We start from the raw sequence: 57,440 nt of genomic DNA, 5'->3' as shown, positions 1-57,440 counted from the left end.
CGATGTGTTTCCCAGATGAAAATTATTCCTATGACGAAATGAGCCGAAACAGTCTGTTTATCGGTGCTTATGATGATGGAAAATGCATCGGCTTAGCGATTGTTCAAGACGCTTTTTTCAAGTATCTGTACCTCTATGACTTAAAGGTCAACACAGACTACCGTAAGCAAGGAGTCGGTCAACTACTGATCCACCAGGCACTGAAAGCGGCCCTTGCCAGAGGTTATCGCGGCATCTACACGCAAGCACAGGACAACAATCCTTCTGCCTGTCTGTTCTACTTGCGAGCAGGCTTTCGTATCGGAGGTCTGGATACGGAAGTGTACAAAGGAACCAATCAGGAAGGCAAAAGTGACATTTTGTTTTATTTGGATGCAGCGGAAACGGCAGGCAAAAATTAGCTAAAAAAAGAAAAAAATTCCTCCTGCCAGATGGTACACTTAAGGCAACAATGTTTTAGAAGGTGAGGAAGAAGAATGTACGTAGGATTTGATATTGGCGGAACAAGTATTAAATATGGTGTTTTAGATGAAAGCGGAGTGATCCTTGAAAAATCAGCGATCCCTACTAGCTATGAACCAGCCCAGTTTTATCAGGATCTACTCACGATCATCGAAGATGCCCAGAACCGCCACACGATTGATGGCATTGGGATCAGCGCCCCGGGGATCGTTCAAAAAGACGGCTTTATGTTAACGGCGGGCGCCATCAAATCGTTATATGGCGAAAATTTCAAAGCAGTCTTGGAAGCGCGTACAGGGTTGCCTGTGGCGGTGGAAAATGATGCCAATGCAGCAGCGATCGCTGAAAAATGGATCGGCAATGCGCAAGAGGCTGCCAACTATTTGTGTCTTGTCCTAGGCACTGGTGTAGGCGGTGGGATCGTGATCAATAATCAAGTTTACCGAGGTGCTCATGGCATGGCGGGTGAATTTGGCTGGATGGTGATCGATCAGCTGCCAGAAGAAGGCAATATCGAGGAAAGTTCCATCAATAAAAAAACTGCCGTCGTAGGCGGCTTGATTCGCCTCTACAATTTAGCGGGGGCAGCAGTTCCTGGCTTTGAACCCACCCAAGACGCCAAAGAAATTTTTGACCGCGCACAGCAAGGCGAAGCGTTGGCGCTGAAGCTGACGGACCAATTTCTGACGGATCTGTCTGTAGGGCTGATCAATTTGATCAGCTGCTTTGACCCAGAATTGGTATTGATCGGCGGCGGCATCAGTGCCAATCCTTATTTCTGGGAACGACTGCAGGCTCGCTTGACGATCACGGAAACACGGCATGAAGCGATCAATTATTTGCGCGGACAAACCATCGCACCTGTGCGTCCAGCGAAGCTGAAAAACGACGCCGGCTTGATCGGCGCAGTCTATCAGATCCATCAACAGCTGCACCGTTAAAAGTTCGGATATGCTATACTGGTGTAAATTGATTATCTAGGACAGCGAGGAACCAGCATGGCGCTTTTTGAACAATTAAACTTGAACAAGCTCTCTGCGGTAGAACAAGAAATCTACCGTTTTATCGTCAATCACTTAGAAAAGATCCCGTATATGCGTGTGCGCGACATTGCCGATGATGCTCATGTCTCTTCGACTTCGGTCTTTCGTTTTATTCAAAAAGTCGGCTTTCAGTCGTTTCCAGAATTTCGCTTCTATATCAAAAATCATTTAGAAAAAGCCCATTTTGATGCGCACCCTGAACACTTAGGTTTAGAAGCGCGCATCAAAGGCTTGAATATGCAGATCTTCCACCCTGATGCGGAATACCAAATACGAAAACTCGCCGAAGCGATGCGGGATGCCGATTTGATCTTATTTATGGGGATGGGGGCATCTGGTGCGATCGCGCAATACGTTGCCCGCAAACTAGCCAGCCTCGGTTACTTTAGCATCAGCATTGATGAGCTGACCTACCCGATCAAAAGCTTTTTACGAAAAGATCAAAAGAATGTTTTGGTTTTTTTGAGTGTCTCTGGTGAAACCAAAGAACTGATCGAAGTCATTACCGGGTTAGACAATCAGGCGATCGTGCAGAAGTACTGCATTACCCCAAATCGGGAAAGTACGTTGGCACGCCTGTGCGATTATTCGATCGAGTATGCGATCAAAGAGGAACGCAAAGACATCTTTCTTGATTTGACTAGTCAACTGCCTTCAGTAGCGATTTTAGAAACGCTGATCGGCTATTTGCAAGATTATCGTACCCATTCTTGATGGTTCAGTTTACTGAACCATCTTTTTTTGTAACACTGTGTTCCATCTGCGGAATTTTTTTCATTTCTTGAGAGATATGTACGGAATCCGTATCCGCTTACTTTTAGTCGTTTTCATTCGCTATAATGATGGCATCAATTAATGAAAGGTGTTATTATTATGCAAAAATTCAATGACCTGTTAGACCGCTCGTTGGTACCAATCGCAACAAAGTTGAACAATCAACGCCACGTAGCAGCGATCCGGGATGCATTCATGCTGATTTTCCCACTGACCATCGCTTCTTCTCTCGTTATTTTGGTCAACAATATTTTATTTTCCAATGAAAGTTTCATCGTGCAATTATTTCAACTGAATCGGCTTTTTCCTAATCTGGAAAGCGCCCAGCAAGTTCTAGCTTCCGTGGCGAACGGGACCATCAACATCATGAGTTTATTCATTGCGTTTCTTGTTGCCCAACTTTTAGCCAAGCATTTCCAAGCAGATGCTACGCTAGTTGGTTTGACAAGTGTCGCTGCCTTTATGATCTTGTACCCGACCTCCTTTGCAGTAGATGATGTCAATGTGATCTCCACACAATATTTAGGCGCCCAAGGGTTGTTTGTAGCTATGATCGTGGCTTGTTTGGTCGGTGAATTCTTGCCGAAGCTTTTCAAGGTCAAACGATTGCAGATCAAAATGCCTGAAATGGTACCACCAGCAGTTTCTCGTTCCTTTTCTGGTATGATTCCGATCGTGATCATCGTGGCAGTCACTGCTTTGATCAATTTCTTAGTTTTAATGATTGCACCAGAAGGCATCAATGAACTGATTTACAACGGGATCCAAAGTCCATTGCGGGATCTGGGGGGCAATGTCGTCGGTGTCTTGATCTTGGCATTCTTGCAAACCACGTTGTTTGCGATCGGGATCCATGGACCAAACACATTGAATGCGGTTCGTTCAGCGATTTTTACCGAACAAGATCTAGCTAACCTAGACTTTATCAACCAGGGCGGCTCCTTGTGGGACGTTCCTTACAAAGAAACCTGGGGCGTTTTAAATGATATGTTCGCAAATATGGGCGGAACTGGTATGACATTGGGCTTGATCATTGCGATCTTCATCGCTTCAAAACGTCCAGAACAACGTGAGATCGCTAAGATGTCCTTAGTTCCAGGAATTTTCCAAATCAATGAACCGATGATCTTCGGTCTACCGATCGTCTTGAATCCAATCATGATCATTCCGTTTATTTTGACACCAATGGTCAATATTTTGGTGGGTTATTTTGTCACTGTTGTCTGGCCGATCATGCCGACCCCAGCGATTGGGGTACCATGGACGACCCCAGGAATCATTAATCTCTTTTTAGGAACTGGAGGAAATGCGATCGCTGCGGTTGTCGGTGTCGTTTGTCTTGCGATTTCGGTCTTGATCTATTTGCCTTTCGTGATCGCCTCTAACCGTTCCCAGAAAGTAGAATTATAAGCAAACGAATGAGTCGAGGAGGAATGAAATTTATGTCCGCAAAAATGCCGAAAGATTTTTTATGGGGCGGCGCGATCGCTGCCCATCAAGCGGAAGGCGCTTGGAATGTTGCTGGCCGTGGAATGAGTACCGCCGATGTCATGACGGCCGGTGGCAACGGTATTCCCCGTAAAATCACCAAAGGAGTCATTGAAGGGGAATATTACCCGAACCATGAAGCCATTGACTTTTATCACCGTTACAAAGAAGATATCCAGTTATTCAAAGAACTGGGCTTGAAATGTCTACGGACATCGATTTCTTGGAGCCGGATCTATCCAACTGGAACAGAAGAAGAACCAAATGAAGCCGGTCTCCAATACTACGATGATCTTTTCGACGAATTGCAGGCAAATGGCATCGAACCCGTCATCACTTTGTCTCACTTTGAAATGCCTTATGCCCTCTATGAAGAATTTGGTGGGTTTGCTAACAAAGAAGTGATTCCCCTCTTTGTCAAATTCGCCAAGACTGTTTTTCAACGGTATCGTGACAAAGTAACGTATTGGATGACCTTCAATGAGATCAATAATCAAGCAGATGGGCAAGAGCCGCTGCACGTTTGGACCAATTCTGCCATGATCATCGAGGATGACAGTCAAAAAGAAGCTCTCGTCTTTCAAGCGGGCGTCAATGAGTTGATTGCCAGTGCGGCAGCGGTGATCGAAGGCAAAAAAATCAATCCAGAGTTTCAGATTGGCTGTATGATGGCCTATGTCCCAGTCTACCCCTACTCTTGCGCACCAGCTGATTTGATGGCATCCGTCAAAGCCAATGAACGGCGCTATTTTTACAGCGATGTCCATGTACGAGGCAAGATCCCAACCTATGTGCAAAAATATTGGGCGAAAAAAGGCATCACGATTGAGATCACGCCCACGGAACAAGCGCTATTAAAAGCGGGAACCGTTGATTATATTGGGTTCAGCTATTACATGTCAGGAACGATCTCAACCCTTGATGAAGTGGCTGGCACACCAACTGAGGATATCCCAGGAGCAAAAATCGTGAGTAATCCTTATATCAGTGCTTCTGATTGGGGCTGGCCTATTGACCCAGTCGGGTTGCGCTATGTGTTAAATACCATCTATCAACGCTATGACTTGCCGCTATTTATCGTGGAAAATGGCTTTGGTGCTTACGATCAACTAACTGATGAGCAGCAAGTCCATGATGACTACCGCATCACTTACCTGAAAGAGCACATCGAACAGATGGAAAAAGCGGTAGTTGAAGATGGTGTACCGTTATTAGGCTATACGCCTTGGGGGATCATTGATATCGTCAGCTTCGGCAGCGGCGAAATGGAGAAACGCTATGGCATGATCTATGTCGACAAAGATAATACCGGGAAAGGAACCTTGAATCGTTTGAAAAAAGATTCCTTTGCGTGGTACCAGCAAGTGATCGCCTCCAATGGTGAAACGCTCTAATTACTGCTTCCATGACTAACACAAAAACCGCCCCCTCGTTTCGCCATCCTCCTTTTTACATTAGGAGCCTGGCAACGAGGGGGCGGTTTTCTTATTAAAGAGGTGCGCCATTGCGAGGATGCTTTTCTTATCATCACTAAACACTACCTCGATGCTGTGGTACACTATAGCTATTCATTTACTTTTACGTTAAGGAGGAACTGCATGAAGCCGATATTTCGTCCGCTCCAATCTCAAGATGATGCGCCCTTAGCCGCTATCATTCGCAAAAGCTTGACCGACCACCAGTTGGCGGTTCCAGGGACTGCCTATTTTGATCCCGAGTTAGACCACTTAAGTGAATTTTATGCCGCGGATCCTGCTAGCCGCCATTATTTTGTCGTCACCGATGAATCGGGTACCCTTTTAGGCGGCGGTGGTCTTGCCGCTTATGATTCAGAAGGGCAAATCGCCGAGCTGCAAAAATTTTATCTCAGTGATGCTGCCAAAGGGCAGCGTCTCAGCTATCCCCTGCTGGCAAAGATCGAGGTCAAAGCTTTTGAACTAGGCTATCGGCAACTCTATTTAGAATCCCATCATTCTTTAGAAGCTGCCTTGCATGTCTATCAAAAAGCCGGCTATCGCGCATTGTCCCAGCCACTATTGGCGGCACAGCATACCACGATGGATCGCTTTTATGTGAAAACATTAGAGCCGCAGCAACCAAATCAATGCAACAGCACCCACGGTTTGGACGACGCCAACGGAAAGACCATAGAATAAAAAGCGCGGGCCTTCTTTTAAAAACTTGCGGAAATCCAAGCGCAAACCGATGGCTGCCAACGCCGTCGTTTCAAACCACGTACTGATAAAATGAGCGCCCTCATTCAACCAGCTAGGCAGCGGCAAGAAGCTGTTCAAGATACAGATGGTCAAGAAGCCCAACACATACCAAGGGATCGGCAGCCGCAGCTTGCCTTTGGCTTTGGTTTTGGTGGGGGTCTTTGTCGTCATTCGTTCAAAAACAATGACGACGACTGCCAACATGATGATGCGCGCGATTTTAAAGAGCATCGCGTATTTGACGGTGTCGGCATCAATCAAACTAGCCCCCGCCACGACTTGCCCGACGGATTGCAGCGTGCCACCAAGTAAGGCGCTTTTTTGCAACAGATCATCGCCGTATAAGGCCAAGCCTAAAAACGGCAGCGTCAGCATCATCACTGTTCCTAAAAGGTTGACTAAGGTGATGATCTGCCCTTTTTCTTCATCATCGGCATCAATGGCTGGTGCGATCGCCGCAATCGCAGAGGACCCACAGACAGCATTGCCGCCTGCCATCATCAGGCTCATCTTTTGATTAAAGCCCATTTTTTTCCCTATCAAATAAGCAGCGGTAATGACCAAGCTCATCATCAGCAAAATAAAGAGAAAGCCCCGAAGACCCATTTCACTGATAGTCTGGAAAGTGACGGTAAAGCCCAGCAAAACCACCGAATATTCTAAGAGACGACTTTCCGCAACCTTCGTCCCGACTTGATAGCGTTCTTGCTTGAACAGTGTATTTCCTAAAATGATTCCTAATAAAATAGCAAGGGTTGCTCCCCCTAATTTTGGCACAGCCAAAGCCATGATTCGGGCGATGACGGCTACCGAAAAGGACAGGAACAAACCGGGAAGTATCAAAGCTGTTTGTCGTTGCTTCATTGCTTTCATCCTTTCATATAACATCCATTATACACAGATTGACCGATCAGTAGGATTTATTGGTATAATAGTTATGATTGAATTTTCTAATGGAAGGGATTGCAATGTTAAAATTACTGGAGACCTTTAAGATGGTCTATGAAACGAAAAATTTTTCGAAAGCTGCCGAATTGCTATTTATTTCGCAGCCCACGGTTTCTGCTCAAATCAAGCAGTTGGAACAAGACCTGGATACACCGCTTTTTTTACGCAATGGTCGCAAAAACGTGATCGCCACACCCCAAGCAGAGTACCTTTACGAAAAGGCACTGAATTTATTGGATGAGTGGTCGACGATCACCAGCGAGATCCATACCAACACGCAGCACCAAAGCCACTGTGCCCTAGGCATCTCTCATACCTATGCGATGGCCTTGATGCCTAACTTGATGATTGCTTTATACAACGCCTTTCCCACGGTACGTTTTCGGGTATCGATGATGAACTCCGCTGAAGTCTTAACAGCGCTTGAACAACATCAACTGGATTTAGGGATCATTGAAAAACCCTTATCCGCACCGAGTATTTTGCGTTTTCCGATTTTGAAAGATCAGCTCGTCTTAGCTGGCGATCCCCAAACCGGTCCTTGGCTCGTCCGAGAAGCGAGTTCTGGTGTCTACTATTACACTAAGCGCTATCTGGAGGAACAGAACATTCAAGGACCGATCATCGAGATCGCCAGCAATGAATTGATTGTCGCTTTGCTGAAACAAGGCTTCGGCTGTTCGATCCTTTCCAAGCGAGCCTCCCACGGCATTGGCTATCAACTGCTGGATAAAAACTTTGAGCGGCAATTTTACCTCATCCAGCGCAAAGCCGTCACAGAACCAGCCATCGAGGGATTGCGGACCTTCATTCAGGAGTGGTCGCAAGAGGATTCCTCACAAGCAGAAAGCAAATAAATTCACTTGTTTTTAAGGGAGGAAACCACCGCCTCGTGGGATTTCTTAACCTTTTCTTACGATTACGCTTCCTCGCTGCCGATCTGGTCCGTTTGATTGTTTCTTAAGAAATTTGTGCTAAAATGAAGAGTACTGGCTATGGGCTCTAATGTTCCCCTTTTCGGTGAATCTTAGACCGCCCTTTGACTACTTTTGCGGTTCGTGAGCAAACCAGTAAGAAAGGATCTTGAAATGAACGAACAAATCAAGAACAAATTAGCGCTGCTTCCTGACCAACCCGGTTGTTATTTAATGAAAGATAAAAATAACAAAATCATCTATGTTGGGAAAGCCAAAATTTTAAAAAATCGTGTCCGTTCGTACTTTACCGGCAGTCACGATACGAAAACCGAACGGCTCGTTCAAGAAATCAATGATTTTGAGTACGTCGTTACCGAATCAAATACGGAAGCCTTATTGCTGGAAATCAATTTGATTCAAAAAAACAAACCGAAATACAATATCATGCTAAAGGACGACAAGTCGTATCCTTTTATTAAAGTGACCAAAGAGCGCTATCCGCGTCTGATCATCACTCGTAAAGTTTTAAAAGACGGGGCTTTATATTTTGGCCCCTATCCTGATGCACGAGCAGCCAACGAAACCAAACGGGTGCTGGATCGCCTCTTTCCTTTACGAAAATGCGGTCCTTCTCAAAAGCGGCCTTGTCTTTATTATCATTTGGGTCAATGCGTCTGTCCTTATGTCAACAATGTAGATCCCAAGGATTATCAGAAGATCGTTGATCAAGTCAAACACTTTTTCCACGGCGGTCACGTCGATATTTTGAAAGACCTGAAAGAGAAGATGGGCGAAGCTATTGAAACGTTAGAGTTTGAACGAGCGGCTGAGCTGCGGGATCAGATCCAAGCAATCGATACCGTCATGACGCGACAAAAAATGACTCTGACAGATCTGATGGACCGTGATGTCTTTGGCTACAGTGTCGACAAAGGCTGGATGTGTGTCCAAGTCTTCTTTATCCGTCAAGGAAAGCTGATCGAACGGGAAGTCTCTTTGTTTCCTTTCTACAATGAAGCGGATGAGGATTTCTTGACCTTCGTCGGCCAGTTTTACCAAAAGAATGAACACTTCATTCCCAAAGAAGTCTTTGTTCCGCAAAATGTCGATGCTGCCCCATTAGAAGCGCTGCTGGAAACCAAAGTCCTGCAGCCCCAACGAGGCGACAAAAAGAAATTGGTCGATTTGGCCAATAAAAATGCCCGCATTGCCTTGGCACAAAAATTTGCGTTGATCGAGCGTACTGAAGAACGGACGATCGGTGCAGTGGATCGTCTAGGCGAAGCCATGGGGATCGCGACACCTTATCGGATCGAAGCCTTCGATAACTCCCACATCATGGGGACCGACCCAGTGTCTGCAATGGTGGTTTTTGTCGACGGGAAGCCGTTTAAAGATGATTATCGGAAATATAAGATTCGTACCGCACAAGGCGGCGACGATTATGGCTCTATGCAAGAAGTCATCTACCGCCGATACTCTCGTGTCCTAAAAGAAAACCTGCCTTTTCCTGATCTGATCATCATCGATGGTGGGAAAGCCCAAGTCGGTGCCGCCCAAGAAGTGCTGTATAACCAGCTAGGTTTAGATATTCCCGTTGCCGGTTTAGTGAAGAACAACAAACACAAAACCAGCGAGTTGATTTTCGGGGAATTTTTAGATCCGATCCAACTGGAACGCAATTCTGTCGAATTCTTTTTGCTGCAACGGATCCAAGATGAGGTCCATCGTTTTGCGATCACCTTCCATCGCCAACTGCGCAGTAAAAACAGTTTTTCTTCCAAACTGGATGAAATTCCTGGCTTAGGACCAAAACGCAAGCAACAGCTGATGAAAACCTTCAAGTCGTTAAAAAACATCCAAGCAGCTTCCGTGGAAGAGATCCAGCAAGCTGGCATCCCCAAAGCCGTTGCGGAAACTATCTTAGCCAAACTAGGTGATCAAAACCAACCCACTTCTTAAGTCAAAACAAAAACGCTCCATAGCCAACAGTAGCTATGAAGCGTTTTTTCGTTGAAGAAGCATTTTGTAAGCCGTTACTTTTTGCGGTGCTGTAACAGATCAGGCTTCATGTCTAACATGGAATAGCCCCGAACATCATACCGATTGCGGCTGCAGGAATAGTCCACTGGACGTCCCGATTCTAAATAGATGATCTGTTCTAATTCCAATACTGGGTCATCTGCTTGGCACGCTAAATAGGTTTGATCGTATTCATCGCTTTTGGCAGCCTGAAAGGTCCGATAAGCGCCAGCAAATTTGTAGCCTAAATCTTGCAGTAGATAGTCATAGACGGATTCTTCCAAGATCTCTTTCGTCAAACCGCTGACCAGATCCAACGGCATATAGGAATGCTCGAGTATGTATGGATTGCCTTCTAAGATCCGCAAACGAATCACATGATAGATTGGTTGTTCGGCAGTGATCTGAAGCATCTCTTGAATTCTTGTTGTAGGAAAACAGACTTCAAAGGTGATGACTTGGCTAGTCAATGTCCGTTTTTCTTGTTTCATCTGATAGCTCAGGCCTTTGTATTCTGTCACCGATGAGGTATCTTTGCCCCAAAAGGAATGATTCAAAACTTTGGTCCCTAAGCCGCGCTTTGTCAGCAGCAAGCCTTCCATAATCAGGATATTCACCGCATTTTTAATCGTCATTCGGCTGACGCCAAACTCTTCCACTAACTCTGTTTGATAAGGTAAAAGACTGTCTTTCGGATAAGTTCCGTCCTTGATTCTTTTACGCAGAACATCTGCGATCTCCATATATTTGGGCATTTTGCCACCTCCAAAACGTGTGTTGTATTGTATTGATTGAAAAACGAGAAAAGAACCGGCCAAACGAAAAGAGTGTCATCACACCACTGCACCTTCCAATGAAGCAGTGTGATAAGGGGTATTGCACTCTGATCGCGGCCGGATAAGGTCTATTACGTTTGGCGCTTGTTTCTAATCGACTCGATCAGACATTACGCATTTTTTAAACGGCGTGTTTCTTGAATTTGCGCCATTTTCACGAACGGCAAGTAGATAACGATTGACAAGATCAAGTTAACAGCTGCCAAGATTCCGCCAGCAATACTTTGTGTCGACAAAATACCGCCGATGATTGGTGGCGTCGTCCATGGTGCGATGACGGTACTTGCAGGAACTAAGCCAGTTGCGGTTGCAAAATAAGCAGTCGTTACTAAAACAAGTGGGGTCAACACATATGGGATGAACAAGATTGGGTTCAAGACAACTGGTAACCCAAACATCACTGGTTCATTGATCATAAACACACCTGGTGCAACAGATAGTTTTGCGACAGTCATATACGCTTTATGATGACGAGCAACTAAAAAGATCGCAATCAAAAGACCTAGTGTCGCACCTGTTCCGCCGATGTTCACGAAAGAATCAAAGAATGGTTTGTTCACGATATAAGGCAAATCTGTTCCTGCTTCTAATGCTCGTGCGTTTGCTTCGATCGCTGGCACATTGATCGTTTGCATGAACGGGTCGATGATGTTGGCACCATGTAAACCAAAGAACCATAAGAATGCAGAGATAAAACCTAATAGCAAAGCAGCTGGGTAAGAGTTTGCCAAGCCCATGAATGGTTGTTGAACCAATTCATAGAAGGACAATACGATACTTGTCACACCAAATGCTTGGAAAATTGCTGTAAACAAAGCAAAGATCGATACGGTGATCATTGCTGGGAATAATGCAGCAAATGAACGTGAAACTGCTGGTGGTACGCCATCAGGCATGTTGATGACTAAGCGTGGGTTGCCAGCTAGACGACGGAAGATCTCAGTAGAAATGATCGATACGATTAATGCTAAAAATAATCCTTGAGAACCAAGTCCGGCAGCTGTTAACAAACCATCTGGGCCTGTCGCCATTGCACCTAATGCGAAGAAACTTGCAACTGAGATCGCCCCAGCACCTAATGCGTCTTGATTGTAGCTTTTAGCTAAATTATACGCTACTGTGAAAGCGATTAACAGACCAAGTATTGAAAAAGTACCTGCTGACAAGTTGTTCCCAAAGGCTTGCCATGTGCCTTCACCAAAAATGCCATTCATAAAATCAATATAGGCAGGGATTGGTAAGTTGTTGATCAATACCCCAAAAGAGCCTAAGATCATCAACGGCATCGTTACGATAAATCCGTCACGAATGGCCACTAGATGTCTTTGAGAGCCTATTTTAGAAGCGATCGGAATAAAGTGCTTCTCCATAAATCCAATAAATTTATCCATTGTTTTTTCTCCTTTCAAACCCTAAACAAAATAATGAAACCGATTTCTACTAAAGAATACCACGAGAACGTTTCCATGTCTAGTCTTTTCTTTATCAGAACTGTGCTTTTATTTAACCCAGCTTATCATTTGCAAAAACAGGTGGTTTTTTAATAGAATCCCCCCTTTGAAATCAGCCAAAAAAATCCGCGATTTTACACAAAAAAAGCAATGCTGATTCCTACAGCATTGCTTTTTTCATTGTTATTAAAAGCCGTTATTATCTGAAACTTCTTTAAACCAACGACCTGATTTTTTCACCGTTCGTTTAGCATCATTTGCTAAGTCAACGGAGATAAATCCGTAACGGTTCTTGTAAGCATTGGTCCATGACCAGTTGTCCATGCAGGTCCACATATGGTAGCCAACACAATTGGTTCCTTCTTGGATCGCTTGGTGGACGTACTTCAAGTGGTCAGAGACAAATTCGATGCGGTAATCATCTTCGATCACGCCATCAGCATTGACGAAACGTTCTTCTCCTTCGACACCCATGCCATTTTCAGAAATGTAGCACTTGATATTGCCATAGTTTTCTCGCGTGTTCGTCAAAATATCATAGATCCCTTTTTCATAGATTTCCCATCCACGATACGGGTTCATTTTCTTGTTCGGCATATCATAGTTATCAAAGTAATCATCAGGCATTGGACTTTTCGCTTCATCGATCGGTGATTCTTTCTTCATGATACGACGAGGTTGGTAATAATTGATCCCCAACAAGTCGATCGTGTTTTCGCGAATCGTTTGTAAATCATCGGCTTCCATCGCTGGTACCATATCCAATTCCTTGACGATAGCCACTAATTCTTCTGGGAACGTGCCTTTGACCGCAGGGTCTAAGAAAGAACGATTAAAGAAGGCATCCGCGATTTGCGCTGCTTTGACATCCTCTGGATCGTTCTCATCTCTTGGATAGCTTGGCGTCAAGTTCAAGATGATGCCGATCTCCCCATCAAGGTTCATCTCATGATAGACTTTGATGGCTTTAGCACTCGCCAACGTTTCGTGGAACCCAACTTGGACTGCATGTTTCATGTTGATCTCATTTGGATAATGGAATTGGTAAAGATAGCCGCCTTCAACAGGGACGATCGGTTCATTATGAGTGAACCATTTCTTGACACGATCACCAAATAATGTAAAGCAGGTTTGCGCAAATGCGACATAGGCATCCACGGTCTCTCGGTTCAACCAGCCGCCTTTTTCTTGCAGCGCCATCGGCATATCGAAGTGGTAAAGGTTCATGAAAGGTTCGATCCCATTGGCGATCAGCTCATCAATGTAGGCGTTGTAAAAATCAACGGCTTTTTGATTGACTTCTCCTTTGCCTTGCGGGAAGAGACGACTCCATTGGATCGACGTCCGAAACGTCGTATGGCCGGTTTCTTTCATTAGTTGAATATCTTCTTGATAGCGTGTGTAGACTTGCGAGGTTTTTTCAGGACCTACCTTATTGAAAAATTTCTCTGGTTCTTGCTGATACCAGTAATCCCAGATGCTTGCCCCTTTGCCATCGCCTTCAAATACACCTTCTGTTTGTGGGCCACTAGCGGCTGACCCCCACCAAAAGCCTGCTGGAAATTGATAATCCATCTTCATTCACTCCTCATTTTTTCTTTGCTGCCCTAATCATAAAGGAAGCAGTTACAAAAATCAATCTTTTTTAAAATAAATGTATAGACATTTAAAATAAAACATGATACATTATCAATGTAATCGATTGCAAAAAGAAATTTAAGGAGTGAAATAATAATGAATGGTTTTATGGACAAGTTATCTGAAAAGATTTTGCCCTTGGCGAATGCCTTAGGACAAAATCGCTACCTGACCGTCTTGCGGGACGCGTTTATGCTTTCGTTCCCAATCACTATGTTTGGATCGATCGTGGTCGTTTTAAACAATCTGCCCTTCTTCAGTGATGCCACTAAAGGAACATTAGGAACACTGTTTGGCAATGGGCAAAATGCAACAATGAGTATCATGACTGTTTTCGTTACTTTCGGTATTGGCTATTATTTATCAAAATCATATGATGTGGAAGGGATTTTTGGTGGTGCCGTTTCGTTTGCCAGCTTTTTGATCTTGACTCCTTTCTTTATGACTACTGAATCTGGCGAAACGATCACCGGTGTGCTGTCTCTTGATCGTCTTGGCGCAAAAGGGATGTTTATCGGGATGATCGCAGCATTTTTGGCAGCTGAAATCTATTGCCGCATCACAAAACGCGGCTGGCAGATCAAAATGCCTGATGGGGTGCCACCAGCAGTTTCTAAATCTTTTGCCGCTTTGATTCCAGCAATTATCACCTTAACGGTATTCTTAGTGATCAATGCCATCATGACGGGTGTCTTCAATGCCAACTTGCATGACTTGGTTTATGAATTGATCCAAAAACCATTGACTGGACTAGGCAGCAGCTTGCCAGCAACTCTATTGGCTTTGTTCTTTGTTCAATTCCTTTGGTTCTTCGGTCTACATGGTCAAATCATCGTCAACTCTGTGATGGACCCGATTTGGAATACATTGATGTTAGACAACTTAGAAGCGTATCAAAATGGGGATGCACTGCCGCATATCGTCACAAAACCATTTATGGAAACCTTTACTGTTGGATTAGGCGGTTCTGGTATGACGTTAGCCGTTGTTATCTTGATGGCTTTCGTATTGAAGAAAAAACAATACCGCGATGTGGGTCGTTTGGCTTTAGCACCAGGGATCTTTAACGTTAACGAACCAGCCATCTTCGGTATGCCGATCGTCTTGAATGCGACGATCCTGATTCCTTGGGTCGTGGCACCTCTTGTGGTAACGACCTTCAACTACTTAGTGATGGCGGCTGGACTTGTTCCTGCACCAACTGGTGTTTCTGTTCCTTGGACCGTTCCAGTGGTCTTCAGTGGTGTCTTAGCAACCAACTCTTGGTTAGGTGGTTTGCTGCAAGTCATTGACGTGGTGATCGTCGGCTTGATCTGGTATCCATTCTTACGTGTGTTAGATCGTCAAGCAGAACCATCGATCGATTAAGCGCAACGGCTGGCTGAATTTTTTCAGTCAGCCGTTCTTTTTATAAAAAAACCAAGGTTTGATTGTCGAAACCGCTTTTTTCAGCTATACTTCTTGCGAGGTGATCAGATGCCAAAATACCAAGAAATTGCCAATATTTTACGCACACGTATCAAAAACAAAACGTATCCACCTGACAGCTTACTGCCGAATCAAACTGATTTAGTCGAGGAATTCGGAGTCAGCCGGATGACCGTCAAAAAAGCCATCGGTATTTTAGCCATGGAAGGACTGGTTTATTCTCAGCGGGGCGCTGGAACAAAAATATTGAACCACCCATTCTTAAAAAAAGACACCACTGCTTTAACGGTCTATGAAGGCTTGTCAACGGAAATGGGCAAAGCTGGCCGCAAGCTAGTCAGTCAGGTCATCGATTTTCAAGTCGAATTTCCTGACCAAACGATCCAAGAAAAGTTGATGTTAACGGAAGAACAACCGATCTATAGTATTGTCCGCTTGCGGATTCTTGAAGACCAACCGTTTATTTTAGAATATACCTATATGCCCGTCCATTTGGTGCCCAATTTAACTCGTGGCCATTTAGAAAGTTCTATCTACCGTTATGTCAAAGAGGAACTAGGGGTCCAGTTTGCTGGCGCCTACCGCACCATCGCCGCTGATAAAAGTACCGCGTACGATCAACAGTATTTGGACTGTAAAGCCGATGATCCGGTCTTAGAGATCGAACAGATCGTCTATCAGAAAAATGGCTCACCTATCGAATTTTCCCGTAGTCGCAACCGTTATGACGTGCGGGCCTACTCTTATTTAGATGTCCAGCACTAAAAAGACCTACCCACGATTTTCTTCCATCAGAAACCGTGGGCAGGTCTTTTTGTTGGTGCATTCGTTGCTTCGTTTACTTTTTCGCTGAGGGTTGGAATCGTTTCAGCCGCAAGGCATTTAATAAAACGGATACCGAGCTGAAGCTCATGGCCGCCCCAGCGATCATTGGATTGAGCAAGGGGCCACCGAAAAGATGCAGCACACCCATTGCGACAGGGATGCCTAAGACGTTATAAGCAAAAGCCCAGAAAAGATTTTCTTTGATGTTTTTGATGGTTGCCCGACTTAACTCGATCGCGGATGGGACGTCCATTAGATCGCTGCGCATCAGTACGATGTCTGCCGATTCGATGGCGACATCGGTACCAGAGCCGATCGCGATCCCTACATCGGCTTGGGCTAACGCGGGCGCATCATTGATCCCATCACCTACCATCGCAACCTTTTGGCCTTTGGCTTGCAGGCCAGCTACTTTGGCGGCTTTATCTTCTGGCAAGACGTCACTGATTACTTCATCGATACCGACTTGTTTGGCGATGGCTTGGGCCGTTCGGGCATTGTCGCCCGTGATCATTGCTACGTACAAGCCCATTTGATGCAACCGTTCAATGGCTTTTCGACTGCTTTCTTTGATAGTATCTGCCACAGCGATGATCCCGATCGCTTCGCCGTCTTTGGCAACATACATCGGTGTTTTCCCTTCGTGAGCCAATTGTTGGGCTTGCTCGATCAGGCCATCGATGGCAACGTTTTGTTTTTCCAGCCATTTCTGGTTGCCTAATAGGACTGGACTGCCAGCAATCGTGCCTTGTATCCCATGCCCCGGGATTGCTTCAAACCTGTCAACTTCTTGTAGAGCGAGGGCTTGCGTGCGGGCTTCGATCACAATGGCTTCGCCTAATGGATGTTCTGAGCCTTTTTCAACAGAAGCCGCCAGTTGCAGCAATTCCGTTGGCGTGTGATTACCTGCAGGCAGGAGATCGGTTACGACTGGTTTGCCTTCTGTGATCGTGCCGGTTTTATCAAAGACGATCGTCGTCACGTTTCTAGCTGTTTCTAACGCATCGCCGCTTTTGATCAAGACGCCATTTTCTGCCCCTTTGCCCGCACCCACCATGATGGCGGTCGGTGTCGCTAATCCTAAGGCACACGGACAGGCAATCACTAATACAGAGATCGTAATGGTCAATGAGAAGATCCAGGTTTCTTGTCCTAAGAAAAACCAGGCAAGTCCTGCAAAAACCGCCAAGACCATCACGATCGGGACAAACACACCCGAAACTTTGTCAGCCATGCGAGCAATCGGCGCTTTGGAACCTTGGGCATTTTCTACTAACTGAATGATTTGCGCTAACGTTGAATCTTCTCCCACATTGGTGGCTTCATATTGAAACGAGCCGTTTTTGTTGATGCTGGCGCCGATCACCCGATCACCGACTTGTTTTTCGATAGGTAAGCTTTCTCCAGTAATCATTGATTCATCGATGGCAGAGCGGCCTTGGGTAACGATCCCATCCACAGGAATCTTTTCTCCAGGTCGTACGACTAAGATATCGCCAGCTGCGACTTCTTCAATACCCACTTCGACTTCTTCGGCTTGATTCCCGTTGCCGCGAAGCACGCGGGCTTTTTTCGGTGCGAGATCCAACAACTTCTTGATAGCTTCGGAGGTTTTGCCCTTCGAGACCGACTCAAGGTATTTTCCTAAAGTAACTAATGCCAAAATAACGGCGGCCGTTTCATAGTACAAGTGCATCGCATAGTGGGTCGTGCCCAGGTAGACCATCACGGTCCCATAAATACTATAAAAGAAGGCAGCACTGGTTCCCAATGCGACGAGGGAATCCATGTTGGGATGGCCTTTCCAAAGCGCTTTGAAACCAGCAATGTAAAAGGCGCGACCGAGGACCATCACCGGTAAGACCAAAAGCAATTGAGTGGTAACGAAATTGACTGGATAGGCCATTGGATCTAAAAAGCCAGGGATCGGCAAACCGATCATTTCCCCCATCGTCAAATAGAACAAGGGGATCGTAAAGAGCGCTGAAAGCCAAAACCGTTGCCATAAAGCACGAATCTCTGCCTGTTTTGAATCCGCCTTGTCGGCAGAAGCGGTCGGCAGCTGTGCGTCATAGCCCGCCTCTTTCACGGCAGCTGCGATCTTCGCGGCGGAAACTTGGTCTTGTTGATAGCTGACCGTCAGTTTTTCTGTTGCCAGATTGACGGAGGCTTGCTCCACACCCGCTAATTTTTGGACAGCTTTTTCTACTGTTTGGGCACATGACGCACAGGTCATGCCCGAGATGGCAAAGGTCTCTTGTCTTTGAGAGCCGATCAGTTGATAGCCCGCTGCTTTGATGGCCTCAGCGAGTGTTTCTTCGGTGAGCTGCTGCTCATCATAACGAATATGTAATTTTTCAGTAGCCAAATTGACAGCTGCTTGGTCGACCCCCGCCAGCTTGCTGACTGTTTTTTCGACGGTCTGGGAACAAGACGCACAGGTCATCCCTTTTACCCCATAATTCTTTTCGATCATTGTTTCCTTCCTCCTTGCTTGCTATGCAAACCCATTAACCTTTTATGTTTACAGTTGTAATCTTCTTCTACTTTACAATTATCGTTTACACTTGTCAACGATAATACTCAAAAAAAGGACGTTCTCCTTTGAAGCGGCCCAAAACGCGAGACTTTTGGTCTACCTTTGGACGGTCGCTACAGGTGGAACGTACTTTTTTCTAAGAAACGATCACTGCCGTTGCAGGGGTCGTTTCGTTTATTCAGGTATTGGTTTTAGGAGGCTAGCACTCTTGCCCGTTGGTTTTGATCAACTCTTGGTACCAGTAGAAGCTGTCTTTCTTGTAGCGTGCCAAAGATCCTTCTTGCGTTTCATCTTGGTCGACATAGACAAAGCCATAGCGTTTTTGGTAGCCGTTCAACCAGCTTAGCAAATCAGTGAAGGACCAGGTGCAATAGCCAAGAACTTCCGCGCCGTCGCTGATCGCTTCTTTAATGGCATGGACATGCCCTGCTAAATAATCGATGCGGTATTGGTCATGGATTTGATGATCATCCGTTAGTTTGTCGTATTCACCAAGTCCGTTTTCTGTAATGATCACAGGTACCCGATAACGGCTAGTGATTCGTCGTAAAGCGATCCGCAGCCCTTGAGGATCGATCTCCCAATCCCAATTCGTCCGTTCCACAAATGGATTTTCGGCTTTTTTGAACATTCCTGGTGTCCCGGTTTCTTCGGAGCTGCCTTTTTTCCCAGTGGTGTTCATTTTCCCCGCACCGACACCATCTAATGGATTGTAGGCATTTGTTGCTGTTTGGTAATAGTTGATCCCTAAGAAATCTGGTTTTGCTGAACGCAGCAAGTCCATATCTCCTGGTTCGATCGTTGGTGCGATCCCTTGCTCTTTCAAGTAATTCATTGCCGCAATCGGGTATTCGCCCCATAGATAGACGTCTAACCAATAATGCGCCATCAAGTCTTCCGCGTTTTCAGCCGCCAAAATATTTTTCGGGTCGCTGTTGATTGGGTAGTTTGGTGAGTAGGCGAAACTTGGTCCGATTTTCCCTGGAATTTTCATCTCATGGAACTTGTTGATCACCGAAGCATTCGCCAAGTTAGCGATATGATTGACTTCATACATCCGTTTAGGATCGGTCACTCCTGGTGGATGGGCAGCTAAAAGATAGCCTAAAGAAGTAAAGATATTTTGTTCATTCAAGCTGACCCAATAGTGGACTTTGCCGCGAAAGGCTTCAAACAATACGGCCGCATAGTTGGTGAAATCTTCAATGATTTTGCGAGATTCCCAGCCACCGTATTCTTCTTGCAAAGCTCGGGGCAGATCCCAATGGTACAAGGTCACCATCGGTTCGATCCCTGCTTTTATCAGTTCATCGATCAATGCTAAATAAAAGTCTAACCCTGCTTGATTGACTTCTCCTCGTCCTTCTGGAAAAATCCGTGTCCAAGCAATGGAAAAACGATAGGTTTTCAATCCTTGTTCTTTCATCAAGGCAACATCTTCTTTGAAGCGGTGGTAATGGTCGACCGCGACATCTCCGTTAGTTGCTTTAAAGGTTTTTCCTGGAATGCGGACAAAATCGTCCCAAACCGAAGCGCCTTTGCCGTCTTCTTGCCATGCGCCCTCTACTTGATAGGCTGCTGATGCTGAACCCCATAAGAAATCGTTGGGGAATTCTTTTAGTTGTTTATGATCCAATTGTTTCCCTTCTTTCTGTTTGATGATACCCCTTTCTTAAGTATACCGATAATTGCCTGATTTGTCATAAGAAGATTTTGTACCTATGCCAAAAAAGCCGATGGCACGCAAAAAACATCCTTGCAAGCAGTGGCGTTCTCCTTGCAAGGATGCAGACTAGCTATGGATCATGCGTCAAATTGTGCCTGATAGAGTGCGGCATAACGCCCCTCTTTGGCTACTAATTCTTCGTGGGTCCCTTGCTCTACGATATTCCCCTGTTCCACCACGAGGATCGTGTCGGCATGTCGAATCGTGGACAAGCGATGGGCGATCACAAAGGAGGTTTTGCCTTTCATCAATTTGGTCATCGCTGCTTGGATCAGCAGCTCTGTTTGCGTATCGACATTCGATGTGGCTTCATCAAGAATCAACAGATCGGCATCCAACAGCATTGCTCGTGCAATCGTCAACAGCTGTTTTTGCCCTTGTGAGATACCGGTTCCGTCTTCAGAGATCAAAGTATCATAGCCTTTTGGCAGGCTCATAATAAAGTCATGGATATGGGCGGCTTGTGCAGCAGCTTGGACTTCTGCCAACGTCGCATTCGCCTTGCCGTAGGCCAAATTGTCGAAAACCGTTCCCGTGAACAACCAGGTATCTTGCAGCACCATTGCATAGCTTTGCCGTAAGCTGCGGCGTGTCGCTTGGCGGATATTTTTGCCATCTAAACGAATCGCTCCTTGGTCAGGGTCATAAAACCGCATCAAGAGGTTCACAATGGTGGTTTTCCCGGCTCCGGTCGGTCCGACGATCGCGACCAAGCTGCCAGCTGGTACTTGTAGCGAAAGGTCTTTGATGATGGGCTGCTGTGCTTGATAGCCGAAGGTCACATGGTCAAAGGCGACATCACCAGACACCTCGTGGTATTCGTAGGCTCCAGGAACATCAGAAACTTCAGGTTCTTCATCCAGCAAACGGAAGATCCGTTCTGCCGCCGCCAATGCCGATTGCAAATCACTGAAGATGTTGGCTAACTCATTGATTGGTCCTGAGAATTTTCTGGAGTAAAGAACAAAGGAAGAAACATTCCCTAATGTCAGATGACCAAACAAAAACAGCAAAGCGCCAAACATACTGATCAAGGACAACGACAGATTGTTGATAAAGTTGATGGAAGGACCAGTCATACTGCCGTAGTACTCGGCATTGTAATAGGCATCCACCGCTTCTTGGTTTTTTTCGTCAAAACGGCTGATGATCGCTTCTTCTTGGTTATACAGCTTGATCGTTTGCTGACCAGAAATAATCTCTTCCACAAAGCCGTTCAGTTCGCCTAATTTGCGAGAACGACGGCGAAACAATGGTTGAAATTTGCTCATCAAAAAGCGGGTCAAAAAGATCGAAGCGGGAACCGTTACGACAAAAATCAGCACCAACAGCGGCGAAATCAAAACCATCATCACAAACGAACCAATGATCGTCACAAGACTGCTGAGGACTTGAATGGCATCGCTGGCCAATGACGTATTGATGGTATCGACATCATAACTGATGCGGCTGATGATATCCCCAGTGGCGACTCGGTCAAAATACCCAACCGGCAGTTCGGTGATTTTATCAAAAATCGCCTTGCGCATCGCTGCCACCACCCGCTGACTCAAGCGGATCATCATGAGCGAAATCAGATAACTAAGAAGGGAAGACGCAAGATAAAACAGCAGCATCAGCCCACAATAAAAGAAGACTCGATCAAAAATGACCTTGCCGGGACCCGGTTGAATGGCATCAATGGCGTATCCTGAAAGCAACGGTCCCACCAAGGCGAAGATGTTGCTGGCCATCATCAATACAGCGGCTGCCAGCAGGAGACCTTTGTACTCGTAAAGATAGCCCCACAAACGCCGGAGTGTTTTCTTACTATCCTGCGGTTTTTCCGTTTTTTTCTTCGGCATCGTCGGCACCTCCTGTCTGACCTTGATAAATGGCTTGGTAGATCGCATTTTCTGCTAGTAATTCTTGGTGACTGCCAAAGCCGTTCATTTGCCCGTTTTCCAGTACCAAAATTTTGTCGGCATGCTGGATCGAGCTGATCCGCTGCGCGATCAAGACCGTCGTCGTCTGTTGAAACTGCTGTCTCAGGACCTTGCGCAACTGAGCGTCGGTCCGATAATCCAGCGCACTGGCAGAATCATCCAAAATCAAAATCTCTGGATCCCCCGCCAAGGCCCGCGATAACAAGACCCGCTGCTTTTGACCCCCGCTTAAATTGCTGCCTTTAGCATGCAGTGGATGAGCTAAGCGCTTGGGTAGTTGATTGATAAACTCCTTGGCTTGGGCGCGAGCCGCCGCTTCTTCGATCTGCTCTTTGGAAAACCGCCGGCCAAAGGCGATATTTTCTTCGATCGTTTCCGCAAAAAGCACGTCTTTTTGTAAGACGACTCCGAATAACTGATGCAGCTCCGTCGGATCGATGGAACGAATGTCGCGACCAGCGATGCGAATCATGCCCTTCGTTGGGTCATAGAGCCGCAGCAGTAGTTTGACGATCGTTGATTTTCCACTACCAGTCGCACCGATGATCCCTAAGGTTTCTCCCGGCTGCAAGGAAAAATCGATGTCTTTCAGCACCTGGGTACCGTTAGGATAGGTGAAGGAAACTTTTTCAAAAACGATATGCGCAGACTCTTCTTTGATAGGCGCCTCAATGACTTGCATATTTTGCGGCAGGCGCAAGACGGATTGGATCCGATCGGCAGAAGCCAGCCCCTTCGACACGATCACAAAGATGCGCGTGATACTGAGCATGGCATTCAAAATGATCGTAAAATAAGTCAAAAAGGCGATGATGACGCCTGGTTGCGTCAATCCTTGATTGACGCGAAAGGCACTGACGACGATCACTAGCGTCAGTCCGATATTCAAAAATAGGTCCATCAGGGGCGGTGTTGCAGCCATCGTTCGATTAGCGGTGGTTTCCGCAGCTACTACGTCTTGATTGACGTGATCAAAGCGCTTTTTCTCGTAATCTGCTTTAGACAAGGCCTTGATCACCCGAGCCCCAGTTACATTTTCTCGGACAGTCCGCACCAACACATCCACTTGCTTTTGCAATGAGGCAAACAAGGGGATCCCCCGTTTTGAGATCGTGACTGCCGCCACTAAAGTGAAGGGCAAGACGCCTACTAAGACCAGTGTCAAAACGGGATCTAATGTGGCAGTGATCATGATCCCTCCTAATAATAGAATCGGGGCACGAATCCCCATCCGTTGGATCATGCCTACCGTTTGATGGATGTTGTAAGTGTCTGTCGTCAAACGAGACACCAAAGAAGGGATCCCGACTTCTTCGACTTGCGGAATCGACAGATAGGAAACTTTTTCAAATAAATCATGGCGTATACTACCAGTGGTATCGCGAGCAACACTGGAGGCCATCCGATTGGCGATGATATTGGTGACGACTGCGATGATGGAGCAGACCACCATCGCCCCACCCCAAGCAAAAATCGCAGATACCTGCTTCGTGGGGATCACAGAATCGATGATGTACGCCAAAATCCAAGGCAATAGCAAGTCCATCAGGGAGCCGAAGAATTTGATACTGACGCCAAGGGAGATGCGGCCGATATAGGGTTTTAAATATTGAGTCAAAAGATTCATTCCATCGCCTCATCTTTCGCTAAAAGCCGCTGGGAATTTTCTTTGACGATTTCCAGATCGGCGATCAACTGCTGCTGTTGGGCAGCAGAAAAACCTGCTACGACTTGTTCATTCCAGCTTTGAAGCAGCTGTTGGATCGCTGGTTGGACGGCGAGTGCTTTTTCGGTTGGATAAACCAGTAATTGTCGTTTGTCGGTGGGACTGCTGGTTCTAGTGACAAATCCTCGTTCTTCTAGGATTGCTAGTTGACGGGCAACATTGCTTTTATTCACAAAAATCTTCTTGGCTAAGGCTTCTTGACTGATCCCCGGTTGGCGGCAAATGTTTAAGATATAGGTATGATGCATCCCACCTAAACCAAATTTTTTCAATTCTTTTTCCCGATAAAGGGTGGCGAGACGGGCAATATGATTGATTGAGCGGATAATGGCTTCCATGAGCACTCCTGCCTTTCTTCGTTCTTCAAAGTGTCTAATCTATTATAAGGAATAATCGTTGCGCGCGCAACGATTATTGTTTCTGACGAAAAGCAACAGGTACCCTGTTGTTGATCAGCAAAAAAAGAACTTCAGCCCTCTCGCTGAAGTTCTTTTCTGATTCATTTTATTCAGATTCTTTCAATAAAGCTTGTACGACCTTACGACGACGGTACAGCTGTCTTGTTTTCCAGCTGATAAAGCCGATGAGTAAAGCGAGCCAAGAAATGATCGTCAGCCATAAAGCTCCGTCGAAAAACCAAGGCGCGTCGTAATCAACGACTAAGACATTCTCCCCTGCTTGCTGTTGGACAGAAACGGCACCAATGGCACTCAAAGAGACATCTTTTTCAGTTAGTGGCTGCTGATTGAGGGTCAATTCAGTATAGCGGTAATTGATGATCGGTAACGCCTTCCACGTCTCTTGATCACCTTGCCAACGTAAAGTAAGCTTCCCGTTTTCTACGGTTTTTGCCACGGTATCATTCTTTTCAATGATTTCTTCCCCGTACAAATTGTACTTGTTCTTCTTGGTTTCTTGATAGAGGGGCAGATAATCTGGCGTAGAACGTTGATACAGCGCTAATGCTAAGGACTTGTCTTTACTAAAATAGGCTTCCTTCAATTGCGCTTCAGATTCCGCGGACAGATAGGTGTGGTTTCGCAGTGAAACTGCCGCTTCATCGGAGTGCCAGTCCTGCATTTTGACCGTGTTTTGGATCAGGATTTGACCAACACTCAAAACTAAAACGAGGACGAACCAACGCGGATTTGCCAATGGCTTGCCCCGATAATAAGGAACCAGCAGGCACAAACCGACTAAGATCAAAATCGTGGCAGGAACAAAGAACCGAAAAGGGAATTGTAGTAAATTGATCACACCATTGTCCAGACTGCCTAGCCATTGCCAAGGAATAGCGTTCGATGATAAAACGAAAAAGACCGCTGCAGCTGCTGTCATTAATTTGAAGCCGCCGGATAGACGAGGCCATACACGAATCGCACCGCAAAAGAACAAGGCACATAAGATTGGCAGCAGGTACGGAGTCGTCCACCAATAGCTGCTGGTTCCAGTAATGGTATTGTTCTGCATGTTGCGATTCACAAAAGGCGCGATCAACGTGTTACTCGTATAGAGATCCAACATCCCTAACCAAATATTGGCGGTCAGCAGCAAGAAAATCCCGATCGCTCCTGCTAAGCGCAGCACCAATTGTCGTTTTTCTTCGCCGGAAGTTCCAACAAAAAAGGCGCGTAAGAAAAAGGGCACATATAAGAGCACTAACAAGATGCTTGAAAACACATGGATTTGAAATAAGACCGCCACGGAAACCCCTACCGCAAAAGGCCGCAACCGTTTATGTTCCCCTAGTGCGATCAGTGGAATCAGACACAGCGGTAACACAGCCGCCCCCCAAGCAGAAAAGCCCTGCCGCTCAATCCAATACTGGACAGAATAGGTCGCCATAAACAGGATGCTCATCCCCACTGACAGCCAGCCATTGACTCGTAGTTTCTTTAATAAGCCAAACATCGAAAACCCTGCTAGCAGATAGAGCAGCCCATTGGCGAGCAGTTGGTAGGAAAACCACGAAGGACTCAGCAAGACCAGCAGACCTTGGAAATAGGCAAAAAAGGGACCGTATAATGCATTGACGATACGAGCAGATTGCTGAAACCCGTAGATAGAAAGAAAATATTGAAAATTGCCCTCTTTGATCTGCTGGCTGGTCTCATAAAAACGATTGAAGTGAAAGACCACATCAGAGCCCAAAATCATGCCTTGGCCTAAGATCTGCGGTAATAAAAAAACACCACTCATTGCAATCAGAATCACCACTTGCCAGAAAAGCGGCTTTTGTACTATTTTTTGTTTCAAAAAAAAACCTCCTTGCACCTTTTCGGTACGCTCATAAAAAGAGTACCAGATAGGGACGAGGAGGGGAAAAAGAAAGCTTAGTGAAAAGGGATACATGGTAAAAATTTAACCAATTACTAAACTTTTCTAGGTTTTAGGTGGTCGTTTCTTTGCTTTTTCTCAAATTTATTGGGTGATCGTTTGCCAGCTTTCCAGTAGTTCGCTTAAAAGTGGGACGACCGTTTCTGCAGGGGCTGCCTCTTTTTGGACATTGGCACTGACCAGCTGATCGTACATATAGCCATAAAGCTGATCGAGATCTTCAGCAATAGCGCCGCCTTGCTCACGGTCTAAAGAGACCCGTAATTCCAATAAAATATTCTGCGCCTTGACAAATTGCTGATGGGCTTGGCTCAACTCTTCTTTTTCCAATGCGATCACTGCTAATTTGATGTTTTTGATGGCTGCTTGCAACAGCATTTCAATCAGTTTGTTGGGGGAGGCACTCATTACTTGGTTCTGCAGATAGTTGTTTTGCATTTTTTGATAATTCATCTTTTTTTCCTCACTATAAATCAAATTCGACGAAGGCGGCACTGTCTTCTTGCTGCAAATACGTTTTGACAAGATTGTTTTTGCGGTTCAAACGCCCCAATTCTTGTTTGATCTCTTGCTGCTGGGCTTTGACCTGCTCTAGGAACGCTTGATACGCTTGGATCACTTGTTGCGCCAATGCACTGGTTTGTGGACTATGGCTCTGTTCTTCTGCTTGCATGGCTGCTATGACCGCTGCATTGGCTGCCATCAAACGACCGGCTTCTTCGCTGTCGCCACGCCATTTTGCAAACCCAGTTAAAATCTGATTCAAACGTTCATCTAATGATACGTGTGGCTCCATAGGTTGTTTCCTTTCTTGTTGACGAGGGTTTCTTATGCGAATGAAAAAATGACTGCTTTAATCGGCTATCCTGCCTAGTTTGACGTATTGGCAAACTGATTGCTTAGGTAACTCAGCTGATTTTCAGCCTCCATCATCACGGAGTCTAATTTGGTAAACATTGTGATGTAACGCTCTTTTTTCATTGCTAAAATAGCATCAAACCGTGTAATCTGTTTGTTCAAATCCTTGATGGTACTGTCATAGGTCGCAGATTTGGTGGCAATGATCCCTTTATTGGCTGAAGTATTGACGACATAGCTGTTGGCTAATTCTTTTAGCGCTAATGTATAGCCGGTCTCTTTCGTACTCGCAGTGCCATCGGCTTCTTTGGTTTTCGTACTTGCATAAAAGAAGGACTTCACAGCAGCGGGATCTTCCGCTAGGGCTTCTTTTAACTTGGTCGTATCCAGTCCCAATGTACCATCATTATCGACGGTGGAGATGCCTAGCTTATTAGCAGTCAGCTTTGAGCCGCTGACGGCTGGAATGGTGATCAAATTTCGCAATTGAGTCTGTAGACGGGTCAACGCACTGTCTCCCACCAAGGTCCCCGTCTTGTTGTTTTCACTACTAGGATCTCCCACGGTCAAATTATCGCCGATAAAACTCATCAAGCTATTGTATTGATCCACTAATCCTTGTACTGCATCAACGACTTTCGAAGTATCATTGGCTAAAGAAAGCGTCACATGCTCCTCGCTTTTTTTCGCTAACGTCAGAGTGACACCATCGATAACATCCGTCACACTATTGCTGTCGCGGGTGATCTCCATGCCGTCTAGTTCAAAAATAGCCGGTTGGCCTTGCGTCGTAGCCGCAGTTGAACCGATCCCTAATCCTTCGGCGGCATTGCCGTCGATCAAGAAGTTTTTGTCGCCCATTTTCGTATTCGTTAAAATCAAACGGTTATCCACGATGCTCGCTGCAACGAAGGTCGTCTTGCTTTGGCCATTGATCTTAGCTGCCACATCTTTTAAGCTGTCTTCGGCAGTGATCTCGATCGAAGCGGTGATCGGTTTGCCATCTTCATCGACTTCCGAACTGGTCAATGAGAGCTGACCACTGACATTTAGGGCCGTTTTGCTGCTTTGAGCTACTTGACTCCCCGTCACCTTCGTGGCTGTTGCTAGTTGGTTGACTTTTAGATCATAGGTGCCTTCTGGGGCTTCCGTTGTTCCTGCAATTGAAGCGATACTACTATTGGTGGTCGTCGCTTTTTTTGTTTGATAAGCATCATCTTTTTGTAACGCATCGACTTTTGACAAAAAGTTAGTCAAGCGAGTGCTGATATCACTCCATGCCGTTTTTTGTGCTTTAAGCGACGTGATTTTATTCTCAGCGCGGGTCTTATTGATCGCATCTGCCGCCAATAATTTTTCAATATCTTCTGAAGTCACGCCAGAATAACTCCCAAGCGTTGTACTGATTCCTGAACTGCTGGTTACACTTGCCATATTTTCATCCCTTTCGATCGACCGCAATGCCCATGTCATCCCATATTTTCCCAATCACATCTAGCATGTTGGCGGGCGGGATCTCTTTGATCACTTCGTTGGTCTGCATATCCACTAAACGCACCATCGTACGCCCTGTGCGCTCATGTACTTCATAAGCCAATTTCATATCTTTGCCAAGTAGTCGCTGATTCACTTCCTCCACGGAGGCTGCGATCTTGTGTTGATCGGCTACTGAAAAATAGTGGATCGGCGTTTCGGTGGCCACTGTCTGTTCCTTTTTCTCCGCCAGTTTTCCCTCTTGGTGTTGCGGCTGAAGGTTGGCGGTCTCTTGATCTAGGGATTCGATCGGACGTGCTTTAGCGACCGACGCAACGGCTTCGATCGGGTGTATTCCTGACATTGGCTGAATATCCATCAGAGCTTCCTCATTTCTAAGCGTTTTTGTGCTGCTATGTAAAACACAAGAACTGCGCTTCCCCTAGGCAGTCCTTGTGTCAGTGGTTCACTTGATCAAAAATTATCCTTGTAACAAGCTCAATACGCTGTTAGGCATTGAGTTTGCTTGTGCCAACATTGAAGTTGCTGCTTGAGAAAGGATGTTGCTCTTCGTAAAGCTCATCATTTCTTGGGCCATATCAACGTCACGGATACGTGAGTTTGCTTCAGATAGGTTTTCTTGCGTTGTACCTAAGTTGTTGATTGTGTGTTCTAGACGGTTTTGCGCCGCACCAAGATCCGCACGTTGTGCAGAAACTGCTTTGATCGCTTCATCGATTTTTGTGATTGGGTTGTTTTCAACGCTGACAGTTGCCGCTGCTGCTTTGCCTTCATCAGAAGCGGTAAATGTTGCTAAAGCATCATCGTATGTTTTTTGAGCTGTTGCTTTTGCTGTATCATCCGCTGCTGTATCGATGGCTGTTTGTAATTCAGCAACTGTTTTACCAGCTGCCGCATCAACTGTGCCGTCCGCTGCATATTTTGTTGTAGCATCTGCTTTGAAGGCAGTCGCTACTGCTTTATCTTTTGCTGCAGCAACCGCTTTGGCATCGCTTGTGTCAATGGCTTGTGTTAAATCTAAGCCTTTTACTTTCAATGCAGATGAGCTCATGTTGTTGATTGAAACGCTCATTGTTTGGTTTGCGTTGGCACCGATTTGGAAAGTGAATGATTTCGCATCATCACCTTCACCAGTTAACAAGCTTTTTGTATTGAATTCAGTGGTATTGCTGATACGGTCGATTTCATCAGACAATGCGGTGTATTCTTTGTTGATCGCACTGCGGTCGTCATCACTTAACGTACCGTTTGAACTTTGAACTGCAAGATCACGCATACGCCCTAAGATGCTGTGGGTTTCATTTAATGCACCTTCTGCTGTTTGGATCAATGAGATACCATCTTGTGCGTTGCTTTTTGCTTGTGACAAACCGCCGATTTGGCCTTTCATTTTTTCAGAAATTGCTAAGCCAGCTGCGTCGTCCCCAGCTTTGTTGATGCGTAAGCCTGAAGATAATTTAGACAAAGAATTGCTTTTAGAAGCATTTGCTGCCGTTAGGCGTGAGTAAGTATTCAATGCTGAAACGTTTGTATTGATTCTCATGTGTAGTTCCTCCTAATTTTTATTCGCTAAGGTTTCCCTCTGCTACTATTTATCGGAAGAAACCGTTCAGGGTTAAGCCTTTTTTCTAAAAAAAATAAAAAACTTTTGCTCTCAGCAAAGAACAAAAGTTTTTGGGTTAATTTAAATAATCTAGAATGGACATCTGCATGATCTTTGTTCCCATCGCTAATGTTGAACGGTAGGCAGTCATTTGATTTTGATATTCCATATACTTTTCCGCAATATCGACGTCTTGTTTGTTGGACAGTGTTTCGGTCAAGTTCAGCTTTTCCGTCTCATTTCGATCAGCTGCCGCCTCCAAGCGATTGTAGAGGGTGCCGATCTGCGCCCGTACATTCACCACATTAGTGGCATGCTGGTCATGAGCGGTTAAAAGCTCGCCTCCTAAGGCATCTTTATCATCACTGCGTAACGCAGACAACAAATCATTGAAATAGGTGCTTAAATTTTGGGGATCCGCAGCTGTGCCCGTCTCGTTCATCAGACGATCACCGCTGGCTAACAGATCCACCGAGACCCCATTTGCGATTTCTCGCGGCAAGTCTTCGCTGGTGCCATTGTATTTAATACCGACGATGGCGTCATTTTCTTTGATGATCTCAAAAGGCGCCGTCGTCGTATTCGTTCCGCTAAATAGATAGCGGCCATCAAAGTTAGTATTTAATGATTCAACGATGCCTTCGATCTCTTGCTCGATCTCTGAACGATTTGCCCCTAATTCCTCACTGCCAGCTGTCGCATTGGCAGAAGATTGAACCAACGAGCGAATCCGCAGCATCGAGGTACTGACGCTTTCTAAAGCAGAATCTTGGGCTTTTGTCCAAGAAATACTGTCTTTGATCGTATTGTTGTAGGTTTTGTTTTGATTTAACGACACATTGAGATCCATGATTTTTGAAACCAGCAGCGGATTATCCGAGGACTTGCTGACTTCTTTTAAGCTCGATAGCTGATTCAACGTGGATTGGACTTTGGAGGCGTTGGTTCCTAGATTTCGTAAAAAATCATTGTAGGTGATTGAATTGGAAATACGCATGGTCTACACTCCTGTTCGATTGATCAATGTGTCTAACATTTCAGAAACGACCGATAATATGCGGGCATTGGCCTGAAATCCTTGTTGGAAACGAATCACATCTGACATTTCTTCATTTAATGAAACCCCAGACACCGATTGATTTTTGTATTCTAGTTGATTCAGCAGCGACAATTGGGCACTGACCGTATTGTCGGCTTGCTGTTTTGAGATCCCGTTTTTGGTGACGATGCTGTTAAAATAGCTGCTGACACTCATGCCAGATGCTGCATTGGCAAACGTCAATGTCTCAGAATCAAAAGAAGCGATCGTCTTTTCTGACAACGGGAAGTCCAATTTGGCACTGCTGAGTTTCGCCATTGCAGCAGCTCTTGAACCATCTCCTGCTGCATTGCTCGTTCCGCCGGTCACCAGACTTGGGTTATCTAACAGTGCTTGGCTGACCCGAATCGTCGTCGCTGTACCAGTATCATCTTGGCCGATCTCAAATAGTCCGCTTGTACGAGAAGCGCCGCCAGTAAAGACCATGTTCATGGCTTGCGCGATCGTCGACGTAAAGTTGTTCAATTCCGTCAAGCGGCTGCCGATCTCCCCAGATGATGCTTGCAGGCCTCCGATCGCGCCTTCTTTGATTGGCAATTCTGTATAGGCGGTTTCGCCATTGTCGGTGGTTTTCGTCAACAAGACGGTTCCAGCTGGATAAGACCCTGTGATGGTTTCGGCAGGATTCAAGGCGTTGCCGTCTTTGGAAACCAAGGCGCCTGTGTCGCTTTGTCCCACCACCACACTAAGGGTATTGCGTTCCTCCGCACTTAAAATCGTCTGTCCGCTCATGGATACAAACCCACGGCCATACTGATCGGTCTTGGTTTCGATCCCTGCCAGACCCGAGAGATCTTTCAACAGACTGTCTCGACGATCTAAAAGATCATTGGGTGTCTCACCACTTGTCGTCAACCCATAGATCTGTTCATTCAAGGATTGTAGCTGTTTGACCTTCTCATTGAAGTCCAGCGCGGATTTTTCGATGGTATCCAGCGTATCGCTTTGCAGCTGCGTCATTTGTTTGCCCATTTGGTTGATGGTATCGGCAAACGTACTGCTGTTTTCCAGCACAAGGGTCTTAGACGTATCCAGTTCAGGATTGTTGGCTAATGCGGTCCAAGAATCAAACATCGTTGCCAGCTGTTTGGACAGTCCGTTGTCAGAAGGCTCATTCATTAAACTTTCCAGCTGTCCTAATATGTCTGCTTTTTGTTCATAATATGTATAGGTAGAATTGGCATTGCGTACTTGTCCAATGACAAAATCATCGACGATCCGTTCGACACTGCCGACTTTCACACCCATACCGATGCTGCCGACACCCGCTAAATGATAAGACGCTTCGGCTTGCAAGTTGACTCGTTGTCTTGAGTAGCCGTCTGTATTGGTATTTGCAATGTTATGGCTGCTGGTTTGCAACGCTGCTTGATTGGCGGTCATGCCCCGGGTTGCGGTGCCTAATGAACCAAATAGTCCTGTCATAGAAGTACTCCTTACATTTTTTGATCGATGATCGCTGTTGAGACAGCTTGTTTTTCTTGGTATTTCGAATACGTATTTGCCGGTGTCTTGATATTTTCTTTGACTGCATCCATCAAAACGGTTTGGAAACTAATGGCTTGTTCCGTCAGCAGGAGATTCTCGGCTTGCTGCACTTGGATCTGGCGGATGAGTTCTTTGATCGCCCCTGAAAGAGTTCCTTCATACGTGGAAAAAACGGGTACGAAGGCGGTTTTTTTCTCGACGAGTTCTGGTAATTTTTCTGCTTGATTTTTGATCAAGCAGGTCTTTTCTTTTTGCAGCAACCGCAAGAACTGCTGAAGCTGACGCTCAAATTCCCGTTCTGTCATCTAGTCGACCTGCTTTTCATCTTGCTGCAGCATTTTATCGGCGATTGTTTCGGCAGATACTTGGTAGGTGCCTTCTTTAATCGCTCGTTTCAATTCTGCCACTCGCTCACTACGACTGGCTGTTTGATTGGCACTCTTTTGAATGGCTTGAGCTGTTTCGGACAATTGAACATCGACGGTTTTTTCTGTCTGAGCAGCAGATGGCTTTTCTTGTTTGACCGCTTCACGTTTGATGGCCTTGTCGCTGTATTCTGCGTAACCTCTTTCGATTTTCATAGGTTCTCCTCCGTTCTCATTCTTCTACCCTCTACTATCGGTCAAATCACAAAAAAGTTAAACCCATATGTTTAACTTTTTGCGATTTCTCCAAATTAATGCAAATTGTGGATGCGTTGTTTTTGCGAAAGAATGTTGGTGATCCGCACACCGAAGTTTTCATTGATGACCACGACTTCCCCAGTGGCGATCAGCTTGCCGTTCAACAAAATCTCTAGCGGTTCATCCGTCAGTTTTTCCAGCTCGATGACGGACCCCGTATTGAAAGATAAAATGTCCTTAATAGTTTTTTTGCTGCGGCCTAACACGACACTTAGATCCAATGGCACATCAAGAATCAAGTCTAAATTATCCCCATCGCTCACTCCGCTGGAGGCTAATGTTTGAAACGCAGGTTTGCTGACTTCCACGGGCTTTGATGCAGCCGCTGGTTCTGGCGTAGGTGCAGCAACGGGTGCCGTTGGCTGCGGTGTTGGTGTTTCCCGAGTAACGACAGTCGCTTCATCGGACAGCATCGCACTGGCGATATCGTTGACCACAGGATCCGTAAAGATCTGCATGATTTTGCTTTCGATCAAACCTTCGACGCGCAAAGAAAATGAGATACAGTAAATCTCTTCCTCTGCCTCGATCCCGCTATACTCAATGTTTTCTGGTGTCTCCCATAGTTTGACGATCGGCGGCAAGATATCCACTTTGCGGCTGATCATCGTTGCCATCGAAGTCGAGGCAGTCCCAATCATTTGGTTCATAGCTTCTGCCACAGCACTTAGCTCTAATTCCGTAAATTGAGTGTTGCTGGTTTCACCAGTTCCACCCATCATCAAATCGGCGATCACGATGGCATCTTTGACTTCTAATAGCATCAAATTACTGCCTAAAAGGCCTTCTTTAAATTCAACTGTCGTCGCTACTTTTGGTGCAACGAGGTCGTTTAAGATCTCACCAAATTTGATTTTAGACACTCGGGGAGTCGTGATGCTGACCCGACGATCAAGAATGGAAGACAACGTCGTCGCCGCTTGCGACATGGAGATATTGCCAACTTCGCCGATAATGTCGACTTTGACTTGCTCTTCTAATCCTTGCGGCTGGGCTGGGGCACTTTGATTCAACAATGCATCGATTTCTGCTTGGGATAAACGTTCACTCATAGTTCTTGCTCCTCTTCTAACTTGTCTAATAATTCAATGGCTAAACGGTCCTCTTGCTTCCCAGGTTTTGCTCGGAAGTAAGGTTTTCCATCGATGAAAGTCTCCAATGGTTCAGTAATTTTTTTGTCTAGTTTGATGACATCGCCTTCTTCTAAGTGGAGAAACTCAGAAAGACTCATTTGAGCATGGCCCAGCAGAACTTCTAAATTCAAACCGACGCCATTCAAACTTTTTTGCAACTCGCGGCTATCGTCTTGGTTGACTGGCTGATTGCTATCAAACCAATTGCGGAAACTTAATTTATCAATGATCCCTTCAAAGAAGACATAGGGAATACATAGATTGATAAAATGTTTCACTTCAAAAATTTTGATAGTAAAGGTCACTAACACGACGGGTTCGTTGGGCGACATGTTTTGCATCAATTGCGGATTCGTATCGATTCCATCCAAAACCGAATCCAAGGCAACGATGTCCTTCCAAACATTTTGGTAGACCCGTACAAATTGTGCCACCACTTCTTCCAAGATTGCTGTTTCAATATCAGTAAAACTTTTTTTCTCGCTAAAATCCATTTCGATCGGCTTGTTTTGATAGACATCCAAGCCGCCGCACAACAATTCCACCAACATCATACACAGTTGTGGGTTCATCTCGATCATCTGGATCCCGCTCAAAGGCTGAGAATGAAAGAGCCCCAACAAAGTAAATTTTGGTATCGAATGGATAAATTCGTCATAACTGACTTGTTCGATAGCTGCCAACTGCAAAGAAACATTGGTTCGCAGTTGGGTAGAAAGCATGCTGCTGCTCATCTTCGAGAAATCCTCGAAGATCATGTGCAGGGTATTGACGTATTCTTTCGACAGCTTTGTTGGTCGGCGAAAATCGTAGGCTTTCACTTTGGCTTGTTTGTCTTCTATCTCAATAATTTCTTGATCGATCTCTCCGCTGCTCATCGCATTCAACAATAAATCAATCTCTTGCTGCGTCAATACCTGATCCACACTAATCCCCCATTTTTTTAAAAAATCATGTGATCGATTTGAATCACACTGGCTACTTTTTCACCGATCGTCACGACCCCAACGGCATGTTCTGTCTCTTGATTGCTTAGTTGGATATCGTCTTCGGTGATATCAAGAACTTCAATTACTTCTTCTACGAGGACCCCTTTGGTCTCCTCTTGCTTCTTCATGATCAATATGTTTTTTTCGTAGGCTGGTTCCATGATGGGAATCAATTTTGCCAAACGAATCACCGTTACGACAGACCCCCGCAGATTGATCAGCCCTTCCACCCACTCTGGTGCTAGGGGCACCTTCGTAAAGGAAGGGGCATCAATGACCTCGTCCACCGAGTCCGCCGAGATCAAATAGTACTGCTGAGCCATTTTGAAAAGAATCATCTGCATGTCGCTATCCTCCTAGGCATTAGGCAAAGGCTTTGTCGATGGCAGTGATTACGCGGTCCGTGTCAAAGGGCTTCACGATAAAGTCCACCGCACCGGCGCGAATCGCATCCATCACCATTCCTTGTTGTCCCATGGCACTGCACATTACGACTTTGGCCTGCGCATCAAACGTGCGGATCATTTTTAATGCCTCTAAGCCATCCACTTCTGGCATCGTGATATCCATGGTCACTAAGTCTGGTGTCGTTGCTTGGTATTTTTCAAAAGCCTCTTGGCCATTTTGGGCTTCCCCCACGACTTCATAGCCGTTTTTTTCTAAAATATCCTTTAATTTCATGCGCATAAATACCGCATCATCCACGATCAATACTTTTTTTGACATTGTATTTGCCCCTTTCAAATTCCTAATGAATCAAATATGTTTTCTAGTACACCGATTTCTGGAATCAAAAATAACGATGCCTCTAATGTTTCTTTGGCGTAGACGAACTCATTACGAATCACCATCACCTGCTCATCATACTGGGCCATCGCCAGATAGATGGAGCTGATCGCTGCGCCAAAGAAATCATAGCTGGCGCTTGGTAAAGACGCACTCAGCTGAGTTTCCAATAGTTGGCCGATCGCGATCAAAAAAGAATTGGTAAGAATGTTAGTCAACTCGTTGATGACCGATTGCTTCAATTCTTCAGACGGATCGATTTCTTGGATCATCAACTGACGCAATTTTGCGGCGGATTCATCCGTTAAGACAAACAAGAAGATCCCTCGAAACGCCCCTTCGATCTGGCTCATCACCACATGAACTTCTTTGTCTTCCGCCATGATCTGCTGATACAGGTCCTCATACGCTAGAATCTCGACTTCCGGTACCCGCATATCGATCGGTTGTTGGACGAGCTTTGATAAACTAGTCGCAGCGTGACCACCGCCGATATTGATCAGTTCTTTTAGGCCATCGATTTGCAGCGCTGTATAACTCATAAGCGGTCATCCTTTTTTTCCTGACAGATGGCATGAATGTCTAGGATCAATGCGATCGAGCCGTTGCCCATAATCGTTGCTCCTTGATAGCGATTCAGCTTTTGCAGCAGCGGATCGATTTTCTTGATGACGATTTCTTGCTGGCCGATCAGCTCATCTGCCAAAATACCGTGAAATTGCTGGTCATTGTTGACGATGATGGCGAATTTTTTCTCAGATGGATCGCCTTCGATCGCTAAGAGTTGATCGGTCCGAACCAAGGGAATCAACTCCTCTTGAAAACGATAGACCTCATCCGAGACCGTCTGGATGATCTCTTCTTCTTTGACCATCACCACGCGTTCGACGAGATTTAGTGGGATCGCAAAGGTTTCTGCTCCGACGCGAACCATCAACGCTTGAATGATCGACAGAGTCAATGGCAATTTGATCACAAACTGCGTGCCTTTATTTGGCTGACTCTTCATTTCGATCGTGCCCCCTAGTTGGGTGATCTTGGATTGCACGGCATCCATCCCGACACCGCGCCCAGAAATGTTAGTCACTTCTTGTGCCGTTGAAAAACCAGGATGGAAAATCAGCTGCTGCAACGCTTCATCGGAAAGACCTTCCGTTGCTAAGCCTTTCTTTTCAGCACTTGCTTTGATTACTTGCGGATCAAGGCCTTTGCCATCATCCTCTAAAGTAATGATTACGCGATTGCCTTCTTGGTAGGCCGCCAAACGAATCGTGCCCTTGCGCGGTTTGCCCAGTTTTTCCCGAACATCGGGTGCTTCGATGCCGTGATCGACAGAATTACGCAACAGATGGACCAGAGGTTCACTCAACTCAGAAACCACTGTTTTATCCAATTCCGTTTCTTCCCCAAAAATGACAAGTTCCATTTCCTTTTGCAGTTCATTGGATAAGTCCCGAACCATTCGCGGAAAGCGACTGAAGACGACATTGACTTGCTGCATGCGGATCCGCAAGACCAAATCTTGCAGCTCAGAGGTCAATCGTGAAACTTGCTCTAAGGGGTCTTTGACTGCTTCGATGTTTTCCCGCTCACTGACATCTTCTAATTGATTGCGATAGACCACCAATTCGGACACGAGATCCAAGAATGAATCTAAGCGATTCAAGTCGACTCGAATCGATTGATTTTGGGCGGACGCATGATGCGCGGGTGCCGGCGATTTTTCTTTCGTTTCTGTTGTCGCTTGTTGAAGAGCAGAAGTCTCTGACTCTGGGGTCGGCACTGGTTGAAGCAGCTCTTCTGCCTCCTCCAACACAGCGGCTGATGGATCAAACGGTGCCACCACGAAGGCTTCGATCTCACTATTGCTGGCGATGTTTTGCTCGACATCAGCCAGTGTTTGCTGCGTCAAATACAGCAGTGAAAAATCTGATTCAAAGGTGCCTTCTTCGAGTGTTTGGGCATCTGGTTCTGTATAAAGAACATCCCCTGCTTGGCCAAGCTTTTCCATGATCAAGAAGGCACGAGCACCTTTTAACATGGATTGGGCATCTAAGCGAACAGCAATTTGGACCGCTTGATAGCCATCTCCAGCCGCTTGCTCGATCACATACAGATCAGAAGGATCGATCTGTTGAAGCTGTGGGGTTAACGCGCCCACTGCGGTGGGGTTTTGGCTTGCTTCTGTCTCGGTTGATATACCGCCAGAATGTTCCGTTTGGTCAAGTTCGGCCAATAAATCGGCAATTTGAGCTGGCTGCAGGTCGCGTTCTTCCCGCAAGTCCTCCACAAGTTCTGACAGGCGATCCAGACATTTGAAAATCAATGAGATCGATTGCTGGGTCACTTGCAAGGTCCCAGTTTTAAATAACTCAAAAATATTTTCCATTTTATGGGTCAGCTGCGTCATGACGTCATAGCCCATCGTTGCCGCCATCCCTTTAAGGGTATGGGCAGAACGGAAAATATCATTCAGCAAGGCGCTATCTTTTGGATCGTTTTCCAATTGCAAGACATGATCATTCAACTGTGCTAAATGATCGTCTGTTTCTTCAAAGAAAAGGGTACGATAGACACTATTGTCATCCAAATGGGTCCCTCCTTTACAAAATTATACTTTTTGATAGATAAACGAATCGATTTTCTTGAGGCCGAATTGTTCCGCAAAATTGATCGTTTCTGTCGCTCCCGTAAACAAAATGCCCCCTGGGACCAATGCATCGCTGAATTTTTGATAGACGGCATCCCGAGCATCACTTTTGAAATAAATCGTCACATTGCGGCAAACGATCACATCAAAAGGCCCATTGTACGGGTCTTTCAAAAGATCGTGTTGCTTAAAATGAACCCGCCGTTTGATTTCCGCTTTGATCTGATACTGGTTCTTTTCTTTTGCATCAAAAAAACGGGTACGTTCTGCCGCTGAGACATTCCGCAATTCGTGGTCTCGATAGAGTCCTTGCTTGGCTTTTGCCAAAATTTGCGTATCGATATCGGTAGCCAAGACATTGGCTGCGGCAATTTGGTTTTTTTCTAGCAGCATCGCGATCGTATAGGGTTCTGCCCCAATCGAACATGCGGCACTCCAAATTTTGGGCAGCGTGGTTTTCGGGAGAACAATGGTTTTCAAGACGCGTTCAAAGGCGTCAAACAGTTCTTTGTTGCGATAAAATTCCGTTACGTTAATGGTGATATGGGCTAAAAAAGCCGCCCGCACCCCGTCATCGCCTTCGATCAATTGCTGGTACTCCCTCAACGTTTTTGCCCCGCTGTTTTCCATGATCGTAAGAATGCGGCGCTGCATTTGATTTTCTTTGTATGCGGCTAAGGGAATCCCTAATCGGCGATCCACCCACGCATTAAATAAGGCAAATTCTTCTTCCATCTTCTTCACCTGACCATCTGTGCAATTTTTGCTTCAATGCCCTGCAATGGCAGGACTTCATCTACGACTCCTTGTTCAATGGCATACCGCGGCATCCCAAAGACTGTACACGTTTCTTTGTCTTGAACGATCGTATAGCCCCCAGCCGCTTGGATCTGTCGTAAGCCAGCGGTGCCGTCTTTTCCCATCCCCGTCAAAACCACTGCCGCTAGTTGCGGGCCATAGTAGTCAGCTGCTGAGGAAAAAAGATAATCGACGGTTGGCCGCGTCCCATGCCGTTTTTCTCGCTGGTCCAGCTGCAGGTGCCCTTGTTGGACCGTCATGTGGTAATCCCCTGGACAAAGATACACTTGATTTTCGATCCGCATGCCGTCGACTGCTTCTTGTACTCGGACGGTTGTCTCTGTGTCTAAGCGTTTTGCAAAGGAAGCCGTGAAGCCCGCTGGCATATGCTGAACGATCAAAATCGGGCAACGCAAACGTGCAGGCAGACGGCGAATAATTCCCAGCAAAGCACGGGGGCCGCCTGTTGAAGCACCAATGACTAGCGCATCAAGTGATACCGGCAAGCTGTTTTGTGTCAGCTTAGTGGGCTGGGCAATCGTTGGTACTGGCGGGTGAACCGTACCGACTTCATGATCCATCGCCAAAATCTTTTGATGAAATTCAGCGATCCATTCTTTTTCGATCATCGATAGACTGACGGGTTTTTCCACAAAATCTCGGGCGCCAAGCGCCAAAGCCTCAATCGTGGTTTCTTGATTGGTTAATGAACTAAGCATGATGACGGGAATGGCTGATTGCTGTTTCATCCTCCGCAAGGTCTCTAATCCGTTCATCACTGGCATTTCCACATCCATTACTACCAAATCGATCGCTTCTTTGGTCAGATAGTCCAATGCTTGTTTGCCATTGCGGGCAGCGACGGTCACCTCGATATCAGGCAGCTGATTCAATAAATCTGTCACTACTTTCCGCATGAATGCCGAATCATCGACGATCATTACTTTTTTCATGTCCCTGTACTCCTTTTACAAATAAACGATTTCTTGTTTGACTTGCCGAACCATGGTCTTGAAATCCTGAAGATCCACGATCATCGTTCGACCAGCGCTGCCGCCAACATGTTTGGCTACGATCGGAATGTTTAGGCGAGCCAAGACTTCCTCGACGGCTTCAATATTGCGCTGGCCAATATTGCTGGCAGCGTTAAGCGTCTGGAACTGAAACATATTGGCGCCGCCAACGATTTTCGCTTGAAAGCGAGGCCGACGGATCTTTTGTTCCAGCTCAGCCACCATCGCCGGCAATGCCAAATCCGCAAACTTCTCGGGCTTGATTTCCCGCTTGTGCAAAAAAGGCTGACTATCTGGCAGCATAATATGACTCAAGCCGCCGATATGACTGGCTTCATCGTAAATGATCGTGCCGATGCAAGAACCTAAACCCACCGTGATCAAACGCGTTGGCGCTTGGGCGATCTTATACTCCGAGATCCCCACATGCAGTTCCTCATTCACGGTCATCATTGTCATCGTCATTGGCGGCTGCCAATTCCTCTGTCTGATAGGCGTCTAACTCAGCCGTCATCTCAGCGGCTTGTTCATAGCTGAAGAGAAATGGCAGTTCCAATGCCAGCACAAGTTCATCGTCTTTTTCCAAAAAGGCTTCGATATAGTTTTGCTTGAGTCCTGACGTATTTAATTCCGCATTGCTGGGACTTTCAACTAGCGGTAAAATGCCGACGATCTCTTCCACGTAAAGGCCGATCGCTTGCTCTTGCCAGTGACACAACAAGACCACATTTTGCCCAGTTTCCGGCGTAAATTCATCAAACAGCTTTTTGCGGATGTCAATGATCGGCACCATTGCCTCTTCAAAAGGCTGGATTCCCAGCACGAAATCTGCCACTTCTGGCAGCTGTGTAAAAGGAGCAGCCTCAATGACCCGTACCACATAGTCGATACGCAAGGCAAAGAGTTGTTGATGACTTTTAAATACAACGTATTGTTCCATTGGCGTCACTGCTCCTTTTTAGAATTTGAAACTATCCACTTGGAATTTAAGGATAGTGGCGATCGTTTCGATCTCTTGCACATTCCGCTCAAAGTCTTCGATGACTAAGTAGAAGTCCTCTAAGTTTGCCGTTACTTCTTGGGTGCCGGCAGAGGTTTCCGAAACAGCTGCCGAAATGTTGCTGACGGAAACTTGAACCATGTCTTTTTTCTCAACGATCCCGGTAATATGGGCTTCCACGGCTTGAATACTTGAAACCAATTTTTCGACAATATCAGAGATCTCATTGGCTGACTCGATCGCTTTGTTGATATTGTTGGTTTGTTTTTCGCCGCTTTCAAAGGAATCCGTCACTGCAGAGACCACTTTTTCCGATTTTTTGCGGATCGTTTCAATGATCGAACGAATGCTTTTCGTTGATTGACTGCTTTGTTCCGCCAAGCTGCGGACTTCCTCCGCAACGATGGCAAACCCTCGGCCCGCTTCTCCAGCTCGAGCTGCTTCGATGGATGCATTCAGTGCCAGTAAGTTGGTCTGATCAGAAATATCATTGATCAGCTGAACGATCTTACCGATGCTTTGGACATCTTCGTTCATGTCGTTCATGCTTTCCACTAATTCCGCTTGGTTTTGCCGTTCGATCTCCCAGCTTTCAAATACATGGAACATCATTTCTGAATTGTGGACATTGCTGCTTTGGGATTGACCCACATAGCCGTTCATCAATTCGATCTCTTTGTGGATCTCTTCGATACTTAAGGCTAGCTCGTCCATATCAAAGGAGGTTTGTTCCGCTTCGGAGGCTTGTGAACTAGTGGCATCTGCGATGGCATTCATCGTCTGACGCACATTTTCAATTGAATTTTTGGCATTTTTTGAGGTTGTCGTTAGGCCGCCTACCATTTTTTCCATCCGGCTGCTTTCTTCGTGCATGCCAACGATCACCGCTTTGAAGGTGTTTAAAACCCCTTGAAAACGATTTTGAACTTGCCCAAAAAGGGAAGTTTGGTCGCTGCTGCCGATCTCATCGATATGCGACAGATCACCAGAACCGACTGCTTCTAGTTCTGTCAACAACGTATCCATGCCCGAGTGGGTCTCTTTTTTTACCAAATAGGTCATTCCTACTAACACTGCGATTTCTAGCAGCAATACGATCACTGAAAAAATAAAGAAACTTTTTGCTGCTTGTCCGTCTCCGTGGGTGCGGATCACGAAGAAATAGCATCCTAATAATACGATCAGGGTAAACCCTAGCGGAATCAACGCCGCCAAGCGGATTTTTTTGATGATAGCTTGTACCTTCTTCTTCATAACAGTATCCTTTCCTATACAAAATGATCAGTCGTGCTGTTTATCAAGATTCGCTCTTCACTTGATAATCGTTAGGTCACTCCTTCTTTATCCGATTATGAAAACAATCTTCTAGTTCTTTAATCGGATCTTTTGCTAGAAAAGTTAAGCATCTTCACCAGACATATGTATCTTTTGGATCAGCAAAGCGCGTATAGCCGCCTTGGTATTCATCACGAACCAAGCGACCGTTTTGCAGCTCGACCACCCGATTACGGACCGTATTGACCATCGTACTGTCGTGGGTCGCCAAGAGGATCGTGGCACCGACTTGATTGATCCGCAAGAGCAGTTTCATGACTTCAACGGCTGATTTGGCATCCAGATTGGCGGTGGGCTCATCGGCGATCAAGACTGCTGGCTCTGTGACGATCGCCCGCGCGATCGCTACTTTTTTGCGCTGTCCCACGGAAAGCTCCTCAGGATAGTGATCCTTTTGAGGAAACATACCCACCAGTTGCAGTGCTTTGGCGGTTTTTTCCTGACGCAGCTTACGGGGAGTGCCTAGTACTTGCAGCGCATAATCGACGTTTTTGGCAACCGTCAGATAAGGAAGCAAAAGGTCTTCTTGTCCGACGATACCGACTTGTCGTCGAACCATATAGAGATGACGGTCTTTGAGTTGTTCCAACAAGACATTGCCGACTTGGATAGAACCAGCCGAAAGCTCTTCTTCTTTCAAGAGCAATTTGAATAAGGTCGATTTGCCCGCACCGCTGGGACCCACCACATAGATAAATTCTCCTTGAGGGATCGCAACAGAAATATCGGCCAATGCCAACGTGCCATTGCTGAATTTTTTACTGACCTTGGTTAAGCGAATCATGTTCTTTCTCCTCTAATCTGTAAAACGATTGATCACGGACCACATCTCATCAGCTGTCTGCATGGCTTTCGTATTCAATCCATACGCACGCTGGGTCGTTAACAAGTCTGTCATGGAAGTCGCTAGATCCACCGTCGACTGTTCTAACTGTCCTTGCAAGACGCTGCCAAAGGCTGCCGGATTGGTTTGCGAAGTAAGCAACGCTTGATCACCGGCACTGTACAGTTGGTTGCCCACTGGCGTGATGTTTTCTGTATTCGTCGGCTGATAAAGGGTCAGCTGTCCCAACACGCGAGTCTGACCATTTTCTTCTGTCGTCAACTGACCGCTGGCATCTATTGCGATTTGCTGCGCATCCGGCCACTGCGCGGTTGGTACGTTTGTGGTCATTGCCACAGGGTACCCTTCACTATTGACTAATTGCTTGTTCTCACTTAAATGAAAATTGCCTGCTCGACTCAGCAGCAATTGACCGGTTTGGTCCCGAACCCCGAAAAAGCCATTGCCCTGGATCGCGAGATCTAATGGCTGAGCAGTTCCCGCCAGATTGCCTTGGGCAAAACTGGTGGTCGTGGTTGCTTTTGCCCCCATTGACGCACCATATTGGGCGGCGTTGCCATTAAACAGCGTTTCTTCTGCACCGATGGCATTTTCCATCAATGCTTGAAAGTGGGTCGTTTGTGCTTGGTAGCCATTGGTATTGACGTTGGCGATATTGTTGGCTGTCGTGTCTAAGTTTGTCTGCAAATGATTCAACCCAGAACGGCTGATTCCTAATAATCCACTGATATTCATTGACTCATCCTCAAATCTTTCCTAATTCGTTGACCGCTTTTTGCAATGTCTGATTCGTTGAACTCAAGGCTTTCTGATTGGCTTCAAATTCGCGAGAAGTCTGGATCATCGCCACCATTTCATCGGCAACCGCTACATTGGCTTGTTCTAAGGCACCTTGCTGGATCACGGGTGCATTCACCGTGGTTCCTGCTGCGTTGCTAGTCACATAGTTTTGACCAGCTGTAGTCAATGCTTCTGGGGGGAATGTTTGGATCTGAAAGTTCGCTGGTCCCAAGGCGCTGACTGCTTGTCCATTGGCACCCAAGACAAGATAGCCTTCTTGTGTCACGTATTGATTCTGCTGATTGACGGTAAAGTCGCCATTTCTCGTATACAACCGCTGCCCCGCATTGTTTTGAACGACAAAGTAGCCTTCGGAAAGCAGTGCAAAATCGCTGGCTTGTCCGGTCTGTTTGACAGCACCTTGGTCTTGACTGATGGTACTGCCTGCCAATTGGGTCCCTAAAGACAATCCACCGATATCACGGCGGGTATCCGCATTGGGCCCGCTTTGGTAATTATGCAATGCCACTTCATCTAGCGCCGACTGGAACAAAGTTTTTGCTTGATACCCTGTTGTATTGACATTGGCAATATTGCCGCTCGTCGTCTCTTGTCGCTTTTGTAATAATGAAATGTTCCGTGATAAGACATCCAATCCTCGAATCATGCCAGTTCCTCCTCAATCAATGTGCGCAATTTGGCAATCGTTTTGCCGTGAATTTGTGAAACTCGCGGAATCGAGACTTCTAAGATTTCAGCGATTTCTTTTAACGTCAGTTCTTCGGTATAGTACAAACTTAAAATCAATTGTTCTCGTTCCCCTAATTTTTTGATGCACGCCACCAAGGCGGTGCGTTTTTCTTCAGCGACCAAGGTCTCTTCGACATTTTCGGCTGGATCCCGAACCATATCTTTTAAGGTCATGCCTTCTTCTTGGTAAGCAAACAAGGTATCTTCCAAAGAGACGCTGGCTAAGTAGTGCAGACTCTCATAAATATCCGCTAGTTGACTTTGGTTGATTCCCAGCTGTTTGCAGATCTCGGTGTCGGTCGCTTCTCTTTTGAGGCTTTGCTCCAACTCTTGCCGCGCTTGATAAAACTGATTGACTGCCGCCATTTTGTATCGGGAGATTTTGGCGTGCTTGCGTACTTCATCAATAATTGCCCCTTTGATGCGAATCGCTGCATAGCTTTCAAAAGGAACTTTTTTTGAGGGATCGAATTTCCGCAAGGCATCCATCAGCCCAATCACCCCAATATTGTAGAGATCGCCTGATTCATAATCGGCGGTTTTGATAGACAGGCGCTGAACCACCCGTTCCACTAGCGGCAGATACCTGATGATCTCCGCTTCTCGATCGACTTCATACATCGGCGATGCCCCTTCCTAAGAAAATTCTGCTTAAATGTCAATACTGCCCACCGTTTCGATCGCAATTTCATTGGGAATCTCATTCAGAGAAAGAACGGCGATATCTGGGAAATTAAAAACGATCATTTTTTTGAATGCTAACCGGATCTTAGGCGATGCCAAAATGACGAAATTGATATTTTGAGCGATCGCCGCATGTTGGATCCCACTGATGGCATCCAACAGCTTGGTCACGGTATCTGGTTTTAAGACCGGGTACGAGCCAGTTGCGGTTTTTTGGATACTTTGAGCGATGATTTCTTCTAGTTTCGGCTGGATCACCGCCACTTGCAGCTCGTGGTTCTCATTGGCATACTTGGCAGCGATCGTCCGTTTCAATGCTTGGCGGACATATTCTGTCAAAACTTCTACGTCTTTCGTGACAACGCCGTAATCGGCTAAGGTTTCTAAGATCGTTGCTAAGTCATTGATGGGAATTTGTTCATCCAATAAATTTTGTAAAACTTTTTGGACCTCGCCGAGCCGCAAAATATCGGGGATCAATTCATCGATCACGACATTGTACTGCTCTTTGATGCCTTCCAATAATTTCTTGACTTCTTGGCGACCTAACAGCTCTGGTGCATGGGCATAGATGATTTCTTTTAAGTGTGTTGCGATCACGGTCAACGGCTCGATAATCGTAAACCCTTGCAGATCCGCCATCTCTTTATCGGATTCATCGATCCACATAGCATCCAGATGAAAGGCTGGTTCTTTTGTTGCGATTCCTTGAAAAGGAAACGGCTCTTCATTCGGACTGATCACCATGACTTTATTCGGGTAAATATCGCCGCGGCCGACTTCGTTGCCGCGGATCTTGATCACGTAATCATTGGCATCCAAGTAGAGGTTGTCGCGAATACGAACGGGACTGACTAAGATCCCTAATTCTCTAGCACTCTGTTTACGGATCGCCACGATGCGGTTCATCAAGCTGTTGTCGATCGAACTATCCACGATAGGGATCAGACCATAACCGATTTCCACTGAGATTGGTTCCACTTGGAAGGAAGCCACGGAATCGTCTTCTTCCTGTGCTTCTTTTTTGCGTTCCAGTGCCAGTTTTTGTTCCCATTGTTTTTGTTCCACTCGCTGCTTTTCTTCTTTTTGCGTCACCAGAAAGCTGGCTGCGAAAAGGCCTAAGCCAATCAACACAAAAGGCACAAAAGGAAACCCGGGAACTAAGGCTAAAACGAAGAGAATCGCCCCCACGATCCGAAACAGTTGGGGATTACGCATCACATCTGCTGCAATATCCAAACCAAAGGAACTATCGTTATCGGAACGAGTCACGATCACCCCAGAAGCAATCGAAATCAGTAAAGAGGGAATCGAGCTGACCAAGCCATCCCCGATCGCCAGTTTCCCGAATTGGGCGAAGGCTTCCATGACAGTCATTTGTCCGCCCATGGAGAAAATGATCGCCCCACCAACTAAATTGATGACAGTGATCAAGATCCCTGCGATCGCATCTCCTTTGACAAACTTGCTGGCACCATCCATCGAACCAAAGAAATCAGCTTCTCGCTGCAGATCTTTTCGTCGTTTGCGGGCATCCGCTTCCGTGATCAAACCGGCATTTAGGTCTGAATCGATCGCCATTTGCTTGCCGGGCATCGCATCCAATGTGAAGCGAGCAGTTACCTCGGAGACACGCCCTGCACCATTGGTCACGACGACTAGCTGAACCACCATGATGATCACGAACAAAATGATCCCCACGATGTAATTGCTGCCGGCAACGACATTGGCGAAGGCATCGATCACGTGTCCGCCATTTCCTTGGGTCAAGATCAACCGAGTGGAAGATAGGTTCAAACCTAACCGAAACATCGTTGTGATCAGCAGCAAGGTTGGAAACGTAGTGAATTCCAACACTGATTTGGTAAACAGGGTGATCAGTAAAATGTTGATCGCGATCGTCAAATTGATAATGATCAGAATATCTAATAGTGCACTCGGTAATGGAATAATAATCAAACCAATAATAGCTAGGACGATCACCGAGATTAAGATATCCGCCAGACCAATGCCTTTTTTCGGTTTTGAGGCAGCCTCATTCATTTTTGTTCCTCCTGTTTCCTTAAATCTTGCCGCGTTGGCTTTCTTCTAACTGATAGACCAAAGCGATGATTTCGGCAATGGCTTCATACATCTCAACAGGGATCAGATCCCCGGGTTCTACTTGACGATAAAGGGCCCGTGCCACTTCACGGTTTTCGATCTGTGGGATATTTTCTTTCAGGGCTTCTGCTTTCATCCGCTGCGCCAGCTGATCTACCCCTTTGGCCAAGACCCGAGGCACCCCTTCACTGCTGGCATCGTAACGAATCGCAATGGCGAAGTGGGTCGGATTGGTGATCAAAACCGTCGCTTCTTTGACGTTGGCGATGGCATTTTGGGTCATCGCACGGTACTTCGCTTTGCGCTGTGCTTTGACTTGCGGATCACCTTCCATTTGCTTGAACTCTTCTTTGACTTCCTGCTTGCTCATCATCAAGTTCTTACGATGGCTATAGCGCTGGTAGCCGTAGTCGACTACGGCTAAAATGATCAAGAAAATCGAAATCTGTAAAAACAATTCTTTGGCCCGCAGCAGCATGAACAGGATCGTTTTTTCCAACCCCACTTCACTCAAACCCAGTAAAACAGGGACGGCGGCTAAAAATTGTTGATAGCACAAGTAGACGATCACGCCGAATTTCGCCAATGTTTTGCCTAAATTCATCAACGAGCGCAAACTGAATTGCTGCTTGATCCCGCTGATGGGGTTCAGCTTTTTAAAGTCTGGTTTGACGGCCTTGCCAGAAAACAACAGACCAACTTGGGCATAATTCGTGATAAGCCCGACTCCAAGCGCGACCAGAAAGACGGGCGCACACAACAAAATCAGCAGCAAGATACTCTGCAACCCCAGTTTCGGCAGATCCGCCAAACTGGTTTGATAATCAGCCAGCTGCGCCAAACTTCGGGAAAAATAAGGCAAAAAAGAAGCGGCGAAAAACTGCCATAAAGACAGGATCAAAAACGAGAAGACCAATAGCGAAACAGCTGCTGCTAATTCCTGGGTCTTAGGGACCTCCCCGCGTTTGCGGGCATCCCGCAGCCGCTTGGCACTAGGTAGTTCGGTTTTGCCATCTTTTTCTGCCATCTTCTCACCTCCTGCTGGCTACCTGTTACTTTATTGAAAGGACTCGATAAACTCCTGCAAATAGCGGACCGTATCTGGCAAGTGTTTGCCTAAGTACGAAAGGACATTGGGTAGTAGCAAGAGAAACACCACAAAACTGATGGCGGTTTTCATCGAAAGACTCATCATCAAAATATTGATTTGGGGAATCGACCGAGAAATCACACCTAGCACGAGGTCCACCAACAGCAGCGCAATGATCATTGGTGCCGCAAGATTGACTGCCATCACCATCATTTGGCTGAAAAGTTTGACGATGCCTTCAACCGTCGTGCCTTGGATCACCACAGAGCCTAAGGGCACGATCCGAAAAGACAACAGCAGTGCTGTGATTAGTCGATGATGCAGATCAAGTCCAAAAAACACAGCGATCGTCAGCCAATAGTACGTTTTGCCATACTGGGAAGAGGCGATTTGCAACGTCGGATCATAGGCTTGCGCCATCGAAAAGCCTACTTGAAAGTCGATCAGTTGCCCCGCAATTTCCACACCAGTAAAGACCAGCTGACTCAAATAGCCCATCGCCATCCCAAACAGTACTTCCTTGATGACGAAAACCGTCAGCATAAAGAGGGAAAGCTCGGGAATCGCAGGTGCCGTCGGCAGACATAGGACCGTCAACGCCATGCCGATCACGATTTTTGCCAGTGACGGAAAATTTTGCTGTGAGAAGATCGGACAAAGGACGACAAACGCCAATATTCGACAAAAAATCAACACCGTCGCTTGAATCGGCGCCATCAGGTTTCCTCCTTACATTGCCGCAATCATCTTGAAAATCATTTTGGTAAAATTCAACAAGAGATTCAGCATAAAATTCCCCGCCAAGATCAAGGTCAAAAAAATCGCTAATAGTTTCGGCACAAAGCTCAACGTTTGTTCTTGGATTTGGGTAGTGGCTTGAAAAATACTGATCACCAATCCAACGAGCATGCCAACCAATAAGGCAGGGCCAGATATCGCTAAGATTCGAAGAAAGGCTTCCCTTAGCACATCAAGTACCATTTCTACTGTCATTTCCTCTTGGCTCCTTTCTTAGCGGCTATTGAAAGCTCTTGATCAGCGACTCCACGATCAGATACCAGCCATCCACTAAAACAAATAGTAAGATCTTGAAGGGCAGTGAGATCATGATCGGCGACAGCATCATCATCCCCATCGACATCAAGATACTGGAGACGACCAGATCAATGATCAAAAAGGGGATAAAAATCAAAAAGCCGATACTGAAAGCCGTTCGTAACTCACTGATAATAAACGCCGGTACCATAACGGTCAGAGGAACATCGTCAGAAGAATGATACTTTTGGGTCTCCCCATCAGCTTCCGCAAACAAGGCAATGTCTTTTTCCCGTGTCTGTACCATCATAAAGGCCTTGATCCGTTTTTCTGAGCGGTCAAAGGCTTCGGCTTGGCTGATCTCTTGTCGATCAAACGGTTCAATCGCTTGCTGGTAGACGTCGGTATACACAGGTTTCATAATAAAAAATGTCAAGAATAAGGCCAACCCGATCAACACTTGATTGGGCGGGTTTTGCTGTGTGCCTAACGAACTGCGCACAAAGGACAAAACCATGATGATACGAGTAAAAGAAGTCATCATGATCAGCAAGACTGGTAAAAGGGAAAGCAGCGTCAGCAACAAGAAGGTATTGATCGTATCACTTGAGCCATTCCCATTCGACAATAAATTGTTAATGGTGGAACTGACGTCTTCCGTGTCTAGCGCAAATGCCGTCTGCGGAAGCATCAGACTGCTGAAAAGGACCGCAGCCATGATCTTGATATCTCTGCCTTTGATCTTCATTTTTGCTTGCCTCGTTTTCCAGCAATTTCCGCCTTGGCTTTGTTGAGCCATTCAGAAAAGTCTTTGCCAGCTTGCACTTGGGTGCTTTCTAGGCTTTGCTGTAAAAAAGCGGCCGTTTCTTCTGGCGTCAACTCTTTGATGATCTGATTTTGCTGTTCGGAAAAGCTCATGACATAACATTTGTCCATGATTTGGACGATCCCGATCGAAGACGACTTGCTGACGGCGATTTTTTGCAAAATACGCAGCTGGTGATTGTGCTGGTTCGTGTAACGATTCAAATATTTCAAACTGATGTTGATCAAATAAAGAATAAGCAGCAAAAACCCAATCATTTTGACCAGCGATAAAAATGTTTCCATCAACATGCCTCTTTCTATTGGATCACTAAATCCGTCACATAAACATCCTTGGCGATTTCTGATCCGTATTCCTGATTAATTGTTTCTTTCAATGCTTTTTTTAAATTCGGTACACTTTCGGCGGAGCTCAAAATACCGCTGGCCTTTTGTTGGCGCAATAAGTTTACGACGCTGTCACGAATGACGGCCACATTTTTCGTGGCTTCCGCGCTTTTTTCCTCATCCGCTACTAAAATCGATAAATTGACCTTCATGTATTGCTGCTCTTGGTTGTCTTCTTTGGCCAGATTGACTAAAAATTCATCCAACGCCACGATCGCTTCGTCTGAGGAGATTTTGCTGCTGTCTTTTGCTGTTTCAGCAGCTGCTGTTTTTTCCCCCGTCAAAAAGTGATTCGTCACTAAGGTCCCACCGATACTGCCGCCGACTACCACGATCAAGAGGATCGGCAGTAAAACAACCATACTCAAGCCTTTTTTCTCTTTTTCTGCTTTTGGTACTTTTTCTTCTTTTGCCATCTTTCCCACCCTTACGTTTTCACTTGGTTCGAATGGATCACCGTATGATACTCGATCACCCGCTGCGCAACTTCTTGCGCAGCTTCCGTCACCACTAAGGTTTTGCCGTCTGTCAGTGTGATCAATGTATCCGGCATTTCTTCGATCCGATAAATCAATGTTGGATTTAAATAGAATGGCTTGCCATTCAATGCTGTCACTAGAATCATGGTCAAACTCCTCTCAATGATGAAGCGTCACGTTCTTAACGTTTTAGATTCAATAATTCTTGCAGCATTTCATCAGAAGTCGTAATACTTCTTGAATTTGCTTGATAGGCACGGCTCGCAATGATCATTTCGGTAAATTCTGTCGAAAGATCGACATTCGACATTTCCAAGGCACCTGCTTGCAGCGTTCCTGCGCCATTGTTGCCAGGTCCTGCAACGATCGCATTTCCTGAGTTGCTGGTTTGGATATAGTTGTTGCCGCCGACTTTTTCTAAGCCTTCTGGGTTATTGAAGGTTGCGACACCGACTTTTCCCATCACAAAGGTTTGATTGCCGTATTTTGCCAACACTAAGCCATTGGCATCGATCGCCATGGAGTTATAGGTCAAGGTTTCCCCATTGACGGTCAGTGTGCTTGGGATCGACAAGGGAGATACCGCACCTTGTCCGCTCAATGCCGTGTTTTCATCAAAGTTGTCATCATAGACAACTGGTTGACCGCCCTTGACTGAACGACCTAAGACTTGCATCCCATCACTATTGGTCAAGGTTCCGTTGCTGTCGCGCACGAATGCGCCATCTCGTGTGTAATAGGTTTCGCCATTTGCTCCTGGTCCTTGTACCATAAAGTAGCCCTGTCCGCTGATATAAAAATCCATGCTGCGACCTGTCGATTGCGGGGCACCGACTGTATTGATAGTATCGATGGAGCCCGTCTGAACCCCTAAACCGATCTGCGTTGCGTTGATTCCGCCTAAGCCGTTGCCTGGTGCAGTTGCGTTAGACATCGTTTGGCTCATCATGTCTTGGAAAAGTACTCGACTTGATTTGAATCCAACCGTATTGACGTTGGCGATATTATTGGAAACCACGTCCATTTTCGTTTGAAGATTTTTCATTCCACTGACACCTGAATATAATGATCGTAACATGCTTGTTTTCCTCCTTATGGTTGGCGTATTTTCCTCTGTCATTCAGAAAATACTTGCAGCCCCTTTTCAGTCCAGCTGCTATTTGATAAATGTGGCGCTGTCAATATTGGTGACGGTGTGAAGCTCATTCATCCCCATCGCCGTAATGATGGTTCGTGAATGGACATCGGCGATCAAGCCCATATCTTTGTAAACAAGCAGTGATTCTTTGCTGCCTTTTTCCGCGAGCTCACTAAGCGCCGTTGAAAGGGATTGATAATCATCGTCTTGTAAGGTCAATTCTCTTGCGGTCAAACGCTTTTGCGCATGATGCGAGACTTTGATGTCGCTTTGTTTTTGTTCAAGCATTGCAGAAAAGGCTTGTTTGTCCACGCCTTTGCGGGGATGTTGATAAGGCTCCCCGGCAACTTTTTGCAGCCCCTGTTGAATCGTCAAACTCATTTTGCTTCGCCGCCAATCTCTTGGATCGCACTCATACTGTATTCTTTGCCATTTACGACGATCGTGGCGTAGCCATTGGCAAAGCGGACCTTTTCGATGGTTCCTGACAATGTTTCTGTGCCGTCCATCAGAGTGACTTGTTTATTGATCAAGCTAAAAGCTTGCTGCTGTTGCTGTAAAATCACCGAGGTCGTCAACGTTTCGCTCAATTCATTCAAGCTCTCTAAGGTCGTAAATTGAACCAGTTGCGAGATATAGTCGGTGCTACCACCACCAGAAGAATCGCTGCCTCCCATCGATGGGTTGCTCATAGATGCGGCTAAGATCTTCAAAAAATCATCCATGGAGATATCTGAAGATTTTTTTGTTTGCGTTAATGCCGATGTATTGGCAATACCGGCCGCAGCTGCTGTAATTTCATCTGCCATAGGTCTCCTCCTTTACACTAAAATACTGATCGCATGATCGATCGGTGCTAATTGCGGCTCTTCTTCAGCCGTATTGCTTTGATGAAATGGCTTTTTGCTTTGTCCTTTTTGAGCCTGTAAAAAACGCTGTTGGTTTAACTGACTGTCACTTGCCATCATACTGCCGGCAAAGGATTGATTTGACAGCGAACTAGCCTGCTGGACAGAAGTTAACGTAGGTTCTTTGATCGCTAGGATCGGCTGCTCTTGCTTTTGCAAAACTTGCTCTAGCTCATGCTTGATGGACAGCAATAATTCTTTGGCTTGCGGCTGCTGAACGGTCAGTTCTAAGCGGCTGCCTTGGGCATTCGTTTCTAGGGAAAGCTGGATCGTGCCTAATTTTTCGGGAACGAATTGCAGCGTGATTTTTTTCTCGCTTGCCGTGCTGCTCGTTTGGACGAGTTGGGCAGTCGCTTTTGCTAAGGGCAGGACCGCTTGCTCCATACTCGCTTTTGTTGGCGTTGGTCCTTGCTTGGTCAAAAGGGGAGAAACATCAAGCAGCTGCAGTGCTGGTGCCGCCATTTCATTGTCAGTTACTGCTGAAGAAGCAATGGCTTGTGCAGAAACAGCTTCCGCTTTTTTGACGACTGTTTCATTCGTGCGTTGCAAGGTGCTAGTCGTCTCCGTCGCTTGGTGGGTCACTGGCGGCACTTGATCCAATGGTCCCGTTTGGCCCAATTGCGCGGTCCCTTCGGTGGACTGTTTCAGCTGTGCTGCTGTCGTCTGCGCAATCGCGGCTTTTGTTACTGAATCGACTTCCTTGATTTCCTTGAAAGGAGCGATTCCTTTTGCCGTGGTCTGCTCCTCGCCTACTAAGTCTTCTGGCAAAGGTGTTTCAAGCGTTGTTGCTGCGGCTTCACTTCTGTCATTTGTCATCAAAGCTAGACCTTCAAGCGCAGGCTCGGAGGGGTTGATGACTGTGGTGGCTACGTCTATTGGTGCTAGCAAAGCTGCTGAAACACTGTCGGGAGAAGCTGCTGTGGCGCTCGTTTGGTTCTGCTCCGTCGTTGCCATTGATGCCTGTAGCGCTTCTTGAACCAAGCCTGCAAAAGGTGCCTGGCTGATCTGGCTTATTCCTGACGCTTGTGTCGTTGCAGGTTGTTCGACTGCTGGAGTGATTTCTGGCTCCTGCGGCAGATGTTCCATACTGCTGGCAACCCCCATTTCTGGTGCGGCGGCGGTTTGCTCCGACATACCTGATGGTTCGAAGTGGGCTGGCAGATTGCTTGCGCTCTGTTCCGTCAGCTGTTGCATCAGCAAACTGAAGACTTCTGGTGACGCCTCCGTCTTTTTTGATTTGCTACCGACAGGTACAGCGGTTGCGGCACTTGTTGTGATCTCTTTCATTGTTCACCTCCTCTCAGCTGATGCTTTGAAACCAAGGTCGTCTCATCACTAAAACCATTAGTTCTTTAAGAAAATAAGGCGCGATTGCCGAACTCATCCAATTGTTTTTGCTCTTCCAATTGCTGTTCATAGGTGTATTCAGCAAATTGTTTTTCTCGCAGCTTTTCCACGATCTTGCGTTCCTGCTGCGCTTCTACCACCACCGATAAAGACTCTGCCAACTCTTGCTTCACGTGAAACATTTTGTTCTGAACCTCATCGATGGTGGCATTCAACGCAAGCAAATAGCGTTGTTGCACTTGCATCCGCCCAATGGTCATCTCATTGACATCAAAAAGCTGGGCTTTTTCCTGTGTCAGCGTATTCAGGTGCTGTTCTTGCTGAATCAACAATTGTTGTTTTTGGGCGTACGCTCGTTTGGCTTCTTGCTCAATGGTTTTTCGGTGATCCAATACTTTTTCTAAGGAAAAGTGAAATGCTTGCATAGCTGCTCCTTTATGATCTGTTTTACATGGTCGAACGCTGGCGCTCGATCAGCGCTTCTTCACTGAACAAATGCGCCAGTTCAAAAATCGTTTGTTCAAATGGGATCCGCTCATCCACTTTTTGCTGTAAAAACCGCAGGATGGGGTGATGCAGCGCGATCGCTTGGTCGGTCAACGCATTGCTGCCGCTTTTGTAGGCACCGATATCGATCAAATCCTTGGCCTCTGCATAAACGGCCATGTTTTCTTTTAGTTCCCCCGCATGTTTATGCTGTTCCTCAGAAACAAGGGTCTTCATCAAGCGGCTGAGGCTGTTTTGAATATCGATGGCAGGATAATGATTTTGAGCGGCGATTTTTCGGGACAACAGAATATGTCCATCAAGAATTCCCCGCACCGCATCAGCGATCGGTTCATTCATGTCATCCCCTTCTACCAAGACAGTATAAAAGGCCGTGATCGAGCCTTTGTCCGACATCCCACTGCGTTCTAACAACTTCGGTAAAGCTGTAAACACAGAAGGGGTATAACCTTTGGTCGTCGGTGGCTCGCCTGTCGATAGACCGATCTCCCGCTGCGCCATCGCAAAACGGGTCACCGAATCCATCATCAATACGACTTTCTTCCCTTGATCGCGGTAATACTCAGCGATCGCTGTTGCCACATGAGCCCCTTTTAATCGTACGAGAGGCGGCATATCGGAGGTAGCACAGACAACGACCGACTTGCGGTAACCTTCTGGACCTAGATCATTTTCAATAAATTCTTTGACTTCTCGTCCCCGCTCGCCGATCAAGCCGATCACGATGACATCGGCTTCGCAATAACGAGCCAACATCCCCAATAAAGTACTCTTACCGACCCCGCTGCCGGCAAAAATGCCGATCCGTTGGCCAAGGCCTACGGTCAAAAGACCATCGATCGCCCGGACACCTGTCGGCATGATCTCAGCGATTTTTTGACGGCGAAAGGGGTCAGGAGAATCTTGACTAACTGGATATTCTGGCGCACTTTCCAGCTCCAGCGCCATATCTAACGGTCGCCCTAGTCCATCTAAGGTGTGCCCTAGCAGCGTATCATCGATTTTTACCGTCAACGATTTGCCAGTTGGCCGCACCAAACAGCCCGGTCCGATGCCTTCTAGCTGATCAAGGGGCATCAGGAGCACGGTTTTTTTTACAAAGCCTACGACTTCAGCTAAGGCTGTATGTGTCTTGTTTTGCAATGCGACTTCACAGATTTCCCCTATGAAAACCGCCAGCCCTTCGACTTTGATCAGCAGACCTACGACTTCGCTGACTTTGCCGTAGGTGGTAAAAAACGGCTGTGCTTGCGCCGTTTTGCGCAGCGCTGTGATCGGTAATTCAAACGTCATTCCTTCACACTGCTTTCTAGAAATTGGCTCAAAAAGCGAG

Annotated in this window: 59 protein-coding genes (2 of these 59 running past the window's edge); 10 read left to right on the top strand and 49 right to left on the bottom strand. The window is 46.2% G+C overall.

Going from position 1 to position 57,440, the window contains the following annotated elements; all coding sequences use genetic code 11:
* The 6 genes from IGI69_RS00800 to IGI69_RS00775 all read left to right on the top strand — a co-directional run.
* Nucleotides 1-401, top strand: the 3' portion of a protein-coding gene (locus IGI69_RS00800) for a GNAT family N-acetyltransferase (RefSeq protein WP_167826597.1). The gene continues 151 nt to the left of window position 1, outside the view; the window shows 401 of its 552 coding nt (coding positions 152-552); its start codon lies off the left edge, out of view; the stop codon is at nt 399-401.
* A 75-nt stretch (nt 402-476) separates the two neighbouring features.
* A complete protein-coding gene (locus IGI69_RS00795) occupies nt 477-1,403 on the top strand; it encodes an ROK family protein (protein ID WP_074535622.1) in 927 nt (308 codons plus the stop codon).
* A 57-nt stretch (nt 1,404-1,460) separates the two neighbouring features.
* Nucleotides 1,461-2,219, top strand: coding sequence for a MurR/RpiR family transcriptional regulator (locus tag IGI69_RS00790; RefSeq protein ID WP_010748570.1), 759 nt, complete (start codon nt 1,461-1,463; stop codon nt 2,217-2,219).
* A 159-nt stretch (nt 2,220-2,378) separates the two neighbouring features.
* Complete coding sequence (locus tag IGI69_RS00785; RefSeq protein WP_008376519.1) at nt 2,379-3,689, top strand: PTS sugar transporter subunit IIC; 1,311 nt, start codon at nt 2,379-2,381, stop codon at nt 3,687-3,689.
* A 32-nt stretch (nt 3,690-3,721) separates the two neighbouring features.
* Nucleotides 3,722-5,161, top strand: coding sequence for a 6-phospho-beta-glucosidase (locus IGI69_RS00780; RefSeq protein ID WP_422705024.1), 1,440 nt, complete (start codon nt 3,722-3,724; stop codon nt 5,159-5,161).
* Nucleotides 5,162-5,365: 204 nt separating this feature from the next.
* On the top strand, nt 5,366-5,923 hold the full coding sequence (locus tag IGI69_RS00775; RefSeq protein ID WP_422705025.1) for a GNAT family N-acetyltransferase: 558 nt from the start codon (nt 5,366-5,368) through the stop codon (nt 5,921-5,923).
* Here the strand turns inward: IGI69_RS00775 and IGI69_RS00770 are convergent.
* On the bottom strand, nt 5,849-6,871 hold the full coding sequence (locus IGI69_RS00770) for a YeiH family protein (RefSeq protein ID WP_289230234.1): 1,023 nt from the start codon (nt 6,869-6,871) through the stop codon (nt 5,849-5,851). The two genes, IGI69_RS00775 and IGI69_RS00770, sit on opposite strands and share 75 nt — an antisense overlap.
* Before the next feature lie 65 nt (nt 6,872-6,936).
* Here IGI69_RS00770 and IGI69_RS00765 point away from each other — a divergent pair, with 65 nt between their 5' ends.
* Both IGI69_RS00765 and uvrC read left to right on the top strand, forming a co-directional pair.
* Complete coding sequence (locus IGI69_RS00765; RefSeq protein WP_422705027.1) at nt 6,937-7,788, top strand: LysR substrate-binding domain-containing protein; 852 nt, start codon at nt 6,937-6,939, stop codon at nt 7,786-7,788.
* A 231-nt stretch (nt 7,789-8,019) separates the two neighbouring features.
* Nucleotides 8,020-9,810, top strand: a complete 1,791-nt coding sequence (gene uvrC, locus IGI69_RS00760; RefSeq protein WP_005226686.1) for an excinuclease ABC subunit UvrC — start codon at nt 8,020-8,022, stop codon at nt 9,808-9,810.
* 74 nt (nt 9,811-9,884) lie between these two features.
* Here uvrC and IGI69_RS00755 read toward each other — a convergent pair whose 3' ends face one another.
* The 3 genes from IGI69_RS00755 to IGI69_RS00745 form a co-directional block, all read right to left on the bottom strand.
* The gene (locus IGI69_RS00755; protein ID WP_008376546.1) at nt 9,885-10,625 is read right to left on the bottom strand and encodes a GntR family transcriptional regulator; all 741 of its coding nucleotides are present in this window, start codon (nt 10,623-10,625) and stop codon (nt 9,885-9,887) included.
* A gap of 191 nt (nt 10,626-10,816) precedes the next feature.
* On the bottom strand, nt 10,817-12,097 hold the full coding sequence (locus tag IGI69_RS00750) for a PTS sugar transporter subunit IIC (protein WP_005232725.1): 1,281 nt from the start codon (nt 12,095-12,097) through the stop codon (nt 10,817-10,819).
* Between the two features lie 246 nt (nt 12,098-12,343).
* Complete coding sequence (locus IGI69_RS00745) at nt 12,344-13,732, bottom strand: glycoside hydrolase family 1 protein (protein ID WP_438739346.1); 1,389 nt, start codon at nt 13,730-13,732, stop codon at nt 12,344-12,346.
* Nucleotides 13,733-13,891: 159 nt separating this feature from the next.
* Here IGI69_RS00745 and celB point away from each other — a divergent pair, with 159 nt between their 5' ends.
* A complete protein-coding gene (celB, locus tag IGI69_RS00740) occupies nt 13,892-15,163 on the top strand; it encodes a PTS cellobiose transporter subunit IIC (protein WP_142973439.1) in 1,272 nt (423 codons plus the stop codon).
* A gap of 108 nt (nt 15,164-15,271) precedes the next feature.
* Complete coding sequence (locus IGI69_RS00735) at nt 15,272-15,988, top strand: GntR family transcriptional regulator (protein WP_005226669.1); 717 nt, start codon at nt 15,272-15,274, stop codon at nt 15,986-15,988.
* 73 nt (nt 15,989-16,061) lie between these two features.
* Here the strand turns inward: IGI69_RS00735 and IGI69_RS00730 are convergent, their stop codons facing one another.
* The 45 genes from IGI69_RS00730 to IGI69_RS00510 form a co-directional block, all read right to left on the bottom strand.
* Entirely contained in the window at nt 16,062-18,524 is a 2,463-nt protein-coding gene (locus IGI69_RS00730) for a heavy metal translocating P-type ATPase (protein WP_438739343.1), read from the bottom strand.
* 262 nt (nt 18,525-18,786) lie between these two features.
* The gene (locus tag IGI69_RS00725; RefSeq protein ID WP_005226667.1) at nt 18,787-20,223 is read right to left on the bottom strand and encodes a glycoside hydrolase family 1 protein; all 1,437 of its coding nucleotides are present in this window, start codon (nt 20,221-20,223) and stop codon (nt 18,787-18,789) included.
* Nucleotides 20,224-20,390: 167 nt separating this feature from the next.
* Complete coding sequence (locus IGI69_RS00720) at nt 20,391-22,157, bottom strand: ABC transporter ATP-binding protein (RefSeq protein ID WP_060791647.1); 1,767 nt, start codon at nt 22,155-22,157, stop codon at nt 20,391-20,393.
* Nucleotides 22,123-23,865: an ABC transporter ATP-binding protein gene (locus tag IGI69_RS00715; RefSeq protein ID WP_422705029.1), complete on the bottom strand. Its 1,743-nt coding sequence runs from the start codon at nt 23,863-23,865 to the stop codon at nt 22,123-22,125. Before IGI69_RS00715 ends, IGI69_RS00720 begins: the two co-directional genes overlap by 35 nt.
* Nucleotides 23,862-24,302: a MarR family winged helix-turn-helix transcriptional regulator gene (locus IGI69_RS00710; RefSeq protein ID WP_010748552.1), complete on the bottom strand. Its 441-nt coding sequence runs from the start codon at nt 24,300-24,302 to the stop codon at nt 23,862-23,864. Before IGI69_RS00710 ends, IGI69_RS00715 begins: the two co-directional genes overlap by 4 nt.
* Nucleotides 24,303-24,468: 166 nt before the next feature.
* The gene (locus tag IGI69_RS00705; protein WP_139959974.1) at nt 24,469-26,220 is read right to left on the bottom strand and encodes a hypothetical protein; all 1,752 of its coding nucleotides are present in this window, start codon (nt 26,218-26,220) and stop codon (nt 24,469-24,471) included.
* Nucleotides 26,221-26,385: 165 nt separating this feature from the next.
* Nucleotides 26,386-26,754: a flagellar export chaperone FliS gene (gene fliS / locus IGI69_RS00700; RefSeq protein ID WP_008376567.1), complete on the bottom strand. Its 369-nt coding sequence runs from the start codon at nt 26,752-26,754 to the stop codon at nt 26,386-26,388.
* Between the two features lie 13 nt (nt 26,755-26,767).
* Nucleotides 26,768-27,097 (bottom strand): hypothetical protein, encoded by a 330-nt coding sequence (locus IGI69_RS00695; RefSeq protein WP_086316749.1) that lies wholly within the window; start codon nt 27,095-27,097, stop codon nt 26,768-26,770.
* Between the two features lie 74 nt (nt 27,098-27,171).
* The gene (gene fliD / locus IGI69_RS00690; protein ID WP_061053564.1) at nt 27,172-28,593 is read right to left on the bottom strand and encodes a flagellar filament capping protein FliD; all 1,422 of its coding nucleotides are present in this window, start codon (nt 28,591-28,593) and stop codon (nt 27,172-27,174) included.
* A 4-nt stretch (nt 28,594-28,597) separates the two neighbouring features.
* Entirely contained in the window at nt 28,598-29,011 is a 414-nt protein-coding gene (locus tag IGI69_RS00685) for a flagellar protein FlaG (protein ID WP_422705030.1), read from the bottom strand.
* A gap of 102 nt (nt 29,012-29,113) precedes the next feature.
* On the bottom strand, nt 29,114-30,196 hold the full coding sequence (locus IGI69_RS00680) for a flagellin (protein WP_005226642.1): 1,083 nt from the start codon (nt 30,194-30,196) through the stop codon (nt 29,114-29,116).
* Between the two features lie 136 nt (nt 30,197-30,332).
* Nucleotides 30,333-31,253: a flagellar hook-associated protein FlgL gene (gene flgL, locus IGI69_RS00675; protein ID WP_422705031.1), complete on the bottom strand. Its 921-nt coding sequence runs from the start codon at nt 31,251-31,253 to the stop codon at nt 30,333-30,335.
* 3 nt (nt 31,254-31,256) lie between these two features.
* Entirely contained in the window at nt 31,257-32,780 is a 1,524-nt protein-coding gene (flgK, locus tag IGI69_RS00670) for a flagellar hook-associated protein FlgK (RefSeq protein ID WP_422705032.1), read from the bottom strand.
* Between the two features lie 11 nt (nt 32,781-32,791).
* The gene (locus IGI69_RS00665; RefSeq protein ID WP_008376582.1) at nt 32,792-33,148 is read right to left on the bottom strand and encodes a hypothetical protein; all 357 of its coding nucleotides are present in this window, start codon (nt 33,146-33,148) and stop codon (nt 32,792-32,794) included.
* Entirely contained in the window at nt 33,149-33,424 is a 276-nt protein-coding gene (gene flgM, locus IGI69_RS00660) for a flagellar biosynthesis anti-sigma factor FlgM (protein WP_005226638.1), read from the bottom strand.
* Between the two features lie 95 nt (nt 33,425-33,519).
* Complete coding sequence (gene fliY, locus IGI69_RS00655) at nt 33,520-34,578, bottom strand: flagellar motor switch phosphatase FliY (RefSeq protein WP_005226637.1); 1,059 nt, start codon at nt 34,576-34,578, stop codon at nt 33,520-33,522.
* On the bottom strand, nt 34,575-35,585 hold the full coding sequence (gene fliM / locus IGI69_RS00650; protein ID WP_005232756.1) for a flagellar motor switch protein FliM: 1,011 nt from the start codon (nt 35,583-35,585) through the stop codon (nt 34,575-34,577). Before fliM ends, fliY begins: the two co-directional genes overlap by 4 nt.
* A 17-nt stretch (nt 35,586-35,602) precedes the next feature.
* The gene (locus IGI69_RS00645) at nt 35,603-35,992 is read right to left on the bottom strand and encodes a chemotaxis protein CheW (protein ID WP_005226635.1); all 390 of its coding nucleotides are present in this window, start codon (nt 35,990-35,992) and stop codon (nt 35,603-35,605) included.
* Nucleotides 35,993-36,011: 19 nt separating this feature from the next.
* Nucleotides 36,012-36,374, bottom strand: coding sequence for a response regulator (locus tag IGI69_RS00640; protein WP_003129084.1), 363 nt, complete (start codon nt 36,372-36,374; stop codon nt 36,012-36,014).
* A 14-nt stretch (nt 36,375-36,388) separates the two neighbouring features.
* The gene (locus tag IGI69_RS00635; RefSeq protein ID WP_008376598.1) at nt 36,389-36,976 is read right to left on the bottom strand and encodes a chemotaxis protein CheC; all 588 of its coding nucleotides are present in this window, start codon (nt 36,974-36,976) and stop codon (nt 36,389-36,391) included.
* Nucleotides 36,973-39,024: a chemotaxis protein CheA gene (locus tag IGI69_RS00630; protein ID WP_010748546.1), complete on the bottom strand. Its 2,052-nt coding sequence runs from the start codon at nt 39,022-39,024 to the stop codon at nt 36,973-36,975. The genes IGI69_RS00635 and IGI69_RS00630 overlap by 4 nt, the downstream gene beginning before the upstream one ends.
* 21 nt (nt 39,025-39,045) lie before the next feature.
* A complete protein-coding gene (locus tag IGI69_RS00625; protein WP_128488763.1) occupies nt 39,046-39,819 on the bottom strand; it encodes a CheR family methyltransferase in 774 nt (257 codons plus the stop codon).
* A 5-nt stretch (nt 39,820-39,824) separates the two neighbouring features.
* The gene (locus IGI69_RS00620; protein WP_016609024.1) at nt 39,825-40,835 is read right to left on the bottom strand and encodes a protein-glutamate methylesterase/protein-glutamine glutaminase; all 1,011 of its coding nucleotides are present in this window, start codon (nt 40,833-40,835) and stop codon (nt 39,825-39,827) included.
* 15 nt (nt 40,836-40,850) lie between these two features.
* Complete coding sequence (locus IGI69_RS00615; protein WP_005226629.1) at nt 40,851-41,360, bottom strand: chemotaxis protein CheD; 510 nt, start codon at nt 41,358-41,360, stop codon at nt 40,851-40,853.
* Nucleotides 41,332-41,835, bottom strand: coding sequence for a chemotaxis protein CheW (locus IGI69_RS00610; protein WP_429967582.1), 504 nt, complete (start codon nt 41,833-41,835; stop codon nt 41,332-41,334). The genes IGI69_RS00615 and IGI69_RS00610 overlap by 29 nt, the downstream gene beginning before the upstream one ends.
* Nucleotides 41,836-41,853: 18 nt before the next feature.
* Nucleotides 41,854-43,149, bottom strand: coding sequence for a methyl-accepting chemotaxis protein (locus IGI69_RS00605; RefSeq protein ID WP_005226627.1), 1,296 nt, complete (start codon nt 43,147-43,149; stop codon nt 41,854-41,856).
* A 154-nt stretch (nt 43,150-43,303) separates the two neighbouring features.
* Nucleotides 43,304-44,014: a cell division ATP-binding protein FtsE gene (locus tag IGI69_RS00600; protein WP_005226626.1), complete on the bottom strand. Its 711-nt coding sequence runs from the start codon at nt 44,012-44,014 to the stop codon at nt 43,304-43,306.
* Between the two features lie 12 nt (nt 44,015-44,026).
* Nucleotides 44,027-44,809, bottom strand: coding sequence for a flagellar hook-basal body protein (locus tag IGI69_RS00595; protein WP_142426403.1), 783 nt, complete (start codon nt 44,807-44,809; stop codon nt 44,027-44,029).
* 10 nt (nt 44,810-44,819) lie between these two features.
* A complete protein-coding gene (locus IGI69_RS00590) occupies nt 44,820-45,521 on the bottom strand; it encodes a flagellar hook-basal body protein (RefSeq protein WP_061053556.1) in 702 nt (233 codons plus the stop codon).
* Entirely contained in the window at nt 45,518-46,225 is a 708-nt protein-coding gene (locus IGI69_RS00585) for a sigma-70 family RNA polymerase sigma factor (protein ID WP_438739334.1), read from the bottom strand. The genes IGI69_RS00590 and IGI69_RS00585 overlap by 4 nt, the downstream gene beginning before the upstream one ends.
* A 30-nt stretch (nt 46,226-46,255) precedes the next feature.
* Nucleotides 46,256-48,331: a flagellar biosynthesis protein FlhA gene (gene flhA / locus IGI69_RS00580; RefSeq protein WP_428210747.1), complete on the bottom strand. Its 2,076-nt coding sequence runs from the start codon at nt 48,329-48,331 to the stop codon at nt 46,256-46,258.
* A gap of 19 nt (nt 48,332-48,350) precedes the next feature.
* Nucleotides 48,351-49,418, bottom strand: coding sequence for an EscU/YscU/HrcU family type III secretion system export apparatus switch protein (locus tag IGI69_RS00575; RefSeq protein ID WP_428210746.1), 1,068 nt, complete (start codon nt 49,416-49,418; stop codon nt 48,351-48,353).
* A gap of 30 nt (nt 49,419-49,448) precedes the next feature.
* Nucleotides 49,449-50,198 (bottom strand): flagellar biosynthetic protein FliR, encoded by a 750-nt coding sequence (gene fliR / locus IGI69_RS00570; RefSeq protein WP_005232781.1) that lies wholly within the window; start codon nt 50,196-50,198, stop codon nt 49,449-49,451.
* A gap of 12 nt (nt 50,199-50,210) precedes the next feature.
* Nucleotides 50,211-50,474 carry a flagellar biosynthesis protein FliQ gene (gene fliQ / locus IGI69_RS00565; RefSeq protein WP_005226613.1) on the bottom strand — a complete coding sequence of 88 codons (264 nt, stop codon included), beginning with the start codon at nt 50,472-50,474 and terminating at the stop codon, nt 50,211-50,213.
* A 25-nt stretch (nt 50,475-50,499) separates the two neighbouring features.
* Nucleotides 50,500-51,264, bottom strand: coding sequence for a flagellar type III secretion system pore protein FliP (gene fliP, locus IGI69_RS00560; protein ID WP_428210745.1), 765 nt, complete (start codon nt 51,262-51,264; stop codon nt 50,500-50,502).
* A complete protein-coding gene (locus IGI69_RS00555) occupies nt 51,261-51,626 on the bottom strand; it encodes a flagellar biosynthetic protein FliO (RefSeq protein ID WP_005231716.1) in 366 nt (121 codons plus the stop codon). Before IGI69_RS00555 ends, fliP begins: the two co-directional genes overlap by 4 nt.
* A 14-nt stretch (nt 51,627-51,640) precedes the next feature.
* Nucleotides 51,641-52,144 carry a flagellar basal body-associated FliL family protein gene (locus tag IGI69_RS00550; RefSeq protein ID WP_005232785.1) on the bottom strand — a complete coding sequence of 168 codons (504 nt, stop codon included), beginning with the start codon at nt 52,142-52,144 and terminating at the stop codon, nt 51,641-51,643.
* A gap of 11 nt (nt 52,145-52,155) precedes the next feature.
* Complete coding sequence (locus tag IGI69_RS00545) at nt 52,156-52,353, bottom strand: flagellar FlbD family protein (RefSeq protein WP_005226609.1); 198 nt, start codon at nt 52,351-52,353, stop codon at nt 52,156-52,158.
* Between the two features lie 35 nt (nt 52,354-52,388).
* Nucleotides 52,389-53,285, bottom strand: a complete 897-nt coding sequence (locus tag IGI69_RS00540; protein ID WP_428210744.1) for a flagellar hook-basal body complex protein — start codon at nt 53,283-53,285, stop codon at nt 52,389-52,391.
* A 78-nt stretch (nt 53,286-53,363) separates the two neighbouring features.
* Complete coding sequence (locus tag IGI69_RS00535; protein ID WP_015508733.1) at nt 53,364-53,726, bottom strand: flagellar protein; 363 nt, start codon at nt 53,724-53,726, stop codon at nt 53,364-53,366.
* On the bottom strand, nt 53,723-54,154 hold the full coding sequence (locus IGI69_RS00530) for a flagellar hook capping FlgD N-terminal domain-containing protein (RefSeq protein WP_003129052.1): 432 nt from the start codon (nt 54,152-54,154) through the stop codon (nt 53,723-53,725). Before IGI69_RS00530 ends, IGI69_RS00535 begins: the two co-directional genes overlap by 4 nt.
* 12 nt (nt 54,155-54,166) lie before the next feature.
* Complete coding sequence (locus IGI69_RS00525; protein ID WP_438739330.1) at nt 54,167-55,540, bottom strand: flagellar hook-length control protein FliK; 1,374 nt, start codon at nt 55,538-55,540, stop codon at nt 54,167-54,169.
* A gap of 65 nt (nt 55,541-55,605) precedes the next feature.
* Nucleotides 55,606-56,025, bottom strand: coding sequence for a flagellar export protein FliJ (gene fliJ, locus IGI69_RS00520; protein WP_005226592.1), 420 nt, complete (start codon nt 56,023-56,025; stop codon nt 55,606-55,608).
* Between the two features lie 22 nt (nt 56,026-56,047).
* Complete coding sequence (fliI, locus tag IGI69_RS00515) at nt 56,048-57,400, bottom strand: flagellar protein export ATPase FliI (protein ID WP_005226590.1); 1,353 nt, start codon at nt 57,398-57,400, stop codon at nt 56,048-56,050.
* A protein-coding gene (locus tag IGI69_RS00510) for a hypothetical protein (protein WP_438739328.1) crosses the window boundary here: on the bottom strand, nt 57,397-57,440 show its end. Its footprint extends 715 nt past the window's final position; the window shows 44 of its 759 coding nt (coding positions 716-759); its start codon lies off the right edge, out of view; its stop codon occupies nt 57,397-57,399. The genes fliI and IGI69_RS00510 overlap by 4 nt, the downstream gene beginning before the upstream one ends.

Source organism: Enterococcus sp. DIV1083b (genome assembly GCF_051713705.1).
GTDB classification, from domain to species: Bacteria; Bacillota; Bacilli; order Lactobacillales; family Enterococcaceae; genus Enterococcus_D; species Enterococcus_D casseliflavus.
This window is presented reverse-complemented; position numbering and strand designations above follow the sequence as displayed.

What these genes read in the sequence shown, in the direction of transcription:
- IGI69_RS00795 (WP_074535622.1), top strand. Translation starts at nt 477, where the DNA reads ATGTACGTAGGATTTGATATTGGCGGAACAAGTATTAAATATGGTGTT.
- IGI69_RS00790 (WP_010748570.1), top strand. Translation starts at nt 1,461, where the DNA reads ATGGCGCTTTTTGAACAATTAAACTTGAACAAGCTCTCTGCGGTAGAA.
- IGI69_RS00785 (WP_008376519.1), top strand. Translation starts at nt 2,379, where the DNA reads ATGCAAAAATTCAATGACCTGTTAGACCGCTCGTTGGTACCAATCGCA.
- IGI69_RS00780 (WP_422705024.1), top strand. Translation starts at nt 3,722, where the DNA reads ATGTCCGCAAAAATGCCGAAAGATTTTTTATGGGGCGGCGCGATCGCT.
- IGI69_RS00775 (WP_422705025.1), top strand. Translation starts at nt 5,366, where the DNA reads ATGAAGCCGATATTTCGTCCGCTCCAATCTCAAGATGATGCGCCCTTA.
- IGI69_RS00770 (WP_289230234.1), bottom strand. Translation starts at nt 6,871, where the DNA reads ATGTTATATGAAAGGATGAAAGCAATGAAGCAACGACAAACAGCTTTG.
- IGI69_RS00765 (WP_422705027.1), top strand. Translation starts at nt 6,937, where the DNA reads ATGGAAGGGATTGCAATGTTAAAATTACTGGAGACCTTTAAGATGGTC.
- uvrC (WP_005226686.1), top strand. Translation starts at nt 8,020, where the DNA reads ATGAACGAACAAATCAAGAACAAATTAGCGCTGCTTCCTGACCAACCC.
- IGI69_RS00755 (WP_008376546.1), bottom strand. Translation starts at nt 10,625, where the DNA reads ATGCCCAAATATATGGAGATCGCAGATGTTCTGCGTAAAAGAATCAAG.
- IGI69_RS00750 (WP_005232725.1), bottom strand. Translation starts at nt 12,097, where the DNA reads ATGGATAAATTTATTGGATTTATGGAGAAGCACTTTATTCCGATCGCT.
- IGI69_RS00745 (WP_438739346.1), bottom strand. Translation starts at nt 13,732, where the DNA reads ATGGATTATCAATTTCCAGCAGGCTTTTGGTGGGGGTCAGCCGCTAGT.
- celB (WP_142973439.1), top strand. Translation starts at nt 13,892, where the DNA reads ATGAATGGTTTTATGGACAAGTTATCTGAAAAGATTTTGCCCTTGGCG.
- IGI69_RS00735 (WP_005226669.1), top strand. Translation starts at nt 15,272, where the DNA reads ATGCCAAAATACCAAGAAATTGCCAATATTTTACGCACACGTATCAAA.
- IGI69_RS00730 (WP_438739343.1), bottom strand. Translation starts at nt 18,524, where the DNA reads ATGATCGAAAAGAATTATGGGGTAAAAGGGATGACCTGTGCGTCTTGT.
- IGI69_RS00720 (WP_060791647.1), bottom strand. Translation starts at nt 22,157, where the DNA reads ATGCCGAAGAAAAAAACGGAAAAACCGCAGGATAGTAAGAAAACACTC.
- IGI69_RS00715 (WP_422705029.1), bottom strand. Translation starts at nt 23,865, where the DNA reads ATGAATCTTTTGACTCAATATTTAAAACCCTATATCGGCCGCATCTCC.
- IGI69_RS00710 (WP_010748552.1), bottom strand. Translation starts at nt 24,302, where the DNA reads ATGGAAGCCATTATCCGCTCAATCAATCATATTGCCCGTCTCGCCACC.
- fliS (WP_008376567.1), bottom strand. Translation starts at nt 26,754, where the DNA reads ATGAATTATCAAAAAATGCAAAACAACTATCTGCAGAACCAAGTAATG.
- IGI69_RS00695 (WP_086316749.1), bottom strand. Translation starts at nt 27,097, where the DNA reads ATGGAGCCACACGTATCATTAGATGAACGTTTGAATCAGATTTTAACT.
- fliD (WP_061053564.1), bottom strand. Translation starts at nt 28,593, where the DNA reads ATGGCAAGTGTAACCAGCAGTTCAGGAATCAGTACAACGCTTGGGAGT.
- IGI69_RS00685 (WP_422705030.1), bottom strand. Translation starts at nt 29,011, where the DNA reads ATGGATATTCAGCCAATGTCAGGAATACACCCGATCGAAGCCGTTGCG.
- IGI69_RS00680 (WP_005226642.1), bottom strand. Translation starts at nt 30,196, where the DNA reads ATGAGAATCAATACAAACGTTTCAGCATTGAATACTTACTCACGCCTA.
- flgL (WP_422705031.1), bottom strand. Translation starts at nt 31,253, where the DNA reads ATGCGTATTTCCAATTCAATCACCTACAATGATTTTTTACGAAATCTA.
- flgK (WP_422705032.1), bottom strand. Translation starts at nt 32,780, where the DNA reads ATGACAGGACTATTTGGTTCATTAGGCACCGCAACCCGGGGCATGACC.
- IGI69_RS00665 (WP_008376582.1), bottom strand. Translation starts at nt 33,148, where the DNA reads ATGACAGAACGGGAATTTGAGCGTCAGCTTCAGCAGTTCTTGCGGTTG.
- flgM (WP_005226638.1), bottom strand. Translation starts at nt 33,424, where the DNA reads ATGAAAATCGAAAGAGGTTACGCAGAATACAGCGACAAGGCCATCAAA.
- fliY (WP_005226637.1), bottom strand. Translation starts at nt 34,578, where the DNA reads ATGAGTGAACGTTTATCCCAAGCAGAAATCGATGCATTGTTGAATCAA.
- IGI69_RS00645 (WP_005226635.1), bottom strand. Translation starts at nt 35,992, where the DNA reads ATGCAGATGATTCTTTTCAAAATGGCTCAGCAGTACTATTTGATCTCG.
- IGI69_RS00640 (WP_003129084.1), bottom strand. Translation starts at nt 36,374, where the DNA reads ATGTCAAAAAAAGTATTGATCGTGGATGATGCGGTATTTATGCGCATG.
- IGI69_RS00635 (WP_008376598.1), bottom strand. Translation starts at nt 36,976, where the DNA reads ATGAGTTATACAGCGCTGCAAATCGATGGCCTAAAAGAACTGATCAAT.
- IGI69_RS00625 (WP_128488763.1), bottom strand. Translation starts at nt 39,819, where the DNA reads ATGGAAGAAGAATTTGCCTTATTTAATGCGTGGGTGGATCGCCGATTA.
- IGI69_RS00620 (WP_016609024.1), bottom strand. Translation starts at nt 40,835, where the DNA reads ATGAAAAAAGTAATGATCGTCGATGATTCGGCATTCATGCGGAAAGTA.
- IGI69_RS00615 (WP_005226629.1), bottom strand. Translation starts at nt 41,360, where the DNA reads ATGACGATGACAATGATGACCGTGAATGAGGAACTGCATGTGGGGATC.
- IGI69_RS00610 (WP_429967582.1), bottom strand. Translation starts at nt 41,835, where the DNA reads ATGGAACAATACGTTGTATTTAAAAGTCATCAACAACTCTTTGCCTTG.
- IGI69_RS00605 (WP_005226627.1), bottom strand. Translation starts at nt 43,149, where the DNA reads ATGAAGAAGAAGGTACAAGCTATCATCAAAAAAATCCGCTTGGCGGCG.
- IGI69_RS00600 (WP_005226626.1), bottom strand. Translation starts at nt 44,014, where the DNA reads ATGATTCGCTTAACCAAGGTCAGTAAAAAATTCAGCAATGGCACGTTG.
- IGI69_RS00595 (WP_142426403.1), bottom strand. Translation starts at nt 44,809, where the DNA reads ATGAATATCAGTGGATTATTAGGAATCAGCCGTTCTGGGTTGAATCAT.
- IGI69_RS00590 (WP_061053556.1), bottom strand. Translation starts at nt 45,521, where the DNA reads ATGATTCGAGGATTGGATGTCTTATCACGGAACATTTCATTATTACAA.
- IGI69_RS00585 (WP_438739334.1), bottom strand. Translation starts at nt 46,225, where the DNA reads ATGTATGAAGTCGATCGAGAAGCGGAGATCATCAGGTATCTGCCGCTA.
- flhA (WP_428210747.1), bottom strand. Translation starts at nt 48,331, where the DNA reads ATGAATGAGGCTGCCTCAAAACCGAAAAAAGGCATTGGTCTGGCGGAT.
- IGI69_RS00575 (WP_428210746.1), bottom strand. Translation starts at nt 49,418, where the DNA reads ATGGCAGAAAAAGATGGCAAAACCGAACTACCTAGTGCCAAGCGGCTG.
- fliR (WP_005232781.1), bottom strand. Translation starts at nt 50,198, where the DNA reads ATGGCGCCGATTCAAGCGACGGTGTTGATTTTTTGTCGAATATTGGCG.
- fliQ (WP_005226613.1), bottom strand. Translation starts at nt 50,474, where the DNA reads ATGACAGTAGAAATGGTACTTGATGTGCTAAGGGAAGCCTTTCTTCGA.
- fliP (WP_428210745.1), bottom strand. Translation starts at nt 51,264, where the DNA reads ATGAAGATCAAAGGCAGAGATATCAAGATCATGGCTGCGGTCCTTTTC.
- IGI69_RS00555 (WP_005231716.1), bottom strand. Translation starts at nt 51,626, where the DNA reads ATGGAAACATTTTTATCGCTGGTCAAAATGATTGGGTTTTTGCTGCTT.
- IGI69_RS00550 (WP_005232785.1), bottom strand. Translation starts at nt 52,144, where the DNA reads ATGGCAAAAGAAGAAAAAGTACCAAAAGCAGAAAAAGAGAAAAAAGGC.
- IGI69_RS00545 (WP_005226609.1), bottom strand. Translation starts at nt 52,353, where the DNA reads ATGATTCTAGTGACAGCATTGAATGGCAAGCCATTCTATTTAAATCCA.
- IGI69_RS00540 (WP_428210744.1), bottom strand. Translation starts at nt 53,285, where the DNA reads ATGTTACGATCATTATATTCAGGTGTCAGTGGAATGAAAAATCTTCAA.
- IGI69_RS00535 (WP_015508733.1), bottom strand. Translation starts at nt 53,726, where the DNA reads ATGAGTTTGACGATTCAACAGGGGCTGCAAAAAGTTGCCGGGGAGCCT.
- IGI69_RS00530 (WP_003129052.1), bottom strand. Translation starts at nt 54,154, where the DNA reads ATGGCAGATGAAATTACAGCAGCTGCGGCCGGTATTGCCAATACATCG.
- IGI69_RS00525 (WP_438739330.1), bottom strand. Translation starts at nt 55,540, where the DNA reads ATGAAAGAGATCACAACAAGTGCCGCAACCGCTGTACCTGTCGGTAGC.
- fliJ (WP_005226592.1), bottom strand. Translation starts at nt 56,025, where the DNA reads ATGCAAGCATTTCACTTTTCCTTAGAAAAAGTATTGGATCACCGAAAA.
- fliI (WP_005226590.1), bottom strand. Translation starts at nt 57,400, where the DNA reads ATGACGTTTGAATTACCGATCACAGCGCTGCGCAAAACGGCGCAAGCA.